The sequence below is a fragment of the Rhodomicrobium sp. Az07 genome (genome assembly GCF_018619475.1).
In the GTDB taxonomy this organism is placed as follows: Bacteria; Pseudomonadota; Alphaproteobacteria; order Rhizobiales; family Rhodomicrobiaceae; genus Rhodomicrobium.
Genome location: NZ_JAHFZG010000012.1, coordinates 56108 through 112471 on the forward strand (window position 1 = coordinate 56108; position 56364 = coordinate 112471).

Genomic DNA, 56364 nt, shown 5'->3' on the forward strand with positions numbered 1-56364 from the left:
GATGGCTTCGTTTTCGGGGGTGGACTGCGCCTTGCCGACGACGAACTCGCCGTTTGCATCGACGAAAAACGTATCGGTCATGGTGCCGCCGGCATCGATACCGAGCACCTGCACGCTTCTCAGGTTCCGTACAGCTAAATTCACTCTGACCTCCCTTTCGCTCGGCGTCTTCGCGCCGATGCCTCTTCTTTCGCAGGGAGCATGCCAGAATGTCGCACGGTGATGTAGCTTCGCCGGATCAAAGGCTTACCGCACCCGCTCAGCCGGTTTTCCGCGTCCGCTAACGTCCGGCCGGCGTCCGGTCCGGCGTCCGGACAGCGGAAGAGGACAAACGGACGGCAAACGAAGGAAAGGCGGCCTCGTCAGCCGCCGTCGCCATGTTCTGAAAGCTGGAGAGGCTCGTCAGTCTTCCGGAGAGCGCAGGACGCCATATTTCGCAAGCCGCACATACAGCGTCGAGCGCGCGATGCCCAAACGGCGCGCAGCTTCGGTGAGATTGCCGGCGCATGCTTCGACCTCGGCGAGGATAGTCGCGCGCTCGGGCGTCTTTGTCCCGCGCCGCGCCGGAAGGATGGCGGGCGCTTTCGGTGCTACTGCCGGGACCGCGCATGCCGCAGGGGAAGCCTTGTCGCACAGGCGCATTTCGAGCGGGAGATGCTCGACGTCGATCCGGTCGGTTTCGCAAAGCGCAAGGATGGCGTCGATCACGTTGCGCAACTCTCGGACATTGCCCGGCCAACTGTAATGGCGAAGCAACATCAAGGCATCGTTTGTAAAAGAGGGCGTTGCGCGACCCAGCCGCGCTGCCGTTCTCGCGGCGAAGCGCTCGGCGAGGACAAGCACATCGTCGCCGCGTTCGCGCAGCGGCGGGATACGAAGGCGCGCGGCGGCGATCCGATAGAACAGGTCGCGCCGGAAGCGCCCGGCCCCCACCTCGTCCATGAGGTCGCGGTTCGTCATGGACACGAGCCGGATCGACACGGGGCGGCCTTCGTGATCGCCGACGCGATACACGATCCCGTCTTCCAGCACGCGAAGCAGATAGGATTGCAGGTCCATCGGCATCTCGCCGATTTCGTCGAGGCAGAGGATGCCGCCGTCGGCCTTCTCGATCTTGCCCGCCCTGCCGTTGCCGTCCGCGCCCGTGAACGCACCCTTCACGTAGCCGAACAACTCGCTCGCGATGAGATCGCGCGCCATACCGCCGCAGTTCACCGGCACGAACGGGCCGCTCGCGCATGCGCTTGCCGCCTTGATGGCGCGTGCGAACAACTCCTTGCCGACGCCCGTTTCGCCCTCGATGAGCACCGGCAGCGGGTTCGCGGCGAGCTTCCGCGCGCGGTCGCGAATATCGCGCATCACGGCGCTTTCACCCACGATGTCGTCGAACGCATCGGCGGCGGGCTTCGGCGCACGGGCGATGGCCGGGCTCGCGGGCAGGCTTCGCTTGCCGAGCAGCACGATCAGGCAACCGGCGACCTCGCCATCGTTCTTCACGATTTCGAGGCCAGCATTGGGGAACCGGTCGCGGCAGTTACGCTCCCAGGCTTCGGCGGAAGCGGAGCCGATGATGCGACGGAGCATTCGGGGCAAATCGTCGGGGGAAGCCGAATCGATCTTGCGCATCGCCGTTTCGGTGGAATGCACCAGATAGCCTCGCCGGTCGATCACAAGGATGTCTTCGCTGAGCCATGTCGAGCGCTTGGAAAGCAGATGACGCAGCAGGATCTCGTGATCGAGCTTCGCCGCCTTTTCGAGCGTCGCCTCGATCTCGCGACCGATGGCAGCGGCCAACGCCATGCTTTGCGGATTGAAGGTCGCCACGGGGCCGGAAATGTCCACCGCGCCGAGGAGTTCGCCGTCAATCGGATGACGCACGGGAGCCGCGGCGCAACTCCAGCGCTGGACATCCTCGCAGAAATGCTCCGCCCCCGTCACCTGAACCGGGCGCTGTTCGGCGAGCGCGGTGCCGATGGCGTTCGTGCCGATTGCGCCCTCCTGCCACCCTCCGCCGGTCTGAAGCGCGTTGCCCTTGCCCTGTTCGACCACGCGGCCGTCTCCCGCCGTTTCGAGGACGAAGCCTGTTCGATCCGCGAGGATCATCATGCTTGCGGCGTCGCGAAGCATCTCGTTCGAGCGTTCGAGCGCCGGGTGCGACGCTGCGAGAAAGGACGCATTCAGCGAGCGCCTCCGAAAGATCTCTGGTTCGTCTGCGAGGGGAGCGCGCGCCAGGGCGGTTCCCACACCAAAGGACCGCGACCGCTCCCAGGAGGCGGCGATGGCGCGCGGCAGAAGGCGCGCCTTGCGACCGTGTTGCTGAAATTCCTCCCATGCCAAGCGTATCGCGCGCTGATTCATGACCCTGTCTCCCGGCGGGGCGAACGGTTGTCCTTCAGGCAGGGACGCTCTCGTCAGCGGAGCACATATCGACAAGCAACTCGCGGCGCGGAAGAAAAATGCTCACGTCGCTCTTGTCTCGGGATCTTTTCGATTCCGAAGTCCCTTTGCGTTTCCTGCAGGCGGACTTCTTTCTGGTCCGCTTCAACTAAAGAGTATGGCGAGCAGTCTTATTACGCAAGCCCGGCGGCTAAAGCGATTTTCGAACGCAAGGCCGACACTTCGACCGACCTTCTGGGGAAACAGGCAACGGCGCTCAAACGAAAAGAGGCGCTCTTGAGCTTCTCTCGGCGTCAAACTCGGTTGGTTCAGGCTATGAGCGCGACCGTCTCTTCGGCACGCGGACAAAAGTTCGATGCCCGTTCGGTAGATCGAAGCATTCCACGTCCACATGGTAAAGCTCTCGAATGGCCTCCACCGTCAGAATGTGCCGTGGCGTTCCGTCCGCTTCGATGCGACCCCGCTCCAACAGCGCTATGCGGCTCGATATCTCCATCGCGAAATGAGGATCATGCGTGCTCATGAGGATCGCGCGACCGTCGGCAGCGAGATCCCGAAGGCGATCCGCGACGATTGCCTGATAGCCATAATCGAGTCCCGACATGGGCTCATCAAGCACGAGCACGCGCGGCTCTTGAGCCAGAGCGCGAGCGATCAGCGTGAGTTGACGCTCGCCTCCCGAAATCTCCGTGTAAACGCGATCCGCCAGGAAGGCGATGCCGATTCGGTCCAGAACCTCAGCAACCATTTCCCGATCTCTGGCGCTCGCGGATCGGAACGCGCCGCTGTCCGGAAGCCGCCCCATCAGGACGACATCGCGGACCGTGTACGGGAACGGCGCAGCGTGAACTTGCGGAACATAGGCGATGCGCTTTGCGATTTCCCGGCGGGAAAGCCGCTGGAGTGGCACAGCCTCGGTCAGCACCTCACCCGCCGACGGAACGGCTAACCCCAGCACCACGCGGAGCAGCGTACTTTTTCCGGCCCCGTTTGCTCCAAGCAATGAGACGATCTCGCCCGCGCCGATGCCGAGGCTTGCGCGTTTGAGCACCTCACGTCCGGCATACCGGAAACAGACGTCTCGCGCCTCCAGAAGCAGCGGCGCTTCGCCCTGCGCTCCGTTCATCCTCTGGTCTTTCACGCCCACGCTCTCCGGGCTCGGTGAAGCACAAGCATGAAGGCCGGGATGCCAAGCAATTCGGTAATGATCCCGATCGGGATTTCGGCAGTGGTCAGCATCCGGGCGATGGCGTCTGCGAAAAGCAGGAACATCGCGCCGATCATGGCGCTGAGCGGCAACAACACGCTGTTCAGCGGTCCGACGACAAGGCGCGCGAAATGCGGAACGACGAGACCAACCCATCCGATCATGCCCACGAGTGACACCGAAAGCGCGGAAATGAGCGTCGCCATGGCTATGACCGCGTATCGCACGCGTGTGACGGGAACGCCGAGCGAGCGCGCTTCGTCGTCGCCCATTGAGAGAGCGTCGAGCGCGCGACCGCTCATTGTCAGGCCCACCACGCCGACGAGGATCGGCACCGCCGCATAGCCGACTTCGTGCAGTTCCACCGACCCAAGGCTTCCCATCAGCCAATACACGATTGCCGGTAACTGGTTGTAGGGGTCGGCTGTGTACTTGACGATGGATAGCATCGCCGTGAACAGCGCGCCGCTGATGATGCCGCCGAGCACGAGCGCGATGGTCGAGCCGCGGCCGAGTAGGTTCGCGATGACGACGCCAAAGCTCACTGCCGTCAGTGCCATCGCGAAGGCGAGCGACTGCACCAGCACCCAGTTACCAGAGATAAGCATGCCGAGTGCCGCCCCGAAACTTGCGCCTCCGAGCACGCCAAGCACACCCGGCGAAACGAGTGGATTGCGGAAGATTGCCTGAAACGCTGCGCCCGACGACGCGAGCGCCGCGCCGATCAAAAGGGCCGCCATGACACGCGGCAACCGGATTTCAACGATCAGATTATGAAGCAAGTCATAGCGGTCGGGCGGCATGGCATGCAATCCGACGCTGGCCAGGGCAAAGGCCCAGACATCTCCGATACCGATGGGATAGCGACCGATGGTCAGCGAAATGGCGGTGGCGAGCGTAAGCCCCACCGCCATCAATACGAAAGGCTTCTGTTTCACCATTGCGTCAGTTCAGGACAGCGTCGACGTCTGCCTCAGAAAGTTCGACGCCGATGAACAGCTTGTAGAACGCCTTGGTTTCGCTGCGCAGGTCGAATGGGTAGCGCTCGGGGTAGAACATGTTCGCCAGCCACTGGATGCCAAGCGCACGCATGAAGCTCGGCGGCCGGTCGAGCCAGTTGAACGGCTTGTTCGGAACCACGACGATGCGGCCATCCTTTACAGCCTTGACGTTGCGCCAGTTCGGGTTGTCCGCAACGGACGCCGCGAAAGCTCGGTCCTGCGACAGGATCAATGCCGGCTGGTACCCGACGATCTGCTCAAGACTGACCCTTTCCATGCCCATATGCGTGGTCTGCTGACAGCGATGCACGATGTTGCCAGCGGCGAGGATGACCGGTTCCACATGGAAGGAAGTATCGCACTCGGTCGCGAGGCCATCCGGCGATTCCGCGTAATAGACCTTGATCCGCTGATCCTGAGGCACGGAACCAACCGCAGCGGCGACGCGGCTCATCGCTCCGCTTATATAGGATGCAAGCTCATTCGCCCGCTCCTGCCGCCCGAGAAGCTCGCCGAGATATTTGAATGCGGCGGGGTAATCCTCAAGCTTGTCGACGTTGAGGAAAACAACGGGAAGACCGAGTTTGGCGAAACGCGCTTCGACGCGGCCCACATCGTTGGAGCTATTGGCCCAGGCGATGACGATGTCAGGCTTGAGCGCGAGGATTTCCTCGGGATTGACCTGACGTCCCATTCCGATCGTGCCGCCCAAGACCGGCAGGTTTGCCGTCTCTGGCCGCATTAAGCGCCGCTGTTCCGCAGTCATGTTGAGGTTCAGGCCAGCGACCGTGTCCGGCGCGATGGCATAAAGAACGTAGGTGGTCGGCGGCGTCGAACTGTAAATCTTCCGGATTTCGGCCGGGACGACGACCTTGCGGCCGATCATGTCGGTGATCTCGCGGGTCTTTGTCTCGGCGGCAAGGTTCCCGACTGACATGGCGGTAGCGAGCAGCACGGCGAGCAATATAAGAGCGGCGCGAGCCGCAAGGAGCGTTCTCATCATGGCTTCCCTGTCAGCTCGGCAGGCCGGGCTTGATGCGTTCAGCGTAGTCGTCGAGCGACGTCAGCCATTTCTGCGGGTCGAGAGATACCGGCTTCAGAAGCAGGCTGTGCATGCCGGTCAGCTCCTGAAGGCGGGCGATCTTGTCCTGCACTTCGCAGTAACTGCCGATCAGCGAGCGTTCGACGATCGTGTCTGTGTCGATCCCCGGCCCCTGCGGGTTCTGCGCCGCGAAGACGCCCCGCACGCGGTCGGCGAAGCGCGCGATGAATGGCAGCGCCTCTGCCACCGCTTCCTCGCGCGTCGGTGCGGCATAGTAGAAGCGCGCCACGGTCATCTTCGGATCCTTGTCGGGCGAGGCCTCGCGGTATGTTTCCACGATGCGCACGAGGCGCTCCAACGGGAACGGCGAGCCGCCCATCACGCTGTAGCCCCGCTCGGCGGCGAGCCTGATCGTCGCCTCGGTCGTCGTGGCCACGTAGATCGGGACCGGCTGCTGGATCGGGCGCGGGGCGAGCGACACGTCCTCGCAGGAATAATACTGCCCGGAGAAGGTGACGCTTTCCTCATAGAACAGGCGCTCGATCAGTTCGATGCTCTCCATCGTCATGTCGCGCGAGACGTTCGTGTCGACATGGAAATGCCGGTTCTGCGCCGGGAACGGACCGCCTTTCGCCACGCCGAAGTCGAACCGGCCACCGGACAGGATGTCGATGGTGGCCACGTCCTCCGCCACCTGGATCGGGTTGCGGAAGGCGAGCAGCACCGCCGCCGAGCCGATCCTTATCCGCGAGGTGACGCCCGCGAGATAGGCAAGCAGCGGCAGGATGGATGGGCTCGCCGAGGCCGGGTTGAAGTGATGCTCCGCAACCCACGCCTCCTCGAAGCCAAGCGCCTCCGCCTTTTTTACAAGTGCGGTCTGGTCGTCGAAACAGCGCCGATAATCGCCCAGCGGGTTTTCATAGACGCAGAAGATGCCGGTTCGCATGTCTGCCTCAATACTTCACGGAGAATTCGAGGCCGTAGGTCGCGCCGATGGCCTGATAACCACGGATGGTAGCGTATTCCTCGTCAGTGATGTTACGACCGAAGGCAGTGACCTTGGATTCGTAATCGCCGAAGCGGAATTTCCGGCCGATATTCAGATCGACGACCGTGTAGTTACCGACATCGTAATAGACGCCAGCCACCGATTCCTTGAAGTTCGACTTGTAGGGCGAGACGTAATTGGCGGAAATCGTGCCGAAATACGGTCCCCATTCCTCCGTCAGCGTGACATTGACGATATCGCGGGGCTTGATGCTGGCGTAGTAGATATTATCCGAGCTTTCGGCCACCGTCAGATGCGTCCATCCCGCCGAGTAGGTCAGCTTGCCCGGCCAGAACTCGGCCAAGAGCGTGCCCTTTACCGCAAGCTCGACGCCCGCGCGATGCGTGTCGCTCTCGCCCCAGATGGGGACCGAATAGCCGTTTACCGTTTTGTACTTGACCGGAACCTTCTCGTTTTCAACCTGCGTGTCGAAATAGGTCAACGTCGGGATGAAATATTCCGCCGCGCGAGCAGCGATGGCCAATTCCCACTTGTCCTGCTTTTCTGGAGACAACTCCACGCCATCCATGGCGATGTCGGAGACGCCCCCCTGTTCGGCATGGGAGTAGCGCCCCGACACCGTCACGTTCGGAATGACCACGAAGCTCGCTCCGGTGCTGTAGCTCGTGGCGAGTGGCAATTCTCGGTCGTGGAAATAGCTGAGTGACTTCAACCCGGAGGCCGTCGCTTCGGTGTAGAGTTCAATGCCCGTGTCGATGGTGTGATCGTCGACGCGCGCGCTGGCGTCGAGCGTCAGCCTGTCGTTGAAGAACTTCTGCTCCACATTGGCATACGCGCTGAGGGTCTCCTCCTCCCGCTCGTAGCCGGACCAGAACATTTCACCGTAAGGCGAGTGCCAATGCACGTAATGCCCACCGACTTCAAGCATGGTCGTATCGAGCTTGATGCGGTGGCGCAGATTGACCGTTTCGGTCTGATCGACCTCGTGATTTTTGGTGGTGGCCTTGCCCGAATAATAGGCCATCACGTTGTCTTGCGTGACCTCATTCATCGACACGGTCAGCAGCGTCGTGTTGGCGCCGTCCCAGGCAAGACGCGAATTCGAGGTGATGAACAGCGTGTTGATGGGATCGTAAGACCACTTCTGATCCGACAGGCTGGAGATGTCCGTGCGTTGAAAGCCAAACGCCGAATGATCCTTGTAGATCATCGTCTCCGTGAAGAAACCGCCGTAGCCGATGCCGAACTTTCCGAACCCCGTCTTGCCCTCTGCCCACTTGTTCCAGTCGTCCGGGCCGTCCGTCGTGGCGTAGCCGCCGAAGCCTGCCATGTAACCCGTCCAGCCGTCGCGCTCAAAGGTCGTGCCGGCGAACGCATTGGTTTTGTAGGTGCCGTATGTCGCCACCGAGGTCGAAACCTCGGCTTCGGTCTTTTCGGGGCGACGCGTGCGGATCACGATGAAGCCTGAGTTGAGCGCGCCAGACGCGGAGGCAAAATCCACGAGCGGCCCCAGCGTAAGCGCGCTCGCGTCTCGCACGATGTCCACCTGCTCGATCGCGGATACCGGCAGCGATTGCAGGATGCGGCCACCGACGAACGACGGGACATAAGCTCCGTCGATGACGTAGGCGAAGTTGCTATCGCCGCGGATGAAAAGGTTGAACGGACGCTTGCGTCCCTGATAGGTGGCCTGCACCCCGGTCGCATGGCTCAACAGGTCGAAGACGTTCTCTGGATGAAGGTTTTCGATGTCCTGCCGCGTGAAAGTCTGCGTGTGCGGCTGGCTCGAAGGTGCGACGCGATAGGGGTTGGTCACGCTTTCGGGGGCGAGGTCCGACTTGATGAAGGCGCCCACGGCGGTCCCGCTCGCGCCAGCGGTTGCCGACGTCCCCCCCGTACCGCCCTGTATGTCCCGCTGCGACGGAGACTTCTTGACCGGTTGAACGGTTTTCTTCTTCGGCTGCTGGACCGTGACCGGCGGCAGCATGCTGTGCTGCGGCGCCTCCTGCCTCGTCTCCTGCGCAAGCGCAGCTCCCGGAATCACGAGAAGAGCAGTCGCCATGAATGGATTGAACTTCGCCATACGTCGTGGCCCCCACCACCCCCGCAGCGAAACGCAGCCGCGTGCTCATCAATGCGCTGCGAGCGCGGACGCTCGCCTGCGATGCTGGATTGATCTGCCGATGGTGAGGATTTCAGTGGCGAAACACAGCTCGCCCGTTTGCAGCCTGCCCAAGCTGCACATTGCACGGTCTGCCCTGCGCCGGAAGCCCCACCCCCAGCGTTATGCAAATTTTCTACATAACGACGTTAAACGTATGCCGAGCGCCGCAGATTGTGCAACCGTTATGGTGTCACATTATATAGCGCGGAAAAAAGTTTCCGCAGCTTGTCTCCAAGTTGACACACTCTCGTCTGTCACATGAGAATCGTTCCAGGCGACGAGGTGCTGATGACAAGCAAAGATGTGGACGCAACACTCTCGTTCCGCCGGGGCGGTCGTCTTCTCATTGGCCGAGATCGCATCATGCTCCTTGAAGCCGTAACCCGGCACGGAAGCATCTCGAAGGCCGCCGACGCCGTTGGAACAAGCTATAAGACCGCCTGGGACGCAGTGAACGCCATCAATAATCTTCTACCCCATCCGGCCGTTTTGACGCGCGCTGGTGGCGACGGAGGTGGGGGAGCAGTGGTCACGGAAGAGGGTCGCAGGTTGATCGACGCGTTCCGTTCCATCGAACAAAAACTCGCCAAAATGTCGGCCGTCATCACAGAAGAAGGCATAACCGATTGCCAGGAGGCGCTCTTTTGGGGGCTCGGCGTCAAGATAAGCGCTCGCAACGCCTTCCGATGCACCGTCGTGCAGGTCAAGAAGGCTCCCGTCGACGTCGATGTCCTGCTGAAAATATCGGAACGAAGCGAAATCGTCGTGACGGTGACGAACCGGAGCGTGGCTGAATTGGGTCTTGAGCCTGGGCGAACGGCGATGGCCTTCATCAAAGCTTCGCTCGTGACGCTGCTTCCTGCCGATGCCTTGTGTGACAAGATTCGCAATGCTTTTCCGGGCACGATACTCGAACGGACCGATGGATCGGTCAATGCTGAGATCCTGGTCAATATCGGGGCGGGGAAGACGATCATCGCCGTGATCGGAAGGGACATCGCCGATAACATGGCGCTTCAAGGGGGCGTCCCGGTCGTTGCCCTGTTCAAGCCGTCGCATGTCATTCTCGCGACGGATTGACGAGCGTTTCCGCTGGGGCACGGCTTGCCTGACGGATCAGGCGCAATGCGAATGGAAACTGGATTTTGGTGCGGGCGGAGGGGCTCGAACCCCCACGACTTTCGTCACTGGAACCTAAATCCAGCGCGTCTACCAATTCCGCCACGCCCGCATGTCCGGCGCACCCTCGAAAGCTTCGCATCGGACAGACCGTGGAGAGTCTTCTATAGCGGCGTCCGCGACGTTTTCCAAGTGAGAGCCTTGCCAGCCACGAGCCATCTTGACGCCGTGACGGAAAGCCGACGCCGGGCGTATTTCAGTGTCGGCTCCCGGCCTGCCGACACGAAACAGGTGTTTCGCGCGCGACACGCAGCGCGCTTCGGCGTTTCCAGGCGCCCATCGCGAAGCGGAAATTCCATCTCATTTCCGGTTTACAAGTTGTCTGCCCGGTTCAACGGCGCGATCATGGCAGCGTCCCAGCGAATCCGGCGAGCCCATGACTCACGCAAACGATACGTCCGCCCCGAAATCCTCTATCGTCGCAGCCATCGGCAACACGCCGCTGATCCGCCTCAAGCGCGCCTCCGAGGAGACCGGCTGCGAAATCTACGGCAAGGCCGAATTCATGAATCCCGGCCAGTCGGTAAAGGACCGTGCTGCGCTCTTCATCGTGCAGGATGCGGTGAAACAGGGCACCCTGAAGCCGGGCGGCACGATCGTGGAAGGCACGGCGGGCAACACCGGTATCGGCCTCGCGCTCGTGGCGAACGCGCTCGGCTACAAGGCGGTGATCGTGATCCCCGAGACGCAGAGCCAGGAAAAGAAGGACACGCTCCGCCTGCTCGGCGCGACGCTCGTCGAGGTTCCGGCGGTCCCGTACAAGAACCCGAACAATTATGTGAAGTATTCGGCGCGGCTCGCACACAAGCTCGCGACGGAGCGGCCGGAAGGCGCGGTCTGGGCGAACCAGTTCGACAACATCGCGAATCGGCGCGCGCATATCGAGACGACGGCTGAGGAAATCTGGCGGCAGACTGCGGGCCGCGTGGACGGCTTCATCTGTTCGGTCGGCACCGGGGGCACGCTCGCGGGCGCGTCGCTCGGGCTGAAGGCGAAGCGCGCCGGAATTGTCGTCGCCGTCGCGGATCCGTTCGGCTCCGCGATCTACAGCCACTATGCCCACGGAAAGCTCGAATCTACGGGCTCATCGATAACCGAAGGCATCGGCCAGGGGCGCATCACCGCAAATCTCGCGGGCGCGGAGTTTGATCGCGCCTATCGGATTCCCGACGAGGAAGCGCTCGACGTTGTGTTTCGCCTTCTCAGCGAGGAAGGGCTTTGCGTCGGCAGCTCGTCAGGCGTCAACGTCGCGGGCGCGGTGCGGCTCGGACGCGATCTCGGCCCCGGCCACACCATCGTGACGGTGCTCTGTGATTACGGCACGCGCTACCAGTCGAAGCTGTTCAACCCGGAATCCCTGCGCGGCAAGGGGCTGCCCGTGCCGCCGTGGCTCGACGCGCCGCAGACGCTGCCGACTGTGTTCGAAGCCTGACGCGTAAGCGAAGCGCTGACAGTTCGCGCCGCGCTCGGCGATGCTCCCTGTGCAGCCGGGGACGCTTCGCGCGTCGTAGCGAACGGCGCGCAGTTCAGGCGGGATCGCGAGCGGTTCGGATGGTCTTTTTGACGGCACGTTGTCGCTCCCGGTGGACCCGGCGCGCCTTCGACGCATTATCCATACCGTTCCGGGCGGACGCAGGTTAACTTATACAAAAGCGATTCAGGGGGAACGATGACCGATTTTTCGTCCAAATGGCTGGTCGAGACGGACTGGCTTGAAGAGCGCCTCGGCGCGCCGGGCCTTGTCGTGGTCGACGCCGGCCTCACCATGCCCGCCGACGCGCGTCCGGCGCACGAAGTCTACAATGAGAAGCATATCCCCGGAGCGCTCTATTTCGACATCGACGCGCTGTCCGATACCAACTCGCCCTATCCGCACATGCTGGCCTCGCCGGAAAAGTTCGCGTCGCGCATGCGAAAGGCGGGCATCGGCGACGGCATGAAGATCGTCGTTTACGATTCGAAGGGCATGTTCAGCGCGCCGCGCGCCTGGTGGATGTTTCGCGTCATGGGCCACGAAGATGTCGTGGTGCTGAACGGCGGGCTGAAAAAATGGCTCGCCGAAGGGCGCCCGGTTGAAGCGGGTGCGCCGACGCCGCGGTCGGAGCGGCATTTCACGGCCCGCAAGAACAGCGAACTCGTGCGCGAAATCGATGACATGATCGCGACCGTTCATGCGGGCCGCGCGCAAATCGCCGATGCACGCTCGAAACCGCGTTTCGAAGGCTCCGAGGTTGAGCTTCGCCCTGTCGCGCGGCTCGGCCATATGCCCGGCGCGCGGAACGTGCCGTATGGTTCGCTGATTGCGCCGGACGGGACGTTGAAACCGGCGGCGGACCTGCGCGCGGCGTTCGAGGCTGCGGGCATCCATCCGGAAAAACCGGTCATCACCACATGCGGATCTGGCGTGACGGCGTGCATTCTCGCGCTCGCGCTGGCCGTAACCGGCAACGAGCATGCGGCGGTTTACGACGGTTCATGGGCGGAATGGAGCGAGGTGCCGGAAGCGCCGGTTACGACAGGGCCAGCCTGATCGGAGCGCAGCGCGCGCGACCGCTCCTGCGTGACGGGCCGCCTTCCGGCGGCACCGTCGTTGTAAACTCGCCACGTCGCCGCTCAGGCGGCGTGGCGATCATTCCATGAAAGGCCCACGCGGCCATAATAGAAGCCGTTCACATACGGCACCGGATCGGTGACCGGCCGAAGCTTCGCCTCGGCTTCCGCCGGCGCGAGCCTGCCGTCTAGCGTGTCGCGGAACAGGCGCGCGACTTCGACCATATCGACGGCCTGCGGCGAGAGGCGGAAATGCGTCACGCCCATCACGCGCAGCGCGTCAAGCTCGTGCAGCAGGACACCGTAGCCGTTCGACATGGTCGAGGTGCCGTTGATGGTGAGAATGTCGTCGCCGGTCACGGTCGTCGCGTTGAGGCCGTTCGGATCGAGGCCGCACACAAACTGGCACGAGTCCTTGGTCAGGCCGTTGGCGCGCGCATGATAGCAGCGCATCGCGATCGACAGCGTCTGCTTGCCGAACACCAGCACCTCGGTTTCAAGCTTGCCCGCGTTATCGGCCAGAACCTTGATCGAGGTCGCGGGAGCTTCCACCGGCAGCACGACGCGGAACGCGCCGTTCTTCGCCACGAAGTCGCGCGCACCCTCGTTGAACACGTTGATGAACGGCCCGATGACATGGGGGCGACCGTGCAACGCTTCGAGGCAGGCGACGTCGTTCGCTTCCACGATCAGGTCGGCATCGGCGGCCTCGCGGATCGCCTTCACCTCGCGCGGCTGCGTGACGAGCGCCAGTGTCGAAAGCACCACTTCCTTGCCCGCGGATTTCAGCCGCTCGATGACTTCCGGGAGGTGGTCCTCGAAAAACGGCTCGCGCTTCGAACATATCACCTCGCCGACATAGACGGTATCGACCGGCATTTCGTCGGCGGCGCGGAAGTAGAAGTCGCGGCGCGCTTCCGGCGTCCAATGGTGAAGAAGCGGCCCAAGCGTCAGCCTGGCGGACTTTGCGGTTTCGTTTGACATCAGCGCCAGCCCTTCTTGTACGCGCCGAACGTCTGGCGACCGCCCTCGGACAGCTCGCTGAGATCGTCGGTCGAGCGCGTCTCGCCCGTTTCCACCGCGTCGAGCGCCTTGCGGAAAGCGCTCACAACCTCGGCCACATAGGCTTTGCTTCTCTGGCGGCCTTCGATCTTCAGCGCCGTTACACCGGCCTTCTTCAACTCAGAGAGAATGTCGAGCGCATTCAGCGCAATCGGATCCTCGAAGATATAACCCGCCTTGCCGCAAGCGACGTAGCGCGCCTTGCACGGCGTCGGATAGGCCGCGCCCTCGCCCTTGGCCACGCGGTTCAGCACGACATCGCCGAGGCAGGACAGCACGAAGTCGCCATCCTCCTTGTAGGTGACGTGGCTCGCGGGCGCGCAGGCGCCTTCGCTCGTCGGCGAGAGGCCGGTCATGTAGGAGGACAGGAAGCAGCGGCCTTCGGACATCGGCCCAACGGAGCCGTAGCCGAACACCTCGATTTCCATGCCCGTTTCCTTGGCCACGTGCGCCACCTCATCGACGGAGAGGATGCGCGGCAGCACCACGCGCTTCACGCCAAACTGGTCGCGATAGTAGTTGATGGACAGCGGGTTCGCGGCGGACGCCTGCACGGACAGATGACGGCGCAGATTCGGATGCTTGTTCGCCGCGTAGTCGAGCACGCCGATGTCGGCAAGGATGACGGCGTCGGCACCCGCCATGGCGGCGTTGTCGATGGCGTCCTTCCACGACTTCATCTCGCCAGCGGGCGGGAACGTGTTGATGGCGACGAGCACCTTCGCGCCCTTCGAGTGGGCGTATGCGACGCTTTCGATCATTTCGTCGACGTCGAAATTCAGGCCGGGATAGTTGCGCGCATTGGTCCGGTCGGCAAAGCCGCAATAGACCGCGTCCGCGCCCGCTTCGATGGCTGCCTTGAGGGCGGCGGGATTGCCGGCGGGGCTGAGAAGTTCAAGGGAGTGCTGTGTCATGAGTGTGCCGGATCCTGGCTCGCTCCTTTCGCGAGCTTCTCCCGCACTTCGAGCTTGGCAAGGCGGGTCTGAAGCGTCTTGATTTCGGCCTTGAGAGCGTCGCGTTCGTTGGCCCAGGCCGGGGCCGCCGGATCCGATGCTCTCTCTTCGCGAAGCGAGTCGATGAACTCGGCTGCGCGATGGCGTGCAGCTTCGCGGGCGCGTCCGAGCACCGTCAGCGCGCGTTCTGCCGGTTTCTGAAGCGGCCCGAACATCGAGGTGACGTCAGCGAACAGGTCGATTTCCTCGCGGTCGAGCGTGTTGCGGAGCGCGACCACGGCGGCCGTGTCGCCCGCGATGACGAGACCGCGCGTGAAGAACAGCGCATCGCCATCGATGCGGCCCTGAAGCAGGTTCAGGAGGACGTCGATATCGCCCTTGATGCACGCATCGCCGGGAGTTTCGTCGCGCGGATCGAGGAGACGCACGTACGCCTTCTCGTCGCCGCCGAACTTCAGCGCGAAGCGGTGCGGGAGATCCGACGGCTCGACGTGGATCACATAGGGCTTGAGCCGCGCCAGATTCTTGAACAGGCGTGGGTGTGCGCGCTCCATCTTGCGCAGGAGTGCGTCTATAGCGCGCGCCAGCACAAAAGGCGGCGCAACGGTCATGGCGCCGCGAACGAGGGGCGTCGGCATATTCGATGGCTTCATGGGGCCGGATGATGAGTAAAGATCGACCCACGGTCAAGCCGAAAGGCGGCGCGTCATCTGGAAGCGGGGGTGGCATTTTGTCGACCGCATTCGGCCAAAAAGAAATGGCCGGGCAAACCCCGGCCATTCGCGAGACGAACGCTATGCCGCCGGTTGTTCGTCCGGCGGATGCGGGGTCTGGCGCTCGTAAGCCGAGCCGAGCAGGCGCTTCTTGACCCGCTCGCGCACCGACTGGAACACCACATACAGCATCGGAATGATGAGAATGCCGACGAAGCTCGCGGCGATCATGCCCGCGAACACGGGCGTGCCCACGTCTCGCCGCGTGACCATCGCGGCGCCCGTCGCCACCACCAGCGGATATAGCCCGAGGATGAAGGCGATGGATGTCATCATCACGGCGCGGAATCTTGTCCGCGCGCCGCGCACGGCGGATTCCATGATCGGAATGCCCTTGTCGTGCTCTTCCTTCGCGAATTCCACGATCAGGATCGCGTTCTTTGCCGCGAGCGCGATAAGCACGACGAGACCGATCTGCGCGTAAAGGTCGAGCGTCAGCCCCGCGATCAGTATCCCCGCCATCGCGCCGAGGATCGCGACCGAGATGGAGAGGATCACCGAGATCGGCACCGACCAGCTTTCGTAAAGCCCGACCAGGAAGAGATAGGCGAACAGGAGCGCGAGCGCGAGAATGACGCCTGTCTGACCCGAAGCCTCATACTCCTGATAGGCGGTGCCGGTCCATTCGTAGGAGAACCCGTTCGGCAGCGTTTTCTTCGACACCGCGTCCATCGCCTGAAGCGCCGCGCCCGACGAAACGCCCGGCGCCGGGCTGCCCGTGATCGAGACGGAGCGATAGTTATTGTAGCGCGAGATGACCTGCGGGCCGACCACGATCCGCGCCGAGGCGATCGCCTGAAGCGGCACCACCGCGCCTTTCGAGTTTCGGATGTAGATCCGCCAGAGCGACTCGATATCGGTCCGGTTTTCGGCGATGCCCTGAATGTTCACCTGCCAGGTTCGCCCGAACATGTTGAAATCGTTCACATAGTAGCCGCCGAGCGTCGCCTGCAACGCCGTGAAGATATCGGCGATGTTAATGCCGAGCGCCTGCGCCTTGTCGCGGTCGATGTCGAGATAGATGGACGGATTCGAGGCCGTAAACGTCGAGAACACACGGGTCAGGCGCGGATCCTGATTGGCTGCCATCAGAAGGCCGCCCATGACGCTGGCGATCTTCGCGGGATCCTGACCTTCAAGCGCTTCGAGCTGATATTCGAAGCCGCCGCTCGTCGACAGGCCGATGATCGGCGGCACGTTGAACGCAAAGATGTTCGCCGTCCGGATTTCCTGCGTCATGCCGAACGTTCGGCCGATCATCGCCTGAACCGAGTTTTGAGGGCCGGGCCGGTCCGCGAACGGTTTCAGCCTCACCACCATGAAGGCTGAATTCGAAGCCGCGCTCTGATCGAGGAAGGAGAAGCCGATCACCGCGAAGGTCTGGTAGACCTCCGGCTGTTTCAGCATCATCCCTTCGACCTGTTTCGTCACCTCGGCCGTTCGCGACACCGAAGCGCCGTTCGGAAGCTGGATCACGACGAAATAGGCGCCCTGATCTTCCTCGGGGAGGAAGCCAGTCGGCGTCTTGAGCGACAGGAAATAGGCGCCCGCGGCGAACCCGCCCACGAGGAACAGCGAAACGAAGGCGACGCGCACCAGCCGTCGCACCACCCACGCATAGGAGTCGCGCGTGTCGTCGATGCGCCTCATGACCCAGCCCATGACGCCCTTTTTCTCGGCCGGTCTCAAGAACACGCGGCAAAGAGCCGGCGAGAGCGTCAGCGCAACGAGCGCCGAAATCAGCATCGCGATGGAGATTGTCACAGCGAACTGCCGGAACAACTGACCCGTGATGCCGGGCAGGAAGGCGGTGGGGACGAACACGGAAAGCAGCACGAGCGTGATGGCGAAGATCGGCCCCGTGATCTGATTCATCGCCTTTTTCGACGCCTCCGCTGGCGTCAGGTCTGGCTCCTCCTCCATCACGCGCTCGACGTTCTCAACCACAACGATGGCGTCGTCCACAACGATGCCAATGGCGAGCACCAGCGCGAGAAGCGAGATTGTATTTGCGGAATAGCCGAGGAGCAGCAGAACCGCGAAGGTGCCGACGAGGCTCACCGGCACCGCGATGGCCGGAATGATCGTTGCCTTCAGGTTTCCGAGGAACAGGAAGACGACGATCACCACCAGGACGAACGCTTCAACGATCGTCTTTATGACTTCGTGGATGGTGTCGGAGATGAAGGACGTTGAGTCGAAGACGACGAGATAATTCAGGCCCTGCGGAAAGCGGGGCTTCAGCTTCTCCATCGTCGCGTTGACGCGGGCTGCCGTCGCCACGGCGTTGGCACCGGGCGCGAGGTAGATACCCATCGCCACCGCAGGCTTGCCGCTGAGGCGGCTCTCGGAATCTTCGTTTTGCGCGCCGAGTTGTACGTCCGCAACGTCGCGGACGCGAAGCACAGACCCGTCGGGATTCGCGCGGAGGATGATCGCGCCAAACTGTTCGGGCGTGGACAAGCGGCCCTGCGTTTCCAGGTTCATCTGGAATTGCTGGTCCGGGCTGATCGGCCTTGAACCGATGCGCCCGATGGGAGCCTGCAGGTTCTGTGCCTGGATGGCCCTGACGACGTCCGACGGCATGAGGTTGAGGCTCACGAGCCGCTCGATGTCGAACCAGATGCGCATCGAATAGTTGAGCCTGCCGAACAGCGACGCCTGGCCGACGCCCGGTGTGCGAGCGATCTCGTCGAGCACGTTGATCGTGGCGTAGTTCGTGATGAAGAGCGGGTCTTGCTCGCCCGTCTCGCTGTAGAGCATCATGAACTGGAGCACGGCCGACGAGCGCTTGCGCGTGATGACGCCTTGCCGGGTTACGATCTCCGGCAATTTCGACTGCGCGGACTGAACGCGGTTCGTCACGTTCACGGTGTTGATGTCGGGATCCGTGCCAAGCTCGAACGTGAGCGTGAGCGTGTACGTGCCGTCGTTCGCGCTGTTCGACTTCATGTACAGCATCTTGTCGACGCCGATCATCTGCGCTTCGAGCGGCTGCGCGACGCTCGCCTCGACCACTTCAGCCGAAGCGCCCGGATAATTCGCCGTGACCTGCACCTGCGGCGGCACGATGTCAGGGAACTGCGAGACGGGAAGATTAATGAGGCCGAGAATGCCCGCGATCGTGATGACGATCGACAAGACGATCGCGAGGCGCGGCCTGTCGATGAAGACCGAGGAAATCATGGAATCACCGCTTCCCGTCGTCGGGCTTGTTCGCTGATGGAGCGGCGGGAGCGCCCGCGGAAGTCAGCGGCGCGGCGGGCTGCGCCGCTCCCGGCTGAGGGGCCGGCGGTCCGGGCAGGACCGGCTGACCCGGTTTCACGCGTTGCAACCCCTCGACCACGATGTTTTCACCCGCCGACAAACCTTTGAGGACGAACGCCTTGGTGCCCGTCGTCTGACCGAGTTCAATGCGGCGCAGCTCTGCTTTGTTGTCGGCGCCGACAACAAAGACGTAATCGCCCCGCTGGTCTGTCAGAACGGCTGCCCGCGGGATCGCGACGGCTTGAACCGGCTGCACGCCTTCGAGAATCACGCGCACGAACTCGCCATCGGACAACTCGCGGAGCGCGACGCCCTTGGTGATGTTGATTTGCGGATTGGGTATCGTGCCCCGTATGATGATCGTGTCGGTATCGGTCGACACGGTGTTGTCGACGAAGTTGACCTCGCCTTCCTTTTCGTAAATACGACCGTCGGGTAGTCTTAGCTTGATGCGGACAGCGTCGAAGCCGCCGCGCGCCGCATACCGCGCCGCCAATTCATTAACGGCGCGCACAGCTACCGGGAAAACGACATACATCGGATCCTGACTGACAATGGTGGTCAGGGTGCCCGAGTTCGGCGTCACATAGTTGCCCTCGGTGATCGCGGTGCGGCCGATCTTGCCGGTGATCGGCGCGACGATGTCGGTATAACCGAGATTGATTTCCGCCGTCTGCAACTGCGCTTGCGCCCCGAGCACCTGCGCGGCGAAGCTCCGCTGCTGGGCGAGCGCGCTGTCATAAGCGGACTGCTGACCGGCGGGACCGCCAAGCAACGATTTCGCGCGATCGAGCGTCAGCTTCGCATTTTCGAGCTGTGCCTTGAGCTGGTCCACCACGGCGCGCCGCGCGTCCACCTCGGCCTTGAATGGCGGCTGCTCGATGCGATAGAGCGGCTCGCCCTTCTTGACATCGGACCCCTCGTCGAAAAAGCGCTTTTCGAGGAAGCCCGATACGCGCGCCACGATATTCACGCGGTCCGTGGCCTGGATGCGCCCGAGAAATTCGCTCGTCTGGGTGAGCGGCTGCTCTTCCGCGCGGACCACGCCGACTGCGGGCGGCCCGGCTGCGGGGGCCTGAGCCTCGGCGCCTTCGACAGCGGCGAAAGCGGAAACGATTGGAAGAAGCGCCCAGAGCAAACGACGCGTCTTGCGAAGCCGGAAAGTCAAAGCGCCCTCTTGGGATTACGTTGGCATTGAGTATTTCGTTAGATAGCTTTTCGGCATTACAATCGCCTGCAAGCGTGCCAACGCTCTCCCGCGACGAATTGCCCGAGTGCGGACCTATAATGTCTTGCCCTGCGAGACAACCTTCTCTTTGTATCGAACCTTACCGCCCCCCGGTAAGTTCCCGGTAAGCGTGCCAACTTGCATGACCGATCAGAGGAAACGCGACAGCAAGGCCGACAAAGAGCGTCAAGCAGCCGAGCACGACAATTCCGAGGATCAAAGCCGCCCAGAGAAGCATCGCTTCCGGATTCGTTCTGACGGCCTGCACGCTCTGAATCATGGCGGTCACGACATCGACATGGCGGTCGAGCAGCATCGGCACCGAAATCGCCGAGATGGCATAGGTGACGAGCGCGAAAAGGGCGCCAACCGCAGTCCCGACAACCGCGAGACCCAGCCCGTGCCATGTGAACAGGAGTGTCGGAATCAACGACTCGGCCGTTGGATAAGTTGCGGCCGCACCAAAAAACAGCATGAAAAGAAGAAACGCGACGCGCATCCAGAAGATGAAAAGAAGGAGCAGCGCCACGCCGAAAAACGCAAGGCGAGAGCCGTTTTCGCGGATCGCGGCGGTGATGTCGGCCCACGACGTGGCCTCGCCGCGCTCCCGCCTGCGGCTGATTTCATAAAGCCCGACGGCGAGGACGGGGCCCAGGAGGAGAAATCCCCCGGCCAGCGGAAGAATCAGCGGCAGCGCGCTTGAAAGCGCGAGGGCCAGCAGAAACAGCCAGGCGATCCCCGCGAACACCGCGCCATAAACCAGGCTGATCTGCGGCGCGGCGGTCAGATCCCGCCATCCGGCTGCCAGCCAGGCCCACGGAGCATCGAACGGAACACGCGCTATGGCGGGAGCGGCGTCACCGCCTTTGGGAACCGGCCCTGCATTGTTTGTGGCGCTCATCGCGAACTCCCCTTCAGGCCATTCCATGGCAAATATGGGTGCGGCCATTTTTCTCGTTTGATTCAGGTCAAAGTTCTTCCCCAACAGTCACACAGGTCTAAAGTGGTCTCGAAGAACCGATTTTCGCAGGGAGCCCTTTCCGAGGGTCGTTCATCCGCTTGGAAATGTTTCCGCCAAACGACCACGCAAGCCGCTGCACGACATGCGCAATAAGGCATCGATCCATATGCGACGCGCTGAACGCGACCGAGATCGTGAGCCTTAACCGGATAGCGCGCAGCCGCACCGTGCCCGCCGGCCGGATGATTCTCGGCGAAGGGCAGACACGGAGCGTCTTCGCGAACATCGTCTCCGGCGTGGTCAAGCTGACGAAGACGCTGGACGACGGGAGGCAGCACATCATTGGCCTGCTGTTCCCTTCGGACTTTCTCGGCCGCGCATTTCGGGCCGAAAACCCCTATTTCGCGGAAGCCGCGACCGACGTGGAACTTTGCGTTTTCCCGACCGCCGGGTTCGAGCGCCTGCTCGCCGAGCACTCGGAACTGGAGCACAGGCTGTTTCAATTCACGCTCACCGAACTCGACGCCTGTCAGGAATGGATGTTGCTGCTTGCTCGCAAGAAGGCCGAGGAGCGCGTGGCGAGCTTCCTTCTGATGATCGCGAAGCGCGTGCCCAACATGGAATGCTCGCTCGCCGAAAAGCGCGAGCAAGTCCACTTCGTGCTGCCGCTTTCACGCTCCGAGGTTTCCGATTGCCTCGGCCTCACCATCGAGACCGTGAGCCGTCAGATCACGCAGCTGAAGACGAAAGGTATCATCGAACTCGTAAACTATCGCGAAATTCTGATCCCGGATCTCGCGCGACTTCGAGAGGCCGCCTACGATTTGGCGGGGCATGCGTCTCCGTCACCTCTCAAGGCGCACAAAGCGAGGCGAAGTGTCTCCTCAGACGACTGAAGTTTCTTTCGAGGCGAGACCGGTTTCGGTCGTCCTACGGCTCACCCAGCGCGGTTCTCGCGGGCGGTAATATATCGCGAGCGACCCGAAAGCCGAGCATCGGGGCGCCGATATCGGCGAATTCCCGTGCGCGCGCGGAAAACCGGGCCGCGTCGCCTCGGATCGCTCCGCGCACCACCCGATAGGCGCAGTCACCGCCTGAAGCCGAGAGCCACGCCGCGCCATCGGCGGGCGCGCGGTCATAGTTCGCATGCCAGCAGTCCTCGACCCACTCGAAGACGGTGCCGGTGTGGAGGCCCCACGCATTCGCGCTGGTGACGCTCGCCCGCGCATAGCGCATGCGCCCTAACGGCCCCCCGCCCCCTAATTCCGGCATCGGGTCGAAAGGCAGGCGGTTTGCTTGATACGACCGGCCCAAGCGGTTGCGGTCGGAGGTCGCCCGCAGCGCATATTCCCATTCGGCCTCGCTGAGAAGCCGGTAGCGCCGCCCGGTGGTCTGACTCAACCAGTCGACATACCCTTTCGCGTCGAACCATGTGAGGCGCGTCGCCGGAACGGTCGGCCCGACGGCGAGAAGCGAGGACAATGTAAGCCTGCACACGCCAGCGTCCACGCAGGCGCGCCAGTTCCCGGCCGAGATCACCCGCTTCGAGATCGCGAGCGGCTTTTTGATAACGACGCGATGGGCCGGCGCCTCCTCGGGACGGTAGCCCGCGCTTTCCGGGCGGGCGCCGACGACCGCCTGCCCGGCGGGGATCACGACCATCTCGGGGCAATGAGCGCAATCCGAAAAGCTTTCCCGCTGGCCGTTGCCCGGTTCGAACTGTCGCACGACTTCGCGGGCGGGCAGGCCGGTCGGCACATCCAGCACGCCGCCAACGGAAGACGGCACCTTCCTTGCGGCGGCGTTCGACCGGGGATCGGCCGCCAACGGCACGGGCCGATCGGGCACAGCCGCGACGGCGCGCGGTTCGACCGAAGGCTCGCTTGCCGATTCAATGCCGGTGGTGCTTGGCGCAAGCGGCTTTTCGGCGGCGGGCTTTTCGATCGCCGCCGTTCGCCGGATCACCGTTTCAGCCGGAGCGGAGGGCGCAGGAGCTATCACCGGCGACGGCGACACCGGTTGCGCGGCCTCCGAGGAAGCCGCCTGCGGCTTCGTGGCGGATGCCGCGTTGTCCGTGCGTTCGGCCGCCACCTGCTCGACGCTCCCCTCGGCCTGCGTCAGGGTCTCGTGTGCGTGCCTGTCGGATTTCGTCGCGGCGATGCGGAGGGAATCCTGCGATTTCTGGCCGTCCTTCGTTCCGCCGAAGTAGAAGACGCCGCCAACCATGAGAGCCGCGACAACGACCCCCGCCGCAACGCCCGCGACGAAGGCGTTCGGGCGCAAGCGCTCGCCAAACGCGGTCAACTGCCTCCCTTGAGACAATTCCTCGTCATAGGCCGCGCGGCGCTCGGGATCCTTCAGGGTTTCATAGGCTTCCGTGAAGCGCCTGAAGTCGAGGTCGGACGCCACGCCCGAGGCCTGCTGGCTGTCGGGATGATATTTCTTGGCGAGCGCGCGAAAGGCCTGACGGATTTCGACGTCGGTCGCTTCTCTCTTGACGCCGAGAATGCTGTAAAAATCGGGCTCACCGTTCATGGCGTGATTGCCTGACCGCCACATTATGATTTCGCACGCCTTCGGGCTGAGGCGCGCCGATATAGGGTAGGACGCCGTCTAGGGCAATGATGGGGCGCATTTGCGGCAACCCCCGGGCCGTCTCGGGAGAAATCATGCGGTCGCTTTTCGGGCTCACGTCGTAAACCAAAGCGCCTCTCGCGTTGTGCTTTTCGCAATCCGGGGGGCGCCCGGCCTCGCAGCGTGAGGTCGCAAAAAGAACGCCGGCACGGCGCGCCATGCCGACATTGAAAGCTAACGCCGAGAGGCACCCGCTGCGGCGCCCTGACAATAGAGCCTACAGTGTCGCCCCGCCTGGCGTGAGCAAGGCAAACCGTCTTGCCCCGCCAGATGAAAGCTTTAGAACAGCTTCGAAATAGCGACCAGCCCGAGAGCCAGAAGAAGGGCCTTCGCCGCACCGTCCGGATTGAAGCTGACGACAAGACTGTTAACGAAATCGATCGGAGCGATGAGAGTGTTATATCCGACAAGCGCGGCAATGACGATGCCGATCAGCCAGAGCAAGTAACTGAGATTCATTGTAGTCCCCCAAATCTTTTGACGGCGGGCAAAACGCAGCAATACCAGCCGAAAGCTAAAGAAAGCGCCCCCTGTTTACAAGGGGCATGACGCCACAAATCATCCGTATGCACCGGTGATCCCCGGATTCGGATGACGCAGCCTGTTCCCGCTGGTGGACAGGCGCGGCACCATGACCGCCGCGCCCCGATTTCCCCGTTTAGATCGCCTTGACGATTTCTTCGGTCATCTTCTTGGCGTCACCGAAAAGCATCATCGTGTTGTCGCGGTAGAACAGCGTGTTGTCGATGCCTGCATAGCCGGAAGACAATGACCGTTTGATGAACATCACGGTGCCCGCCTTCCACACTTCGAGCACTGGCATGCCGTAGATCGGGGACGTCGGGTCTTCCTTCGCGGCCGGGTTCGTCACGTCGTTCGCGCCGATGACGAACGCCACGTCCGCTTGCGCGAATTCCGAGTTGATGTCCTCAAGCTCGAACACCTCGTCGTAAGGCACGTTCGCTTCCGCGAGCAGCACGTTCATGTGGCCCGGCATGCGGCCCGCGACAGGGTGAATCGCATATTTCACCTCGACGCCGGCCTCCTTCAGCTTGTCGGCCATCTCGCGAAGCGCGTGCTGCGCCTGCGCCACCGCCATGCCGTAGCCGGGCACGATGATGACCTTCGACGAGTTCTTGAGGATGAACGCCGCGTCGTCGGCCGAGCCTTGCTTGACGGGTCGCTGCTCCGTCGCACCGCCCGCCGCCGAGGTCTCGCCGCCGAAGCCGCCGAGGATCACCGAGATGAACGAGCGGTTCATGCCCTTGCACATGATGTACGACAGGATCGCGCCCGACGAGCCGACAAGCGCGCCGGTGATGATGAGCGCGGTGTTCGACAGCGTGAAGCCGATGCCCGCCGCCGCCCAGCCGGAGTAAGAGTTCAGCATCGAGACGACAACCGGCATGTCCGCGCCGCCGATGGGCACGATCAAGAGGATGCCGAACACGAACGATGCCGCCGCGATGGCCCAGAACAGCCTCGTGTCCTGCGTCTGCACGAACAGCACGATCATGACGATGACGCCCACCGCCAGCGCGAGGTTGATCAGGTGGCGCGCGGGCAAGAGGATCGGCTTGCCCGACATGTTGCCGTTGAGCTTGGCGAACGCGATGAGCGAGCCGGAAAACGTGATCGCGCCGATGGCGACGCCGAGCGTCATTTCGATGAGGCTTTGCGCGTAGACCGCGCCGGGCGTGCCGATGCCGAAGGCTTCCGGCGCGTAGAGCGCGGCAGCGGCGACGAACACGGCGGCGAGGCCGACGAGACTGTGGAACGCCGCGACGAGCTGCGGCATGGCCGTCATGGCGATCCGCCGCGCCGCGATGGCGCCGATGCCGCCGCCGAGTGCGATGCCGCCCGCGATCAGCGCCCAGCTTTCCGTCGTTTCAGGATGGGCGACACCGAGCGTGGTGGCGGTGGCGATGGCCATGCCGATCATGCCGAAGGTATTGCCCTGCCGCGAAGTCTCGGGCGAGGAAAGCCCGCGCAGCGCGAGGATGAACAGCACGCCGGAGGCGAGGTAAAGGAGAGCAACCAGACTCGGGTTCATCAGCGCTCACCCTTCTTTTCTTTTTTCTTGTACATGGCGAGCATGCGGCTCGTGACGAGGAAGCCGCCGAAGATGTTCACCGAGGCCATGACGAGCGCGAGGAAGCCGAACAGCTTCGCCCAGAATGTGCCGGCGGTGGAGATCACGTCCGCCGCCTCGACGCCAACCGCCAGCAGCGCGCCCACGACGATCACCGAGGAAATCGCGTTCGTGACCGACATCAGCGGCGTATGCAGCGCGGGCGTCACGCTCCACACCACGTAATAGCCGACGAAGATCGCCATCACGAAGATGGACAATTCGTAGACGAAGGGCGAAACGCCGTGCGAGCCTTCGGAGGCCGCCCACGCCGCGCCGGGCGCGAGCATCGTCAGCGCCGCAAGGCCGAGGCCCGCGAGCGCCGGGTAAAGCTTGGTTTTCATCAGGCACCTCCCTTGAGGCGCGGATGCACGATCTGGCCGTCTTTGGCGATCAGCGTGCCCGCGATGATTTCGTCGTCCCACTTGATGGCGAGCTTGCCTTCCTTCTTGTCGACCAGCGGTTCGAGGAAGGCATAGAGGTTGCGCGCGTAGAGCGCCGAGGCGTTGCCCGGCACCTGCCCCGCGAGGTTCGTCTGCCCCATGATGGTGACGCCCGCATGCTCGACGATCTGGCCGGGCACCGTGCCTTCCACATTGCCGCCGCGTTCCGCCGCAAGGTCCACGATCACGGAGCCGGGCTTCATGCTCTCGACCATCTCGCGCGTGACAAGGCGCGGCGCGGGGCGGCCGGGAATGAGCGCCGTGGTGATGACCACGTCCTGCGCGGCGATGTGGCTGGCGATCAGCGCCGCCTGCTTCTTCTTGTATTCGTCCGACATTTCCTTGGCGTAGCCGCCAGCGGTTTCAGCCGCCTTGAACTCCTCGTCCTCGACCGCGATGAACTTCGCGGCAAGGCTCGCAACCTGTTCCTTCGCGGCGGGGCGAACGTCGGTTGCGGAGATCACCGCGCCCATGCGGCGCGCCGTCGCGATGGCCTGAAGGCCCGCCACACCCGCACCCATGACGAAGACGCGGGCGGCCGGAACCGTGCCCGCCGCCGTCATCATCATCGGGAAGGCGCGGCCGAAATGCGCCGCAGCGTCGATCACGGCCTTGTAGCCCGCAAGGTTCGACTGCGACGAAAGGACGTCCATCGACTGCGCGCGCGTGATGCGGGGAATGAACTCCATCGCAAACGCCGAGACGCCCTTCGCCGCGAGCGCTTCGAGCCCGTCGCGTGCGCCGAACGGGTCGAGCATGGCGACGACGATGGCGCCGGGCTTCAACGCGGCGAGTTCCTCCGCCGAGGGGCGGCCGACTTTCAGGAGCACGTCGGCTTCGCGCACCGCATCCGCCGCGCTTTCGACGATGTCGGCGCCAGCCTCGGCAAACAGCCTGTCAGGCAGAAACGACCGGTCGCCCGCGCCAGCCTGAAACACGACGCGCGCGCCGAGACCTTTGAATTTTTTGGTGGTTTCAGGAGACAAGGCGACCCGCGTTTCGCCCTCTCCCTCCCGGGTTACGGAGATTGTGATCATGAGCCTATTGGAACGTTGGGGCTTCGATTAGGACCGTCGCCGCACCGCTGCGGCATGGCGACAACCGCACCAGACTTGTCACAGATTGTCTCTAGCTTATGCCGACACCGTTCGAGGTCGACATATCCACGGTCTCAACCGCTTTCGTTCGATCCCCGTTCATCGCCGGACCCCTCTTTTTGTTAGCCGAACATTTACACAAGTTTCTGCGACCGCCAAGTGTTGAACTCTGTATGCGCCATGCTAAATGAGCGCGCCATTGCCCAAATGGCTAGCATCGCGGCGCGGCGAAGCGCGCGAAACCGGGGGAGTTTTATTGCGTATGTCTAATTTCGATCGGAGTGTGAGCATCGTCCGTGGCGTGATGATTTCGCTCGGTTTTTCCATGGCGTTCGCGGGGGGAGCGTATGCGGAAGACGAAGGCGAGAAAGCCAAGCTGGCGCAATGCGCGAAAGACCTGTGTTCGATCATCGTCTCGAAGGACGCGAACGGGCCGGACGTGACCTGCGACGTCACCAAGACGTGGCAGAAAGAGGAAATCCAGAAAGGCGCCGAACAGAAGAAACTGTCCTGGGGCCAGGGCTCGGCGAAGTGCAGCGCCAAACTCAGCGTGAAGCGCGCCGATATCGTCGCTTCGCTCACGAAGCCCGTTCATGAGCTGAAAATCGAGAAGCAGGCGGTGTCCTGCGAGATCGGCGAAAGCAAATATCCGATCAGCGCCACGCTCGCGCCCGAGCTGAAGTTCAAGGATGGCGCGTCGACGAACGCAGCGCTGCACATCAACGACATCCAGGGTGCAACGCTGATCAAGGGCGCGGTCTGGACGGCCGCGACCCTCGAACAGAATTTCGGCCTGTTCGAAAAGGATCTGGTGCGCGAGATCAATCGCTTCGTCTCGAAGGAGTGCCCGAAGATCCTCGAAGCGAAGTAGCTTCGAAGGACACAACCACGGGGATCGCGAAGCCGCGGTCTCCAACTCTCCCACCGCTTTTTTCGGCGCCGGAGATTGTCTGAGCGAGTCTCGCCCTTCAACCGCCAGCCCACCGCGTTAACGATCTTGACGGGAATGCGATGAGCAACAGGTCGGCGAGCAACGACGATCACATTTCGACCACTGAAATCTGCAACCACAGGTCAGGGCAATCCTCACGTGGCAAACTGAGCTTTCGAACCGTGAGGCCGATGCGTCCCGCTTTTCGACCGGCTGAGATCGAAAGCGATTGACGCGCGGGACGAGCGGACGAACAAAGAGCCTCGGTCCTTCCTTGAGGAGGACAACTCGCATTGAATGCGTGGGATGACGTTGACGGTGAGGTTTTCGGCGGTCGGAAAGCGGAGAGATGGCGGGTGGCTCCTTGCCATCGCGGTCAGTCTCGTTTCGCTCGCGCTTGGCGCGAGCGCAGCCGAGGCGCAGCTTCTCGTGTCCCGCTATACAGTCCACATGGAGGGCGTCCGGGTTGGCCACGCGATCGTGCGCACGACCCTCGGCCCGGCCGACTACAAGGTCACGGTTTCGGCCGATGTCGGCCCGGTGCTTTCAAACACCAGGATCAACGGTGAGGCGACGGGCCTGCGCAACGGCTCGCATGTCACGCCGATGCGGTTCCGATTCGTGTCGTCGGGCGGCGAGGCGAGTTCGGTGAATTTCGCCGGCCCCGATGGCACGCCCGCCAGCGTCAATCCGCGCCTGCGTGGCGTTTTCGATCCGCTGTCGGCGATCGTTTTCGCCGCGCTCAACCCGCCCCCTCCCTCGGACGAGCCATGCAAGAGCCTGATCCCGATCATCCTCGCGCGCGCGCGTTTCGACATCGTGATGAGCCCGAAGCCCGGCGGCGCCGATCCGCGCTCGGAAATCATCGATTGCGACGCCTATTCGACCGTCAGCACGCCCGGCGCCAGCGGCGGCATCGGCGCGCAGAACGCCCGCTGGCAGATCGGCTTCAGCAAGGTTTCGCGTCCCGCGCTTTGGCTTGTCGAATATCTCGTGGTCCCGACCTCGAACGGCACGATGACCATCAGCCGCGAGGAAACGAACATTTCCGCTTCGTAGGCAGACGAGACGCACGAACGCAGCCGCTCCCGCTACTGGTGGCTCGGCTTCGGCCGGGGTTGCGCCGCTGGCGCTTTCTTCGGCGCGACCTTTTGCGTCACCTTCGTCACAAAGGGCTTCGGCTTCGGTGCGCAATCCGCCGTGCCGAACACCTGCACCATGCGGAACACCACGCGGTCGCCCTGTCGCCATGCCGCGATGCCGACGCCCACATTTTTGCCCTTGCCGAGCAGGTTCGCGTTGTGGCCCGGCGACTTCTTCCAGGCGTCCATCGCCTTCCTCGACGCCTCCGCCTCAGTCATCGGATTCGGCCTGCGCCAGCCGCCCCACATGTTCTCGGCAACGAAGCAGTAATTGTAGCCGGTCGCGCGAACGCGGATCGCCGGCGACCTGCCGTCTGCCGTGTGGCCGACGCCTTCCGTCGGGGCAAGGTAGCGGGCGTAAGCGGTCGCGGCCGCCTCAAGCTGCGGATGGCTCGAAACCGGAGGAAGGCCCTTCGCGGCGCGCCATGCGTTGGTTTCGGCGATCACGGCGCGGCTCACCGCCGCTCGGTCGAGCGGATAATCCTGTGCGTGAGCCGAGGAAAGACCGCCCCCTGCCGTCGCTGCGAGAGCGACGAGAAAAAATCTCGACGACATCGATGCTCGCTTGCTCCCCGTTTTGCGCTCGTCGAGCTTTCGCGCTGACATCGCAAAAGCCGCGCGCCGGGGGTGTCCCGCAGCGCCGACACATCCCTAACGCGAGTCGGTTTGTGAGCAAATACTGGGAGCGTTCGAAGTGTGCAAGCCGGGAAGGAAGACGCGCAGCTTCGGCCGCACCTACTCGCCGACCTCGGCTTCCATGCGCTTCTTCTCCTCGGCTGCGCGCTGGCGTTCCACGAAGCGCACCGAGATGATGGAAAGCTCATAAAGCAGCAGCGTCGGGATAGCGAGGCCAACCTGGCTCATTACATCGGGCGGCGTCAGCACGGCGGCGACGGCGAAGATCGAAACCACGGCATAACGCCATTGCTTGCGCAGCCAGCCCGATGTGACGATTCCGGCGCGCGCGAGCACCGTCAGGATGACCGGAAGCTGGAAACACAGGCCGAAGGCGAGAATAAGCGACGTGATAAGGGTCAGATATTCGCTGACGCGCGCCGTCAGCTGGATTTGAACCTGCTGGTCGGCTCCCGTCTGTTGCATGGACAGGAAGAACGTCATCGCGAGCGGCATCACGATGAAGAAAACGAGCGCGCCGCCGAGCAGGAAGAGAATGGGAGTCGCGATGAGATAGGGCATGAAGGCGCGGCGTTCGTTTTTGTAAAGGCCGGGCGCAACGAACATATAGAGCTGCGAGGCGATCAGCGGAAAAGCGAGCACGATGGCGCCGAAGAAGGCCACCCGCACCTGTGTGAAGAAGAACTCCTGTGGCGCGGTATAGATCATGTCGATCTGCGTATCGCCACCGACCGCGAGGCGGTACGGGATCAGCAGAAAATTATAGATGTACTGCGCGAACGCGTAGCAGAAGAAGAACAGTACGACGAGCGCGATGACGCAATAGATCAGCCGACGCCTAAGCTCGATCAGATGATCGATAAGCGGCGCTTTCGACTGATCGAGATCGTCCTGTTCTGGTTGGGCCACGGCCATATGGGAATGCTCAGGCGGCTGGAGCTATGCGGTCTTTGGCGGGATCGCTCGCTGCGGCTTGCGGCTCCAAAGGCTTTGCGGGAATGGCTTGATTTACGGGCGCGGACGCTGCCGCCGTCGGTTCGGCACTCGGTTTTTCGGAAACGACCGCCTTTGGCACAGGCGCGGACTCGGCAAATGTCAGAGGTGGCGCGCTGTCGACTTGTGCGGGCGGGATCGCCGCCGGGGCGGCCGCTGAAGCAGCGGGAGGGGGCGTGGTGCTCTGGCCGTCAACCTCGTTCGCCGTCTTCGCGGCGTCGGCACCCTGTGGCGCTCCGCCCTGCGGCTGTTCCGGCGCTTGCGCGGGCTTGGAATAATCGTGTTCGATGGCGCGCTTGATGCTGTCCTTCAACTGCCCGGCCGGGTTGAGGGCGCGGAAGTCGTGAAGGTTCTTCTGAAGATCCTGATAGCCGCCTTCGCGCATCGAGTCGTCGAACTGGCGGCGGAAGTCGTCCGCATGGTTGCGGATCTTCCGCACGAAGCGGCCGAGCGTGTGCAGCATGCCCGGCAGTTCCTTCGGGCCGATGAAGATCAGCGCGACGACCGCAATCAGGAGAAGCTCAGACCACGCGATATCCAACATTCTGCCCCTTCGCCCTCAAAGCGCAATCAACGGCTAACTCAAGCCTTCGTTTCGGAGCCTACGGGAGCCTTCACTTCAGCGCGCGGGGCCTCATGTTCGATTGGCTTCGGAGCGCCCGGAGCCGCGGGTGCGGCGGTGCTCTGCGTAGCAGTCGGCTGCGCGGTCGCCTCTTCATCCGACATGCCCTTCTTGAAGCTCTTGATGCCCTTCGCGACGTCGCCCATCAGCTCCGAAATCTTGCCCCTGCCGAACAGAAGCACGACAAGCAGCAGCACTATAAGAAGCTGCGGCAGACTCCACGTCGCTCCGAACATGAGATCCTGAGGCATCAGAACTTACTCCTTCGTCTCGCCGTCTCCGGCGGCACGCGCGATGTTGAGGAAATTTCCCTGAACGTGGCCGCATGCGCGCGGCATGTCAAGCGCGCTCATCCTATCAATGCGTAGTAGAAAAGGCCGACCTCGCGCCGCAGGCTCTTGTTTCATGGGGCGGAATCAGTTGCGCCTCGACACGCACGTCATGCCCTGGCGACGACGATATTTCGGCGCAGCGCACGCCCGAACCCTGATGGCGAGGCAGCGCCTGGCGTTGGCTAACCGTTCGACGCGACGAGCACGGGATGCGGCTTGCCGGCTTCCGGCTCCTCTTCGACGGGGGCGTCGTCCCCGGCGTCGGTGTGCACGCCCGACGGCTCGTCCTCCAGCGGCTCTTCATCGTCGCGAAGGGCCATGCTGTCGTCCGGCTCCGGTACGGAAAAGCCGGGCGGCAGATTGCTGTCGAGAAGCCCGGCGCCCTTGAGTTCGGCGAGGCCCGGCAGGTCGCGGATGGAGTCGAAGCCGAAATGGTCGAGGAACGCTTCCGTCGTGCCGTATGTGGTGGGACGCCCCGGCGCGCGCCGACGCCCTCGAAGCCGCACCCAGCCGATTTCTAGCAGCACGTCGAGCGACCCCTTCGACGTCGACACGCCGCGGATTTCCTCGATCTCGGCGCGCGTGACGGGCTGGTGATAGGCGATGATGGCGAGCGTTTCGAGCGCGGCCTTGGAGAGCTTGCGCTGCTCGATGGAATAATGCTCAAGCAGGAACGAGAGGTCTTCCGCCGTGCGGAACGCCCATTTGCCCGCGACGCGCACGAGATTGACGCCGCGCCCGGCATAAAGCTGCTGAAGCTCTTCCAGAAGCTGGCGCACGTCGTCCTTCGCGCCGAGATGCTTCGCGAGCGAGGCCTCGTCGAGCGGTTCGGCGGCAGCGAACAACAGCGCTTCAACGATGCGCAGCTTCTCGCGCCGGTCCGCCGAAGGCAACCGCGTCACATTGGAGGGGAGGGGCAGGGTCAAAATCGGCACATTGCCATTCTGAATCCCGCCATCTTTTCCCCTGCCGTCTCTACCTGCCATAGGAAACCGTCCGTTATCCCCAGCTTTTCAGACAGCCAGTGGAGCGAATTTGACATTGAGTTTCGGTTGCCGCAAGCTTTCGCCCGAATGTCAAATTCAAAAGCTCCACTAGAATCATATATTTGCTAGTGGTCCCTTGATTCCGGCATTTGCTCGCGGCGGTGCTGCAAACGGATGCAAATGTCGGGATCGGACCACTAGTTCGCCTGATTTGGGGTAAACGCGCAAGTGTCGCATTCCGCTCCGCCCTCGGGCGGCAAGCGAGCCCGCCTTCGTCGGGGTGCGGCTTGCCTTCAGGCGTCGCCGTTCTATGACGCTTTGCCTTCTGCAGAAGCGTCTTGCGGCGTGAGTTCGTAGAGCAGGAAGGACTCGATATAGATCGACTTTTCGAGCGCAAGCTTTGCCTTGAAGCCCGCATCCGCAATCTCGCGGTCGAAGAAATCGAGATCCGAGTCTGACGAGATCATGAGATACATCCGGCCGTCCGGCTTCAGCCGCGCCCGCGCCTGGCGGAAAAGTCCGCGAAGATTCGAGTTTTCCGGCCCGGAATGCCAACCCGCATCGGCGAGATCGCGCGTTTTGCCCGCATGCTTCGGCGGGCTGGAGAAGATGACGTCGAAGATCGGGCGCGCCGGAATGGCATCCATCAGGTTGGAGCACAGACCTTTCACGTTCGGGCCGTAACCGTTGGCTTCGGCGTTCTGTGCTGCGGCGTCGGCGGCATTGGGGTTGATGTCGAGCGCGAGCACGAAATCCGCGCCCGCGCGGGCCGCCGCCAAAGCGAGGATACCGGAGCCGGTTCCGATATCGGCAACCACCTTGCCTCGAAGGTCCAGACCGTCGATGAAATGCGCGAAGGTTTCGCTCGAAATGAAATAGCGCGGATGGAACACGGTCGGAGGAACCTCCAGCATGAAGCCTGCCGCTTTCGCGCGTTGCGTGCCGTCGTGGTTCAGCACGAAATGATAGGACAGATAATGCAGCGTGCTGCGCAAAGCCTTGCGGAAGCCCGACTGCGGGCGCGCCCGCCTGTCGAGCGCCGAGGGCAAAGCGCCGCCAGCGGCGACCGGATTATGCGAAGCCTGTCCCAAGATCTGATCCATGACGAACATCCTGCGGTTAGCGTTAGCGGTCGGAAAGCTGTGCGTGCTTCTCGCGCCTGGCGGCGAGACGAAGGAACGGGAGGACGACGCGTTGCGCCATCGAGCGGGAATGCGCCGGGAGATGTCTCGGCTCGTCCTTTTGCGCGGTTTCGTCCGCCAGAGCGCCGCGAAGGCGCGCCAGTTCCGTGGCGACGGGGTTCCACTCGCGCCAGGCGTCCATCGCTTCCTGCGCGAGAAGACCGCTGACCACTTCGGGCGCGGGGCCGAAGATCGGCAATTGCCGCCCCAGTTCGGCGTCTTGAAGGATGGTCCATTTGGAGACGCCGCCCATGGCGGGAGAGGCGAGCGCATAGGCGACGCGCCCGACCCAGGCTTCACGGATGCAGAAGGAGCACATCGCGCACGGTTCGACCGTTGAATAAAGCGTCGCCCGCGCAAGCCCGCCACGGCCAACGGTCTTCAGCGCGGCGGCGATGGCGATGATTTCGGCGTGACGGGAAAAATCGGCGTCGCGCATCGCGCGATTGCCCGCTTCGGCGACGATATCGCCCTCGATCGCGACGAGCGCGCCGAAGGGATAGTCGCCCTCCCGTGTCGCCTCCTTCGAAAGCTCGATGCACCGATGCATCATCGCTTCATCGATCGCATTCCACCACGCCATGACGCTGACCTTTCCGCCTCCATGACGCGAGAGGCGGCTGGAAGCATAAAAACTCCCACCTATTTATAGGGAGAATGGCTTCAGGCCGGCTTAAACGGGGAGGGACAGAACCGCGCGCTATTTTCGCGATCTGTTTTTCATATCGGTTCGGTCTTTCGCGTGAGCGTCCCGCAACTTCTGCGGTGGCGAAGCCGTGCCTTAACATCTTTTAATTTGGCGGCAAGTGGTTTGTAATATTCGCCTTCTTATATGAACTCTACGACGTAATGTTTCAGGGGAGAGCGGGCCGATGGCTTCAGGACAACTAGAGGATGAGCGGAGGGAAAAGCGAGCCTTCGGACGCGTGAAGTCGGCTGGCGCCTTTCTCGGCGCCGGGCTTCTCGGCGCGGGCCTGCTCGCTGCGATGCCCGCAATGCCCTTCCTCGGTGGCGACGCATTCGCCCAGGAAGCAAGGCAGGGACCGTTGCCCGGCTCGCCTCCCACATTCGCCGATCTGGCGGACAAGGTGCGCCCGGCCGTTGTGAGCGTGAATGTGAAGTCACGCGGGGCTGTCGGCGAAACCGCTCAAAAAGATTTGCCCGATCTCCCGCAGGACCACCCCCTTCGCGAATTCTTCGACCAGTTCAAGCAAAACCAGCCGGAACGCCGCCCATCCCGCGCGCAAGGCTCCGGCTTTCTCATTTCGCCGGACGGTTATGTGGTGACGAACCATCACGTTGCCGACAAGGTGGACGAAATCGAGATTACCTTCGAGAACGAAGAGAAATACAAGGCAAAGGTCGTCGGCTCGGATGCGCGCACCGATATCGCGCTCCTGAAAATCGACTCCAAGAAGAAATTCGATAATTGGCTCGAATTCGAAGACACCCCGCCGCGCGTCGGCGATTGGGTGCTGGCGGTCGGCAACCCGTTCGGCCTCGGCGGCACCGTGACGGCAGGTATCGTGTCGGCGGCGGGCCGCGACATCGGCTCCGGCCCGTATGACTTCATCCAGATCGACGCGGCAGTGAACCGCGGCAATTCAGGCGGCCCGGCTGTTGACCTCAAGGGCAAGGTCATCGGTGTGAATACCGCCATCTATTCGCCATCGGGCGGCAGCGTCGGCATCGCTTTCGCCATTCCGGCCTCCACCGCGAAGGATGTCGTCGACAAGCTCCGCGAAAAGGGCAAAGTGTCGAGCGGCTGGCTCGGCGTGCAGATCCAGAATCTCGACGAGAATATCGCCGAGAGCCAGGGCCTCAAGACAGCGAAGGGCGCGCTGGTCGCCAAGATCATCGCGGACGGCCCCGCAGCGAAATCCGAGCTAAAGGCGCGCGACGTGATCCAGCAGGTTAATGGCCGCGCGGTTGGCAATTCGCGCGAACTGGCTCGCACCATCGCCGCGCTTCCGCCCGGCGCCGACGCGAAGCTGCGCGTTTTCCGCAACGGCGAGGAGCGCGAAATCACTGTCAAGCTTGGGGAGTTCCCGGCAAATGACAAGCTTGCCTCGCTTCGGGGCGGCGGCAATGACGACAGCGACAGCAGCGGCTCCGGCAAGGAACTGGAAGACCTCGGGCTGACGCTCATCCCCGCCCCCGAGTTCCCCGGCGCGAAGACAAAGGAAGGCGTTGCTATAGTGAACGTCGATCCGAACTCGAAGGCCGCCGATCAGGGGCTGCGTCGCGGCGATGTGATCGTCGAAGTGAACGGCAAGACCGTCTCTTCACCGGACGATGTCGTGGACGGCATCCGGGCCGCGCGTCAGAAGAACAAGAAGAACGTTCTTCTTCAGGTGAGGAGCCGCGACCAGCAGCGCTTTATCGGCCTTCCCATCGACAAGTCCGACGAGGACGAGGAAAGCGAAGCCAAGGAGCCTACGGGCTCCGAAAAGAACAAAGGCAAGCGCTAAAGCCATGCTCGAAAATGCCGCCACTCGCTGGCGGCATTTTCTTATCGGTTAAGCGAAGGCCAAAGCGTCACAGGCCTTCGCTTTCAAGCGGCGGATAGAGGCAAGGTGGACCATGCGGGTTCTGATCGTTGAGGATGATCGCACGGCGGCCGATTTTCTGGCCAAGGCGCTCGGCGAAGCCGGATTTCAGACCGAGATTACAGGTGACGGCGAAGCGGGGTTCGATAGCGCCACCTCGTCCAAATTCGGCGTTTTGATCGTGGACCGCATGCTGCCGAAACTCGATGGGCTTAAGCTCGTGGAGCGGCTTCGCGAGCGCGGCGACACGACGCCCGTGCTGATCCTCTCGGCGCTCGGCGCGGTTGACGACCGCGTGAAAGGGCTTCGATCCGGCGGCGACGACTATCTGCCGAAGCCTTACAGCCTCGTTGAACTTGTGGCGCGCGTGGAGGCTCTCGCGCGCCGCGGACCGACCGAACGCGCGGTTACGACCTACGCTGTGGGCGACCTCGTGCTCGACCGCCTGTCCCACAAGGTGTCGCGCGGCGGCGAAACCATCGTGCTCCAGCCGCGCGAATATCGGCTGCTTGAATATCTCATGAAGCATGCCGGGCAGGTGGTGACGCGCACCATGCTGCTCGAAAACGTGTGGGACTATCATTTCGACCCGCAGACGAACGTCATCGACGTCCACATTTCGCGGCTGCGCAGCAAGATCGACAAGGGGCAGGGCAAGCCGCTTCTGGAAACCGTACGCGGCGCGGGTTACATGATCCGCGATGAGCGTCGCTAATTTTGTCAAACTGATTCCACGCCTCGTCCTCGCGACGCCCTTCCGGCTGTTCGCTGTTTATGTCTCGCTGTTCTGCGTCGCCGTCGCCATCGTCTTCATGTACGCGAACGTTGCGATGCAGGGCTTTCTCGCGCAGGAGGCGGAAAGCGCCGTCCAGTCCGATTTCGACTTCCTGGCCGCGCGCTATCAGGAGGGCGGACCGGCAGCGCTGGGTCAGGCCATAGGCGAACGTTCCGCCGCCTCGAACACCGGCCTCTACCTCCTCACCGACGCCAACGGCCGCTGGCTCGCCGGCAATCTCGAAGCGGTGGCCGTCGACTTGTGGGCGACGCAAGGCGCGGCGCAATTCGCCTATCGCAAGCGCGGCAGCGACGCGCGGCAGCGGCAGGCTTTCGGCGTCGTGACGCGTTTGCAGAACGAATTTCACCTCATCGTCGCGCGCGACATCGAAAATCAGGAGACGCTGAAGCGCGTGCTGCGCACCGCGTTTCTGCTCGGCTACGCGCTGATCATCGCCATCGGCGCGGCGGGCGCGGTCATCGTGAGCCGCCGCATGCTGCGCCGCGTGGACGAAGCGTCGAACACGGCCCGCGCGATCATGCAGGGCAACCTCGCGCAGCGCATCCCCGTAACCGGGCGCGCCGACGAGTTCGACCGGCTCTCGGAGAACCTGAATGTGATGCTGGACCGCATTCAGGATCTGATGGTGGGACTGAAGAATGTGTCCGACAACATTGCGCACGACCTCAAGACGCCGCTGCACCGGCTCCGCACGCGGGCGGAGCGCGCGCTCCAGTCGAGCCCTACGCCCGAGAAGCTCTCCGAAGCGCTCGGCAGCGTCATCGAGGAGGCGGATACGCTCATTCAGACCTTCGATGCGCTACTGAGCATCGCGCGGCTCGAAGCCGGGTCGCGCTCCGAAAGCTTCGGGCCGCTGAACGTCTGCGCCCTCCTGAACGACGTTGCCGAGCTTTACGAACCGGCGGCGGAGGAACAGGGCCTCTCCCTCACCATCGCCTGCTCGTCGGACAGCATCATGATCGCGGGCGAGAAGCATCTCATCGTGCAGGCCGTGGCGAACCTCCTCGACAACGCGATGAAATACGCCATCCAGCCTGCGCCCGAAGGTGGGGCAAAACATCCCGCCGTCGAACTCGGCCTTGAGGATCGCGGCGATTTCCTCGACATCCTTGTTTCAGACAATGGGCCGGGCATTCCGGAGGCGGACCGCGAGCGCGTGCTCCAGCGCTTTGTGCGCCTTCAGCCGAGCCGTTCGATTCCCGGCAGCGGGCTTGGCCTGTCGCTCGTCGCGGCGGTCGCGCGGCTGCACGAAGGGTCGGTCTCGCTCGAAGACAATGAACCGGGGCTTCGCGTGCGCCTGCGGCTCAAGAAAAACCTCGTCGCCGCGCCAAAAAGCGCCGCCGCCGAAGACCCCGAAATGGTGACGCATGCCGCTTGATCACGCAGCCCTTCGAAACCGGCTCACTCCGGCCCCGCTCGACGATGCCGCGGGCACCGGGCGACAGCGGGCGGATCGGGCGATTGCCGCGCTCAAGGCCCGTTCGCCCGACGCCACCTTCGACGACAGGACGCTTGCTTTCCTGTCGGCTGTGTTCGCGGGCTCCGAATTCCTTTTCGGTCTGGCCGAACGCAACCCCGATCGGCTTTTCGAAACGCTCGAAACCTCGCCGGAAGCGCGCTTCGACGCGGTGCTCGACCGCGTCGCGGACGAAACGGCGGCGACCGCAAGCCAGCGCGAGCTGATGACCGCGCTCCGCATCGCCAAGGCCGACCTCGCCTTCCTCGTCGCGCTCGCCGATCTCGGCGAGGTGTGGAGCATGGACGAAGTCACGCGCCGCCTGACGGACGCCGCCGACGCGCTTGTCGGCCATGCGGTGCGCTTCCTGCTCACACGCGCCATGGAGGCGCGGAAGTTCTTCCCGCCGGACCATACGCAGCCCGAGGACGGCAGCGGCTTCATCATCCTTGGTATGGGAAAATACGGCGCTCACGAACTGAACTATTCGAGCGACATCGACCTCATCATCTTTTACGACCGCGAAACGGCGCCGCTTGGCGGTGGAGTCGAAGCGCAGCCCTTCTTCGTGCGGCTCGCGCGCGACCTCGTCACCATTTTGCAGGAGCGCACGGCGGACGGCTACGTGTTCCGCACCGATTTGCGCCTTCGGCCCGATCCCGGCTCGACGCAGGCCGCCATCTCCACCGACGCGGCGTTTCGCTATTACGAAAGCCTGGGCCAGAACTGGGAACGCGCCGCCATGATCAAGGCGCGGCCGGTGGCGGGCGACATCGCGGCGGGCGAAGCGTTCATGAAGTCGCTCGGCCCCTACATCTGGCGCAAATATCTCGACTACAACGCCATTTCCGACATTCACGCCATGAAGCGGCAGATCCACGCCGCCAAGGGGCACGAGAAGATTGCGGTCGCGGGGCACAATCTGAAGCTCGGGCGCGGCGGCATCCGCGAGATCGAGTTCTTCGTCCAGTCGCAGCAGCTCATCGCGGGCGGACGGCAGCCGCCGCTGCGCACGCGCCGCACGATCACCGGCCTGAAGCTTCTGACGGATTACGAGTGGATCGCGCCGGAGGTGCGCGACGACCTGTCCGACGCATACCGCACCCTGCGCCGCATGGAGCATCGCCTGCAAATGGTCGCGGACCAGCAGACGCATTCGCTTCCGTCCCAGCCCGACGAACTGGCATGCTTCGCGCGGTTCGCGGGGTATGCCGATGTGGCGCGTTTCGAGCGGGACATGCGCTCCACCATGATGATGGTGCAGGAACATTACGCCGCGCTTTTCGAGAAGACGCCACAACTCACCGCGTCGCACGCCGACGGCGGAAATCTCGTTTTCGCGGGCGACTCGGAAGACCCGGCCACGCTCACCACACTTGGCGCGATGGGCTTTCGGAACCCGTCCGGCGTCATCGCCATGGTGAAGGGCTGGCATTACGGCCGCTACCCCGCCATGCGCAGCGCCCGCGCGCGCGAAATCCTCACCGAGTTCACGCCCGCGCTCCTCGAAGCGTTCGGCAAGACCGGCGACCCGGACCTCGCGCTCTCCACCTTCGACAAGTTCCTAGGCGAAGTGCCGACCGCGCTTCAGCTTTTCGCGATGCTGCGGGCGAACCCGACCTTCCTTCATCTTCTCGCGCAGATCATGGGTTCCGCGCCGCGCCTCGCCCGCGTCCTGTCGCGCCGCCGCCGCATCATGGAAGCGCTGCTCGACCCGGACGGCTTCGGCGAGGCTCCGACACCGGAGGACGTGCGCGACCACATCCGCCGGGACATCCTGGCCGCCGAGACCTACGACGACCGCCTCGACCGCGCGCGCGTCGTCGGACAGGAGCGCATGTTCCTTGCGGGCGTCGAGCTTCTGTCGGGCCGTATCGACCCGCGCGAGGCGGGCGCGACCTATTCGCTGATCGCGGAGTCGGTCATCGAGGCGCTGCTCGACGCTGTGCAGGAGCGCTACGGCAACGGCATGCCCGCGCCCGTGGTCCTCGCCATGGGCAAGCTCGGCGGACGCGAGACGACAGCTTCATCCGATGTCGATCTCATCGTGGTTTACGATGTGCCGCAGGACAAGGCGCAGGCCGCGCCGCAGCATTACGCGCGGCTCACGCAGCGCCTCATCTCCGCGCTGTCCGCACCGACGCCCGAGGGCGAGCTTTACGCCGTCGACATGCGGCTGCGCCCGTCCGGCAAGGCGGGGCCGGTTGCGGTGCGGCTCGACGGCTTCCTGTCCTACCAGAAGAACGAGGCGTGGACGTGGGAGCATCTCGCGCTCACCCGCGCGCGGCCCATCGCAGGCCCGCCTGAACTTCGCGAGCGGCTGTCCGCCACCATCCGCGATGTGCTGACGCTGCCGCGCGACCGGGCGAAGACGGCCGCCGATGTCCTCGAAATGCGCGCGCTCATCGAGAAGGAGAAGGGTACGCGCGACATCTGGCAGTTGAAGACGTTCAACGGCGGCCTGATCGACGTCGAATTCATCGCGCAGTTCCTTCAGGTCATGCACGCGAATCGCCTGCCGGATATCCTCGACCAGAACACCGAGGCCGCGCTGCGGAAGCTCGTCGCTGCGGGCGTGCTCGATCCGGAAGACGGCGGCAGGCTGATCCACGCGGCGGAGCTTTACAACGATGTGTCCCAGATCCTCCGGCTGTGTACGGAAGGCGCGTTCGACCCGGCCGCCGCGCCGCGCGATCTCGTCGAGGTTTTGCTGCACGTCACGGGCGAGCCGGACATCGCGCGTCTCGAAGGGCGGCTGCGCGATACCTACGCGGAAGTTGCCGCGCTGTTTTCGAGGCTCGTCCGCTAACACGCGGCTGAGGCGTTTGCGTTTTTGCGATGCAACAGACGCGCGGCCTCGGTGTTTTCGCGTCGACAGTGGGCTTCCTTCATGGCGTTTGGATCGAGGGGCAGTCGGCCAAAAAAGCATGCGAATAAGTCGATCGTTCACAAAAGCTTAGAATGCTTTCGAAACCGAACGCCCGCAAAGTAAGCATCGACTGACACGCAATTCCCCGGCGCTGCGCAACGAGGACGGAAGATGGCCCGCATCATTGTTGTCGACCCCTTCGATTATGTCGTCTTCGGCGGCACGGGCGATCTGGCCCGCCGCAAGCTCTTCCCGGCGCTCTATCATCGCGACCACGATAATCAACTCCCCGAGACCGCGCGAATCATCGGCGTGGCGCGGCGCGACGAAACGACAGAAAGCTATCGCGCCGACGTGGAAGACGCGATCCGCGCCTCGCTTCCCGAGGGCGATATCGACGGCGAGACGCTCGGCCGCTTTCTCTCGCGCGTGGTCTATGTGCGCGCGGACGGCACGAGCGACGACGGCTGGGACGAGCTTTCCAGCCTGCTCGACGATCGCCGCGACTGCATTCGCGTGTTCTACCTCGCCACCGCGTCGAACCTTTTCGGCCCGATCTGCCATCGCATCAAAAGCCACGGCCTCATCACCGACAGGACGCGGCTCGTGCTCGAAAAGCCGCTCGGCCACGACCTCGAATCCTCGCGCGCCATCAACGAGTCGGTGGGGCAGGACTTCCCGGAAGACCGCATCTACCGCATCGACCATTATCTCGGGAAGGAGACGGTGCAGAACCTGATGGCGCTGCGCTTCGCGAACGTGCTGTTCGAGCCGTTGTGGAACGCCGCGCATATCGATCACGTGCAGATTACCGTCGCCGAGACGCTTGGGCTTGGAAGCCGCGCGAAGTATTACGATCAGGCGGGCGCGCTGCGCGACATGGTGCAGAACCACATGTTGCAGATGCTGTGTCTCGTGGCGATGGAGCCGCCGACGTGCATCTGGGCCGATGCGGTGCGCGACGAAAAACTTAAGGTGCTGCGCGCGCTGAAACCCATCGCGGGCGGCGCAGCGTCGAATGTCACCGTGCGCGGCCAGTATCGCGCGGGCGCGGCGAACGGGCACGCGGTGCCGGGCTATCAGCAGGAACTCGGTGCCGGGGCGCCGACGAGCCCGACCGAAACCTTTGTCGCGCTGAAGCTCGAAATCGAAAACTGGCGCTGGGCGGGCACGCCATTCTACCTGCGCACCGGCAAGCGGCTCCCTTCCCGCGTGTCCGAGATCGTCGTCACCTTCCGCCACATTCCGCATTCGATCTTCAGCCGCGACGCAGGGCCGGTGGTGTCGAACCGGCTCGTCATTCGCCTCCAGCCGGACGAAGGCATCAAGCTTTGGCTCATGATCAAGGATCGAGGGCCGGGCGGCATGCGGCTGCGAAATGTGCCGCTCGACATGACGTTCCGCGAGGCATTCGGCCAGCGGAACCCGGATGCCTACGAGCGCCTTCTCCTCGACGTGGTGCGCGGGAACCAGACGCTGTTCATGCGCCGCGACGAGGTGGAAGCCGCGTGGCGCTGGATCGATCCGATCCTTGAGGCGTGGGACGCGGCAAAGGACGGCGTGAAACCCTACACTGCGGGCTCGTGGGGGCCATCGGCGTCGATTGCGCTGATCGAGCGCGACGGCCGCACCTGGTATGAGGAGGATTCATGAGCGCCACCATCGAGCGGCATGATTTCAAGGACAGCGCCGCGCTCGCGGAAGCGTTGGCGCAGCGCGTGGCGGATGCCCTTCAGACGCGCATCGGCGAATTCGACCGCGCCTCGCTTGCCGTGTCGGGCGGGCGAACCCCGGCGACGTTTCTGGATGCGTTGTCGCGCAAACCGCTGCCGTGGGATCGCGTGTGGGTGACGTTGGTCGATGAGCGCTGGGTGCCCGAAAGTTCGGATCGCTCGAATGCGCGGCTCGTGCGCGCGCATCTCCTGCAAAACGAGGCTGCCGCCGCGCATTTCGTACCGCTCGTGAACGACGCGCCGACGCCGGAAGCCGGGCTTGCGGAAGCGCAAGCGCTGCTGGAGCCGTTGCCATGGCCGCTCGCCGCCTGCGTGCTCGGCATGGGCGGTGACGGACACACAGCGTCGTTCTTCCCGCACGCCGCGGGCCTCGACGCCGCACTATCGCCGCCGCCCGGTGCGCGCCTCGCCGCCACGTCCGCTGACGCCGCCGGTGAGCCGCGCATCACCCTGACCTTGCCCGTCATTATGGAAGCTTCGCTGATCGCGCTCCATATAGAGAGCGAGTCCAAATTGCGGGTATTGGACACTGCACGGGCCGCCGGCCCGCTCGAAGACATGCCGATCCGCGCCGTGCTTCGCGCGTCGCCCCGGCCGGTCGAGGTGTTCTGGTGTCCATGAGCCGAAACACATCCATGAGGCTTTGAGGCCGAAAGGGAATTTGCCGTGTCCATTCATTCCACCGTTGGCGAAGTCACCGAACGCATCGTCAGGCGCAGCCACGACAAGCGCGCGCGTTACCTCGACCGCATCGCGCAAGCCGCCGAACATAAGCCCGAGCGAACGCATCTCGGCTGCGCGAACCAGGCGCACGGCTTCGCCGCCTGTGGTCCCATCGACAAGGAGCGGCTGCGCGAAGGCCGCACGCCAAATCTCGGCATCGTAACGGCCTATAACGACATGCTGTCGGCGCATCAGCCCTATGAGCGCTTTCCGCCGCTGATCCGCGAGGCGGCGCGGGAGGCGGGCGCGACGGCGCAGGTCGCTGGCGGAACACCCGCCATGTGCGACGGCATCACCCAGGGCTTCGAGGGCATGGAAATCGGCCTGTTCTCGCGCGAGGTGATCGCGCTGTCGACGGCTGTCGCGCTTTCGCATCAGACGTTCGACGCCGCCGTGATGCTCGGCATCTGCGACAAGATCGTGCCGGGCCTGTTCATCGGAGCGGCGTCGTTCGGGCATCTGCCTGTCGTGTTTCTACCCGGCGGCCCGATGACGACCGGCTTGCCGAACCCCGAGAAGTCGCGCATCCGCCAGCTTTACGCGGAAGGCAAGGTGAGCCGCGACGAGCTTCTCGCGGCGGAAGCGGCGTCCTACCACGCGCCGGGCACCTGCACCTTCTACGGCACGGCGAACACGAACCAGATGGTCATGGAGATGATGGGCGTGCATATTCCGGGTGCGTCCTTCGTGAATGCCAACACGCCGCTGCGGGATGCACTGACGCGCGAGGGCGTGCGCCGCGCGCTCGCCATGACCGCGCTCGGCAACGAATACACACCCTTCGGCGCGATGGTGGACGAGCGCTCCTTCGTGAACGCCATCGCGGGCGTGCTCGCCACGGGCGGCTCGACGAACCACACGCTTCACCTTCTCGCCATGTCGGCTGCGATGGGCATCACCCTGACCTGGGACGATTTCGACGCGCTGTCAGCCGTGGTGCCGCTGGTCGCGCATGTCTATCCGAGCGGAGCTGCGGACGTGAACCAGTTCGCGGCGGCGGGCGGCGTGCCGTTCGTCATCCGCGAGCTTCTGGCTGCCGGTTTCCTCCACGGCGACATCAAGACCGTGTGGGGAACGCCGCTCGACGCTTACGCCATAGAGCCGGGGCTCGACGCCGAGGGACATCTCGTCTGGCGCGAGGCGGCGGAAAAGAGCGGCGACGAGAGGATCCTGCGCGGCGTGGACCAGCCGTTCAGCGTGGAAGGCGGCATTCGCGTGCTCGACGGCAATCTCGGCCGCGCGGTCATGAAAACTTCGGCGCTGACGCCCGAACGTCTCGCGATCGAAGGACCGGCGCGCATCTTTCATTCGCAGGAAGCCTTGCAGGAGGCGTTCAAGGCGGGCGACCTGACCGGCGATTTCGTCGCCGTAGTGCGCTTCCAGGGGCCGAAGGCGAACGGCATGCCCGAGTTGCACAAGCTGCTTCCGCCGCTCGGCGTGCTTCAGGATCGCGGCCAGCGCGTGGCGCTTCTGACCGACGGACGCATGTCCGGCGCATCCGGCAAGGTGCCGTCGGCGATCCATGTTACACCGGAGGCTGTGGCGGGTGGCCCCATCGCGCGAATCCGCGAGGGTGATATAATCCGGATCGATGCCGTGTCCGGCACGCTGGCGGCGCTGGTCGACGAGAAGGAATGGGCGGCGCGCGAGCCGGCGACCGCCGATCTTTTCCCGTCGCATGAGGGCGTCGGCCGCGAATTGTTCGCGCCGTTCCGTGCGGCTGTGGGCGAGGCCGACACGGGAGCCACAGTCTTTTTCAGGAGCGCCGCATGACTGCATCTGCGCAAGCCGGTCTCGAATCCGTTCTCAGCCGCGCCGCCGTGATCCCCGTGGTCGTCATCGACAAGGCGGCGGACGGGGTTCCGCTGGCGCGCGCGTTGCTCGCGGGCGGCCTCCCGGCGATCGAGATCACGCTTCGCACCGCCGCGGCGCTCGATGCGATCCGCGCCATCGCGAACGAGGTGCCGGAGGCGATCGTCGGCGCCGGTACCGTCCTCGACGGCGCGCTATTGAAGGCGGCGAAGGAAGCAGGCGCGCGCTTTGCTGTTTCACCGGGCGCTACACCGCGCCTTCTCGACGCCGCCGCGTCAGACGGCCTGCCGTTGTTGCCCGGCGTCGGGACGGCGTCGGAGGCGATGGCGCTCATAGAACGCGGCTATCGCTTCGCGAAATTCTTCCCGGCGGAGGCATCGGGCGGCCCCGCGCTGCTCGCGAGCCTTGCCTCGCCCCTGCCGCAGCTCAGATTCTGCCCGACGGGCGGCATCACGCACGATAACGCGCCGCGCTATCTCAAGCTGCCGAATGTGATTTGCGTGGGCGGATCGTGGATGGTGAATCGGGCGCGCATCGCCGAAAGCGACTGGCCGTCGATCACCGCGCTCGCAAAGGCAGCGGCGGCGCTTCGGGTGGCCGGTTAAGCCACGCCGGTCAAGCGGCTACGCGACGCGCCGGAGCGCGTTGCGCAGCGCCTCCACGATCTCGCCGATCTGGCCTTCCGTCACGATCAGCGGCGGCGACAGCGCGATGATTTCGCCGCCCTGCCGCACGAGCACGCCATTCGCAAAACAGTCCTGATAGACCTCGAACGCGCGTTTGCCCGCGCCATCGGCGCGCGGGACAAGCTCGATGCCCGCCACGAGCCCCATGTTGCGGATGTCGATGACATGCGGCTCGCCTCTGAGCGAATGCACGGCCTCTTCCCACAGCGGCGCGAGAGCCGAAGCGCGCTCGAACAGACCTTCGTTTTGGTAGATGTCGAGCGTTGCAAGCCCGGCCGCGCAGGCCACGGGATGGCCGGAATAGGTGTAGCCGTGGAACAGTTCGATGACGTGTTCCGGCCCTTGCATGATCGCGTCGTGAATCTCGCGCTTGGCGATGGCCGCGCCCATGGGGATCGCGCCGTTGGTGATGCCTTTCGCCACGGTGAAAATGTCGGGCACGACGCCAAGCGCCTGCGAGGCGAAGGCCGCGCCCATGCGCCCGAAGCCCGTGATGACCTCGTCGAAGATGAGCAGCAGGCCGTGGCGGTCGCAGATCGCGCGGAGCCGTTCGAGATAGCCCTTCGGCGGCAGGATCACGCCCGCCGAGCCGGACATCGGCTCCACGATCACGCCCGCGATGGTGTCCGCGCCGTGCAGCGCGATGATGCCTTCGAGCGCGTCGGCAAGTTCCGCGCCATGCTCCGGCCAGCCTTTGGTAAAGGCGTTGCGCTTGGTGTCGAGCGTATGCGGCAGGTAGTCGACGTAAGGCAGCAGCGCCCCGAAAGCGCGGCGGTTGTTCACGAGGCCGCCGACCGACATGCCGCCGAAATTGCAGCCGTGATAGCCCTTCTCACGCCCGACGAAGCGGGTGCGCTGGGCTTGCCCTCGTGCGTGGTGGTAGGCGAGCGCGATCTTCAGCGCGGATTCGACTGCCTCGGAGCCGGAATTCGCAAAAAACACGCGGTCGAGGCCGTCCGGCGCGATGCGGGCGAGCCGCGCCGCCAGTTCGAACGCGCCGGAGTGGCCGATCTGGAACGCGGTCGCGTAGTCCATTTTCAGAAGCTGACGCTCGACCGCCTCGGCGATTTCGCGCCGCCCATGGCCCGCGTTCACGCACCAGAGCCCCGCCACGCCGTCGAGCACCTTGCGGCCGTCTATCGTGGTATAATGCATGCCATGCGCCTCGACGAGCACGCGCGGGTTGGCCTTGAACTGGCGATTCGCGGTGAACGGCATCCAGTACGCCGACATGTCGAGTTCGTTGGAAAGGGCGGCGGCGTTCTGGCTCGATTTCTGGCTCATGGGCGTACCTCTCATGGCAACGGGGTTTAAACCTGTGGGGGCCTCGTCACAAGCCGAATGCACGGTGGGAAAAGGAATGGCGACAAAGCGCAAGGGTCGCGCGGCTCTCACGGGAGCCGCCTGAAATCGCCCGCGGTGGCGTTTCTCCTTTCGCGCGAGTCCGGCTTCATGACAGGCTCGGCGCTTATCGTCGGCGGCGGGATGACCCGGAAGATGATCTATCGGGAGTAGAGCCATGCATATCGATCTCAACGCGGACATGGGCGAAGGGTTCGGCGCCTACCGCATCGGCCATGACGAGGAACTCGTCGACATCGTCACCTCGGCGAATGTCGCTTGCGGCTTCCACGGCGGCGACGCCACCATCATGCACGGCCTCGCCGTAGCCGCGGCGGCGCGCGGTGTGGCGCTTGGCGCGCATCCGGGCTTCAACGACCTCTGGGGCTTCGGTCGGCGCGCGATCCCGATGCCCGCGCGCGATCTCGAATATATGGTTGCGTATCAGATCGGCGCGCTTCAGGCGCTCGCGGCCTATGCGAACGCGCCGTTGCGCCATGTGAAGCCGCACGGTGCGCTTTACACCATGGCGGCGAAGGATGCGTCCTATGCGGGCGCAATCGCGGGCGCGGTGCGCACCGTCGACGAGGGGCTTATCCTTGTCGGGCCGCCGGGTTCCGAGCTTGAGAAAGCGGCCAATCTCGCGGGGCTTGTCTTTGCGCGCGAAGGCTTCTGCGACCGGCTCTATCGCGAGGATGGCTCGCTCGTGCCGCGCGGCGAACCGGGCGCGGTCATCGCCAACGCCGATGCCGCCGCGTTGCAGGCGCTCCGGCTCGCGACGGAAGGCGTGGCCCATACGACGGGCGGCGGGAAGGTGAAGCTCGAAGTCGATACGCTTTGCATCCATGGCGACGAACCGGGCGCCGTCGCCATCGCCAAAGCGGTTCGCCGCGCGCTCGAACAGGTGGGCGTCGAACTGCGCCCGCTCTCGCCCGCCGTCGCCGTAACGGTATGACGGCACGATCAAGCCTTTGGTAGATGCGCCTCGTACCACGCCTTGAGGTCGCCGAGGGCGGGATGCGCGAGGTTCCGCCACAGGTAGCGGCAGATGCGCGGCAGATGCGCGAGATAGCCATGCTTGCCGTCGCGCATCGAGAGGCGGGCGAAGATGCCGAGGATCTTCGTGTTACGCTCGGCGCCGAGGATGGCGTAGGCGCGGGCGAATGCGGCGGCATCGAAGGCGGGATCGGCGGCAGCGGCGGCCTCGCAATAGCGCGCATAAAGGGAGCGCTCGACCGCTTCCGGCACGTCGAGCCGCGCGTCCTGCAACAGCGAAACGAGATCGTAGGCCGCATGCGTCCACACCGCGTCCTGAAAATCGATGACGCCGAGCCGCTTGAGGCCGTCGCGCTCGCGGCACAGAAGCAGGTTCGGCGAGTGATAATCGCGAAGCGCGACGCTTTTCGGCTGCGTGTCGAGCCAGTCGAGATGCGGCGTCCATGCCGCGACGAAGGACCGCGCCATCTCGGCCGGATCGGCGGCTACCGGCTCAAGCCGGAAATACCATTGCAGCAAGAGGTCGAGTTCCACGTCGATCGCTTCGCGGTCGAAGGCGGGAACGTCGTAGAAGCCGCCGCCGGAAACGGGCAGCGCGCGCGGCATGCCCGATGCTCGGATCGCGGACAGGCCATCCACCGCCAGTTCATAAAGCGGCTCCAGCGGTTCGCCCGCAGCGATCAGGTCGCCGAACACCGCGTCGCCGAGATCTTCCACCAGATAAAGCCCGGCGTCTCTGTCCGAAGCCGTGACGGCGGGCGCGGACAGCCCCGCACGCTCTCGCAGCCAGTCGGAAACCGCGATGAACGGCGTCCCCTCGCGCGCGAGATGGGCGATGGCGCAATAAGGGCGCCCGTTGCGGATCGGCGGGCCGTCGCTCTGCGTGGGCCAATCCATGAGCATCGCCGTCTCGCCCGCCCGCGAAAGGCGCAGGAACTGCCGCGCCGAGGCGTCGCCGCGCAAGCCGAGGCAGCGCGCGCCGTCCCAGCCGCACCGCGCGAGAAAAGCTTCGATCTGGCGAAACCGCGCGAGCTTCCTTTCCCACGCGCCGAAGCCGGTGAGCGTGACGCGGCGCGTTGTGCCTTCGCCTTCGATGCGCACATCCAGCCGGTCGTTGGGAAGCAAGCCCGCGACGATGTCCGGCCATTCGACCACCACCGCCGCCGTCTGGCACATCTCCGCGAAGCCGATTTCTTCCTCGTCGCCGGGATGGAGCCGGTACAGGTCGCAGTGATAGACGGTGCGACGCGGCGTTTCGTAGGCGTGGACGATCTGATAGGTGGGGCTGGTCGCCGCTTCGGTGACGCCGAGCGCGGCAAGCAAACCTTGCGCGAAGGTGGTCTTGCCCGCCCCGAGATCGCCGGTCAGCGTGACGGCATCGCGCTCCGAGACGAAGGCCGAAAGACGGCTCGCCAGCGCCTGCAAAGCCTCCGCGCTATCGATTTCCCACACAGGCAACCCCTTCCGTTTCTTCCGCCGAACGGTCCTTCTACGTCCGTCCAGCATCGTGGTCAAAATCGGGACGCGAACCCGATGCGGAAAGGTTTCTGTGGAGTCCGGAGAGGCGGACCGTTATCGAACGCCGCGTGTTCCAGCAAGACTGAAAGGCGCATGCCGAACCGCGAGGTCGATATGACGAAAGTCCTTTATGAAGTTGTGGAGCATGATGGCGGCTGGGCCTACAAGGCTGAAGGCGTCTTCTCCGAGCCGTTCCCCACGAAAGAAGCGGCTGTTGCGGCGGCCGATCTGGCGGCTCGCGAGCAGCGTATCTCGGGCACATCGCAGGATATCGAGTTCGAGGACGAGTCCGGCCGCTGGCATCGTGAGTTCGAGCCTGGGACCGACCGCCCCGAGACCGATGTCACGGTGAAATAGCGGCCGCGTCGCGCACCCGACCGCCCGGAGATGCTATCGGCCGTCAATGCGGGCTTGCGCCCGCATCCCGTCAGGCTTGACCGACCGCAGGCGCGGACGGGTTGGCTTTGCCGTCGGTCACGCGCGAAAGATCCTTGGCGATCTGACGCATGGTGCGAACCTGACCTACCTTGGCGCTCAGTACATACTGCCAGTCGTGGTAGCTTTCGCGGATCTGAAATTCTTCATACAGCGTCGAAAGCCGCTGGGCCGCCTTCGCGGCGGCGTTCTGGAGGTTGGATATTTCTTCCTCCGCGCGGGCCAGCCGCTCGCGCAACATGGTGTCGTCTCTCGTCATCAATGCCTCCCTTGTTTTTCTTCCTTGAGGCGCACGTTCCTTCGTGGGAGCGTGTCTTTTCAAGACTATAGCGCGAAGAGGTGCATGATTTGCTACGCTACTTTCGATGCAACGGCGAATAGCTGTGGAGTTGTGGTCGGAAATCCTCAGCCGAAGTCACGTCTTGTTGAAAGCAGAAACGAAAGTGGCCGGGCGAACCCGGCCACGCGATTGATAGTGAGGCGGCAAGAGCCGCAACCGCAGCTCTACGCCAGCACGGCGGCGAATTTCACCAGCGCCTGATCGACTTCTGCGCGCTTGATGATGAGCGGCGGCGACACGCGGATCGTGTGCTCCTTCGTGTCCTTGCAGAGGATGCCGCGATGCTTCAGCGCCGCGCAGTAACGGCGCGCGCCGCCCGCGTCCGGGTGCAGTTCGATGGCCATCATCAGGCCGCGCCCGCGGACCTCCTTCACCACATGGCTGTTGATCGCGTTGAGGCCCTCGCGGAAATACGCGCCCATCGCGGCCGAGTTCTCGACCATGCCTTCTTCGGTTACGACGCGGAGCGCCGCGCGTGCGACCGCGCAGGCGAGCGGGTTCCCGCCGAAAGTGCTGCCGTGCTCGCCGGGCTTCAGCACGCCCATGATGCGCGACGTCGAGAGCACCGCCGACACGGGATAGAACCCGCCGGAAAGACCCTTGCCGAGCAGCGTCATGTCGCTTTCGACGCCCTCATGCTCTTCCGCGAGCAGCTTGCCCGTTCGGCCGAGGCCGGTCTGGATCTCATCGAGGATGAAGACGACCCTTTCCCGCGTGCAAAGCTCGCGCGCGGCCTTCACGTAACCGGGCGGCGGAATGATCACGCCAGCCTCGCCCTGGATCGGCTCCATGAGCACGGCGACTGTGTTCGGCGTGACCGCGTCTTCAAGCGCCTCGATGTCGGCGAAGGGGATGATCCTGAACCCCGGCGTGAACGGGCCGAAGCCTTCACGCGCTGTCTCATCGGTCGAGAAGCTGACGACGGTGGTCGTGCGGCCATGGAAGTTCTTGTCGAAGACGATAATCTCGGCCTTGTCCTGCGGCACGCCCTTGACCGTGTAGCCCCACTTGCGGACGATCTTGATCGCCGTTTCGACCGCTTCCGCGCCTGTGTTCATCGGCAGCACGCGATGCGACCGCGTGAGCTTGCACAGTTCTTCGAAGAAGGGCGCGAGCTGATCGTTGCGGAAGGCGCGGGACGTGAGCGTGAGCTTGCCCGACTGCTCGATGAGCGCCTCGCGGATTTTCGGATGGCAATGGCCCTGATTGACGGCGGAATAGCCCGAGAGACAATCGAGATAGCGGTTCCCCTCGACGTCCCAGACCCATACGCCTTCGCCCCGGCTCAACACCACGTCGAGCGGTTTGTAGTTGGTCGCGCCGAACTCGTTTTCGGTCGCGATGAAATCGTGGGCCGAGGAGAAGCTGCGCGCCGGAGCGAATGCGGTGTCGAACGTCATGGAGTTTCACCTCTGTTGGTTGTTGCCGATGCGGATTTCAGATCGAGCCGGAGCGTCATGCAGTAAGCGCCGCCGCCGGACATGATGAAGGGGCGCAGCTTGAGCGGAACGACGGAATAGCCGCGCTCGCGAAGCTCGTCGGCGAGGCGGGCGGTCGGCTCCGCCATGACGATGTCGCGCCCGATATTGACCGCGTTCACGGCGAAGCGCGCCGCGTCCTCGTCGCTCGCCTCGATGCGCTTGTCGGCCGCAACGTGATCGCGGATGACCGACAGCGAAGCCTTCGAGAACGCTTTCGGGTAATATAGAACCTCTCCGCCGCTCAAAGGCACGAAACAAGTGTCGAGATGGTAAAAGCGGCCGGAGACCAGTTCGAGCGGCTTGACCGGAACATTGAAGAAATCGCGAAGCACATCGCCTGCTTCATGCGAGGAACGCGGACCGAAGCCGGTCCAGAAAAACTGACGATTCACGTCGAAGATCGCGTCGCCCGCGCCTTCCTGCCAATAACCCTTCGGCATCTGGCTGACATCTTCGAAGGTGCCTTCGTCCTTCAGCCGCGCGAATGCTTCGAGGAAATGGCGTTCCTCGCCCTGCCGCTCGGGATAGCGGAAGCGCGCGGCCATCACGCGGCGGTCGAGGACGACGGCGGCGTTCGCGGGGAAAACCATGTCCGGCAGGCCCGGCGCGCCGTCGATATGAACCACCCGCGCGCCCGTCTGCCTTAACGCTTCGGCCAAAGATGCGGCAGCGTGCCGCGCTTCTGCCCGATTTTTGACCTCATCCCTGCGCCATTCCTCTGGCGTCATCCAGGGATTGATCTTGTACGACACCTCGAAATGGCTGTCGTCGGTCATTAAAAAGGTTGGCGTTTTTGGCATCATGCCTCTCGCGACGATTCACATGCAAGTTCCATGCAAATTATCGCCGTTGACCTTCCCAGTCTAAAGGAGGCAAGTTGCGCGAAACGTTCGAAAAAGCTGACAAAGTGCAGGCGCGTCTTAGCAAAGTGTCAGATCATGCCTCTTGATGAGACTAACCGGCGACTGATCGCCCTCCTGCGCGAGAATGCGCGCATGCCCGTCGCGACCCTCGCCGCGATTCTCGGCCTCAGCCGCGCGACGGTGCAGAACCGCATCGACCGGCTTGTGCATGACGGCGTGATTACCGGCTTCACGGTGACGCTGCGCCAAGAAGCGGAGCCGGACGCCGTTTGCGCAATCATGCTGATTCAGGTGGAAGGCGAGAAATCCGAGCACATCTACAAGGCGCTGCGCGGCTTCCCCGAAGCGGTCGCGATTCACACGACCAACGGGCGCTGGGATTTTGTTGTGGAGTTGCGCACGCCCGATCTCGAAAGCTTCGACCGCGTGCTGCGCCGCATCCGCGAGTTGAAGGGAATATCAAGCTCCGAAACGAGCCTGCTTCTGTCGAGTCACCGGCGATAGAGCATGACCGTAAAAGTGGAGGCCGTTATACGATAAGATCATGCTCAAACAAGAGCTTAAGCGAGCGTTGCCGATCAGAACCGGACTTGCCGCGTCGCTGCTTTCGCGCGGGGCTTTTTCGTGACCACCGGCTGCTGCGCTTCCATTTCGAGGCGCGCCTGACGCAGCTTCTCGATCTTGGCCACGCGGAGTGCGCTCTCGGAATCGATGATGGCGCGAGCTGCGGTGTTGGTCATATCCGCCTTTGTCTGCGGCTTGCGCGGCGGCGCGAACAATGTGTCTTTCGTGATCATGAGTTTTCTTTCCTTAAGAGTGCAAAAGGCCGGGCGAGAGCCCAGCCTTCCGCTATTTCTGCTGCTTTCCAGAGGAAAGCCGAAGGCGAGCATTACGCAGCCTGAAGATTTTCCGCGGAGCTTTTGCCCGAACGGTTGTCACGCACGATCTCGAACGAAAGCTTCTGGCCTTCGGTGATTGTGCGCATTCCGGCGCGCTCGACTGCGGAGATGTGAACGAAGACGTCAGCCGAACCGCTGTCGGGTTGGATGAAGCCATAGCCTTTGTTCACGTTAAAGAATTTCACTGTGCCAGTATTCATGACGATTTCCTTTCAATCGGTCATAAGTTTTTCCTCGCCGTCCCAACACGGAACAGCGATTGTTCAGGATCGATTTTGGCAGAAAGATCGTCAGGACGCGCTCAGGCGCGGAAACAAGCTCAGCAATCAAGATCGATGAAGAGAATATAGCCGTATCCGGTGTCCGAAACAAGGCAATTGGCGAAATAATTCTGTTGAACGACTTTTGGAGCCGCCAATATTTCCCGAAGCTTGCGGCGACTCCAGCGCTCGCGTGGGCGCAACCGGCGACGGTTGAAATCCGCCCGCGCATCGGCGAAGCTCTGCCGCGATGGCGCCATCCGACCTGCCCCTTTTCGATGCCGACTCGCCCGAGCCGCCCGCTCTCGGCGCGAACACCCGCGCGACGGTGCCGGTGCTGCTGCCGCTCGCGCTCGATGAGCCTTATACATATGAAGTGCCCGCTGGCGAAGCGCTCGCGCCCGGCGATTTCGTGGTCGTGCCCCTCGGCCCGATAAAGCGCATCGGCGTTGTCTGGCGCGAGGCGTCGGCGCGCCCGGTCGATCCGAAAAAACTCAAGCCCGTGCTCGCGCGTCTCGACGAGGTGCCGCCGCTGCCGCCGCTGAATCTCGCCTTCGCGGATTGGGTCGCGCAGTACACGCTCGCGCCGAAGGGCATGGTGCTGCAAATGATGATGAGCGCGCGGCTCGTTTTCGAGGCGGAGGAACCGCGCTTCGGCTTTCGCAGCGGAAGCGGCGTGCCGTCGCGGATGACTGAGGCGCGGCAGCGGGTGCTGGCCGCCGTGGCGGATGGCGCTGTGTGGTCGAAAAAGCGGTTGATGGATGCGGCGGGCGTCAGCGCGGCCGTGATCGACGGCCTGGCCGAGGCGGGCGCGCTCATCCGCGCCGAGCTTCCACGCGCGCGCCCTTTCGCTCCGCGCCCGGACTTCGCTTTCGCCAGCCTCAGCGACGCGCAGCTCAACGCGGCGGGCGCGCTTCAGGAAACCATCGCGGGCGGAGGCTTCTCCGCAACGCTGCTCGACGGCGTCACCGGCTCCGGCAAGACAGAAGTCTATTTCGAGGCGGTGGCGGAAGCGCTGCGGCACGGCGAACGGCAGGTGCTGATTCTGCTGCCAGAAATCGCGCTCACGAACCAGTTCCTTGAACGCTTCGAGCGGCGTTTCGGCTGCCGCCCCGGCGAATGGCACTCCGCCGCGTCCCCGAAGGAGCGCGCGCGCGTCTGGCGGGGCGTGGCGTTGGGCGAGGTGCGCGTGGTATGCGGGGCGCGTTCGGCGCTGTTCCTGCCCTTCGCCGACCTCGGCCTCATCGTGGTGGACGAAGAGCACGACGCGTCCTTCAAGCAGGACGACCGCGTGACCTATCAGGCGCGCGACATGGCTGTGGTGCGGGCCTCGCTCGGCAAGATCCCCATTGTGCTCGCCTCGGCGACGCCATCGGTCGAAAGCATCGTGAACGTGCAGCGCGGGCGCTACCATCATGCGGTGCTGCCGGGCCGCTTCTCGGGCAATGCGCTGCCCGACGTCGAGGCGGTAGACCTGCGCGCGGTGCCCCCCGAGCGCGGAATGTGGATCAGCGAGCCGCTCATCGGCGCGGTGAACGAGGCACTCGCGAAAGGCGAACAGGCGCTCCTGTTCCTGAACCGGCGGGGCTATGCACCGCTGACGCTGTGCCGTGCCTGCGGCCATCGCTTCACCTGCCCGCAATGCACCGCCTATCTCGTGGAGCATCGCCTGCGCGGGCGGCTGAT

General features: G+C 63.7%; 51 protein-coding genes and 1 tRNA gene (2 of these 52 only partly in view). 18 read left to right on the forward strand and 34 right to left on the reverse strand.

Annotation, left to right across the window (positions count from 1 at the left end; all coding sequences use genetic code 11):
- The 7 genes from KKP04_RS10285 to KKP04_RS10315 all read right to left on the reverse strand — a co-directional run.
- On the reverse strand, nt 1-144 hold the 5' portion of the coding sequence (locus KKP04_RS10285) for a hydantoinase/oxoprolinase family protein (protein ID WP_215030431.1). Its footprint begins 2010 nt before the window's first position; only the first 144 of its 2154 coding nucleotides appear in the window; it begins with the start codon at nt 142-144; the stop codon falls past the left edge of the window.
- 258 nt (nt 145-402) lie between these two features.
- Nucleotides 403-2358 (reverse strand): sigma-54-dependent Fis family transcriptional regulator, encoded by a 1956-nt coding sequence (locus KKP04_RS10290; RefSeq protein ID WP_215030434.1) that lies wholly within the window; start codon nt 2356-2358, stop codon nt 403-405.
- Nucleotides 2359-2710: 352 nt separating this feature from the next.
- The gene (locus KKP04_RS10295) at nt 2711-3538 is read right to left on the reverse strand and encodes an ABC transporter ATP-binding protein (RefSeq protein ID WP_371818764.1); all 828 of its coding nucleotides are present in this window, start codon (nt 3536-3538) and stop codon (nt 2711-2713) included.
- A complete protein-coding gene (locus KKP04_RS10300) occupies nt 3535-4545 on the reverse strand; it encodes an iron ABC transporter permease (RefSeq protein ID WP_215030437.1) in 1011 nt (336 codons plus the stop codon). Before KKP04_RS10300 ends, KKP04_RS10295 begins: the two co-directional genes overlap by 4 nt.
- A gap of 4 nt (nt 4546-4549) precedes the next feature.
- Entirely contained in the window at nt 4550-5608 is a 1059-nt protein-coding gene (locus KKP04_RS10305) for an ABC transporter substrate-binding protein (RefSeq protein ID WP_251134030.1), read from the reverse strand.
- A gap of 10 nt (nt 5609-5618) precedes the next feature.
- Entirely contained in the window at nt 5619-6593 is a 975-nt protein-coding gene (locus tag KKP04_RS10310) for an LLM class flavin-dependent oxidoreductase (protein ID WP_215030439.1), read from the reverse strand.
- A gap of 7 nt (nt 6594-6600) precedes the next feature.
- Nucleotides 6601-8718, reverse strand: coding sequence for a TonB-dependent receptor (locus KKP04_RS10315; protein ID WP_215030441.1), 2118 nt, complete (start codon nt 8716-8718; stop codon nt 6601-6603).
- Nucleotides 8719-9108: 390 nt separating this feature from the next.
- On the opposite strand from KKP04_RS10315, the gene KKP04_RS10320 reads away from it, so the two are divergent.
- Entirely contained in the window at nt 9109-9900 is a 792-nt protein-coding gene (locus KKP04_RS10320; protein ID WP_215030443.1) for a TOBE domain-containing protein, read from the forward strand.
- Between the two features lie 66 nt (nt 9901-9966).
- Here the strand turns inward: KKP04_RS10320 and KKP04_RS10325 are convergent.
- Nucleotides 9967-10051, reverse strand: a tRNA-Leu gene (locus KKP04_RS10325).
- A 324-nt stretch (nt 10052-10375) separates the two neighbouring features.
- On the opposite strand from KKP04_RS10325, the gene KKP04_RS10330 reads away from it, so the two are divergent.
- The gene (locus KKP04_RS10330; protein WP_215030454.1) at nt 10376-11431 is read left to right on the forward strand and encodes a cysteine synthase A; all 1056 of its coding nucleotides are present in this window, start codon (nt 10376-10378) and stop codon (nt 11429-11431) included.
- A 237-nt stretch (nt 11432-11668) separates the two neighbouring features.
- Nucleotides 11669-12529 (forward strand): 3-mercaptopyruvate sulfurtransferase, encoded by an 861-nt coding sequence (gene sseA, locus KKP04_RS10335; RefSeq protein WP_215030458.1) that lies wholly within the window; start codon nt 11669-11671, stop codon nt 12527-12529.
- Between the two features lie 83 nt (nt 12530-12612).
- Here the strand turns inward: sseA and KKP04_RS10340 are convergent, their stop codons facing one another.
- The 6 genes from KKP04_RS10340 to KKP04_RS10365 form a co-directional block, all read right to left on the reverse strand.
- Nucleotides 12613-13533, reverse strand: a complete 921-nt coding sequence (locus KKP04_RS10340) for a U32 family peptidase (protein ID WP_215030461.1) — start codon at nt 13531-13533, stop codon at nt 12613-12615.
- Nucleotides 13533-14525, reverse strand: a complete 993-nt coding sequence (locus KKP04_RS10345) for a peptidase U32 family protein (protein WP_215030464.1) — start codon at nt 14523-14525, stop codon at nt 13533-13535. The genes KKP04_RS10340 and KKP04_RS10345 overlap by 1 nt, the downstream gene beginning before the upstream one ends.
- On the reverse strand, nt 14522-15202 hold the full coding sequence (locus tag KKP04_RS10350; RefSeq protein WP_215030481.1) for an SCP2 domain-containing protein: 681 nt from the start codon (nt 15200-15202) through the stop codon (nt 14522-14524). Before KKP04_RS10350 ends, KKP04_RS10345 begins: the two co-directional genes overlap by 4 nt.
- A 156-nt stretch (nt 15203-15358) precedes the next feature.
- Nucleotides 15359-18523 carry an efflux RND transporter permease subunit gene (locus KKP04_RS10355; RefSeq protein WP_215030484.1) on the reverse strand — a complete coding sequence of 1055 codons (3165 nt, stop codon included), beginning with the start codon at nt 18521-18523 and terminating at the stop codon, nt 15359-15361.
- A 4-nt stretch (nt 18524-18527) separates the two neighbouring features.
- The gene (locus KKP04_RS10360) at nt 18528-19772 is read right to left on the reverse strand and encodes an efflux RND transporter periplasmic adaptor subunit (RefSeq protein WP_215030487.1); all 1245 of its coding nucleotides are present in this window, start codon (nt 19770-19772) and stop codon (nt 18528-18530) included.
- 160 nt (nt 19773-19932) lie between these two features.
- Nucleotides 19933-20733 (reverse strand): DUF2189 domain-containing protein, encoded by an 801-nt coding sequence (locus KKP04_RS10365; protein ID WP_215030490.1) that lies wholly within the window; start codon nt 20731-20733, stop codon nt 19933-19935.
- Between the two features lie 254 nt (nt 20734-20987).
- Here KKP04_RS10365 and KKP04_RS10370 point away from each other — a divergent pair, with 254 nt between their 5' ends.
- Entirely contained in the window at nt 20988-21689 is a 702-nt protein-coding gene (locus tag KKP04_RS10370; protein ID WP_371818766.1) for a Crp/Fnr family transcriptional regulator, read from the forward strand.
- A gap of 34 nt (nt 21690-21723) precedes the next feature.
- On the opposite strand, the gene KKP04_RS10375 is transcribed toward KKP04_RS10370, so the two are convergent.
- From KKP04_RS10375 to KKP04_RS10395, 5 genes are all read right to left on the reverse strand, one after another.
- Nucleotides 21724-23328: an SUMF1/EgtB/PvdO family nonheme iron enzyme gene (locus tag KKP04_RS10375; RefSeq protein ID WP_215030509.1), complete on the reverse strand. Its 1605-nt coding sequence runs from the start codon at nt 23326-23328 to the stop codon at nt 21724-21726.
- A 378-nt stretch (nt 23329-23706) separates the two neighbouring features.
- Nucleotides 23707-23886: a hypothetical protein gene (locus KKP04_RS10380; protein ID WP_215030512.1), complete on the reverse strand. Its 180-nt coding sequence runs from the start codon at nt 23884-23886 to the stop codon at nt 23707-23709.
- A gap of 199 nt (nt 23887-24085) precedes the next feature.
- Entirely contained in the window at nt 24086-25480 is a 1395-nt protein-coding gene (locus KKP04_RS10385; RefSeq protein WP_215030516.1) for an NAD(P)(+) transhydrogenase (Re/Si-specific) subunit beta, read from the reverse strand.
- Nucleotides 25480-25902, reverse strand: a complete 423-nt coding sequence (locus tag KKP04_RS10390) for an NAD(P) transhydrogenase subunit alpha (protein WP_215030519.1) — start codon at nt 25900-25902, stop codon at nt 25480-25482. Before KKP04_RS10390 ends, KKP04_RS10385 begins: the two co-directional genes overlap by 1 nt.
- Entirely contained in the window at nt 25902-27038 is a 1137-nt protein-coding gene (locus KKP04_RS10395; protein ID WP_251134031.1) for a Re/Si-specific NAD(P)(+) transhydrogenase subunit alpha, read from the reverse strand. Before KKP04_RS10395 ends, KKP04_RS10390 begins: the two co-directional genes overlap by 1 nt.
- A gap of 343 nt (nt 27039-27381) precedes the next feature.
- Between KKP04_RS10395 and KKP04_RS10400 the strand changes: the two genes are divergently transcribed.
- The gene (locus tag KKP04_RS10400) at nt 27382-27969 is read left to right on the forward strand and encodes a hypothetical protein (protein ID WP_215030522.1); all 588 of its coding nucleotides are present in this window, start codon (nt 27382-27384) and stop codon (nt 27967-27969) included.
- Between the two features lie 357 nt (nt 27970-28326).
- Entirely contained in the window at nt 28327-29088 is a 762-nt protein-coding gene (locus KKP04_RS10405) for a DUF3108 domain-containing protein (RefSeq protein WP_215030525.1), read from the forward strand.
- Nucleotides 29089-29120: 32 nt separating this feature from the next.
- On the opposite strand, the gene KKP04_RS10410 is transcribed toward KKP04_RS10405, so the two are convergent.
- The 7 genes from KKP04_RS10410 to KKP04_RS10440 form a co-directional block, all read right to left on the reverse strand.
- On the reverse strand, nt 29121-29726 hold the full coding sequence (locus KKP04_RS10410) for a CAP domain-containing protein (protein WP_215030528.1): 606 nt from the start codon (nt 29724-29726) through the stop codon (nt 29121-29123).
- A 180-nt stretch (nt 29727-29906) separates the two neighbouring features.
- On the reverse strand, nt 29907-30722 hold the full coding sequence (gene tatC / locus KKP04_RS10415) for a twin-arginine translocase subunit TatC (protein ID WP_215030541.1): 816 nt from the start codon (nt 30720-30722) through the stop codon (nt 29907-29909).
- Nucleotides 30723-30732: 10 nt separating this feature from the next.
- Nucleotides 30733-31344, reverse strand: coding sequence for a Sec-independent protein translocase protein TatB (gene tatB / locus KKP04_RS10420; RefSeq protein WP_215030549.1), 612 nt, complete (start codon nt 31342-31344; stop codon nt 30733-30735).
- 38 nt (nt 31345-31382) lie between these two features.
- On the reverse strand, nt 31383-31673 hold the full coding sequence (locus KKP04_RS10425; protein ID WP_251134032.1) for a twin-arginine translocase TatA/TatE family subunit: 291 nt from the start codon (nt 31671-31673) through the stop codon (nt 31383-31385).
- A 263-nt stretch (nt 31674-31936) separates the two neighbouring features.
- On the reverse strand, nt 31937-32740 hold the full coding sequence (scpB, locus tag KKP04_RS10430; protein ID WP_215030558.1) for an SMC-Scp complex subunit ScpB: 804 nt from the start codon (nt 32738-32740) through the stop codon (nt 31937-31939).
- Nucleotides 32741-33048: 308 nt separating this feature from the next.
- On the reverse strand, nt 33049-33843 hold the full coding sequence (locus KKP04_RS10435) for a 50S ribosomal protein L11 methyltransferase (protein WP_251134033.1): 795 nt from the start codon (nt 33841-33843) through the stop codon (nt 33049-33051).
- A 22-nt stretch (nt 33844-33865) separates the two neighbouring features.
- Entirely contained in the window at nt 33866-34504 is a 639-nt protein-coding gene (locus KKP04_RS10440) for a nucleoside deaminase (RefSeq protein WP_215030560.1), read from the reverse strand.
- A 289-nt stretch (nt 34505-34793) separates the two neighbouring features.
- On the opposite strand from KKP04_RS10440, the gene KKP04_RS10445 reads away from it, so the two are divergent.
- The 8 genes from KKP04_RS10445 to eda all read left to right on the forward strand — a co-directional run bounded on the left by KKP04_RS10445 (nt 34794) and on the right by eda (nt 46464).
- Complete coding sequence (locus KKP04_RS10445) at nt 34794-36392, forward strand: Do family serine endopeptidase (protein WP_215030571.1); 1599 nt, start codon at nt 34794-34796, stop codon at nt 36390-36392.
- Between the two features lie 112 nt (nt 36393-36504).
- Nucleotides 36505-37185 carry a response regulator transcription factor gene (locus KKP04_RS10450; RefSeq protein WP_215030573.1) on the forward strand — a complete coding sequence of 227 codons (681 nt, stop codon included), beginning with the start codon at nt 36505-36507 and terminating at the stop codon, nt 37183-37185.
- A complete protein-coding gene (locus KKP04_RS10455; RefSeq protein ID WP_215030576.1) occupies nt 37172-38644 on the forward strand; it encodes an ATP-binding protein in 1473 nt (490 codons plus the stop codon). Before KKP04_RS10450 ends, KKP04_RS10455 begins: the two co-directional genes overlap by 14 nt.
- A complete protein-coding gene (locus tag KKP04_RS10460) occupies nt 38634-41531 on the forward strand; it encodes a bifunctional [glutamine synthetase] adenylyltransferase/[glutamine synthetase]-adenylyl-L-tyrosine phosphorylase (RefSeq protein ID WP_215030578.1) in 2898 nt (965 codons plus the stop codon). The genes KKP04_RS10455 and KKP04_RS10460 overlap by 11 nt, the downstream gene beginning before the upstream one ends.
- Before the next feature lie 231 nt (nt 41532-41762).
- The gene (zwf, locus tag KKP04_RS10465; protein WP_215030580.1) at nt 41763-43244 is read left to right on the forward strand and encodes a glucose-6-phosphate dehydrogenase; all 1482 of its coding nucleotides are present in this window, start codon (nt 41763-41765) and stop codon (nt 43242-43244) included.
- Entirely contained in the window at nt 43241-43945 is a 705-nt protein-coding gene (gene pgl, locus KKP04_RS10470; RefSeq protein ID WP_215030591.1) for a 6-phosphogluconolactonase, read from the forward strand. Before zwf ends, pgl begins: the two co-directional genes overlap by 4 nt.
- 45 nt (nt 43946-43990) lie before the next feature.
- A complete protein-coding gene (edd, locus tag KKP04_RS10475; protein ID WP_215030594.1) occupies nt 43991-45820 on the forward strand; it encodes a phosphogluconate dehydratase in 1830 nt (609 codons plus the stop codon).
- Nucleotides 45817-46464 carry a bifunctional 4-hydroxy-2-oxoglutarate aldolase/2-dehydro-3-deoxy-phosphogluconate aldolase gene (gene eda, locus KKP04_RS10480; protein ID WP_215030596.1) on the forward strand — a complete coding sequence of 216 codons (648 nt, stop codon included), beginning with the start codon at nt 45817-45819 and terminating at the stop codon, nt 46462-46464. Before edd ends, eda begins: the two co-directional genes overlap by 4 nt.
- Nucleotides 46465-46482: 18 nt before the next feature.
- On the opposite strand, the gene KKP04_RS10485 is transcribed toward eda, so the two are convergent.
- Nucleotides 46483-47829, reverse strand: a complete 1347-nt coding sequence (locus tag KKP04_RS10485; protein WP_215030598.1) for an aspartate aminotransferase family protein — start codon at nt 47827-47829, stop codon at nt 46483-46485.
- A gap of 235 nt (nt 47830-48064) precedes the next feature.
- Here KKP04_RS10485 and KKP04_RS10490 point away from each other — a divergent pair, with 235 nt between their 5' ends.
- Nucleotides 48065-48841: a LamB/YcsF family protein gene (locus KKP04_RS10490; protein WP_215030600.1), complete on the forward strand. Its 777-nt coding sequence runs from the start codon at nt 48065-48067 to the stop codon at nt 48839-48841.
- Nucleotides 48842-48849: 8 nt separating this feature from the next.
- Here the strand turns inward: KKP04_RS10490 and tsaE are convergent, their stop codons facing one another.
- Nucleotides 48850-50334, reverse strand: a complete 1485-nt coding sequence (gene tsaE, locus KKP04_RS10495; RefSeq protein WP_215030612.1) for a tRNA (adenosine(37)-N6)-threonylcarbamoyltransferase complex ATPase subunit type 1 TsaE — start codon at nt 50332-50334, stop codon at nt 48850-48852.
- Between the two features lie 180 nt (nt 50335-50514).
- On the opposite strand from tsaE, the gene KKP04_RS10500 reads away from it, so the two are divergent.
- Entirely contained in the window at nt 50515-50757 is a 243-nt protein-coding gene (locus tag KKP04_RS10500) for a DUF2188 domain-containing protein (protein ID WP_215030614.1), read from the forward strand.
- Nucleotides 50758-50827: 70 nt separating this feature from the next.
- Here the strand turns inward: KKP04_RS10500 and KKP04_RS10505 are convergent, their stop codons facing one another.
- From KKP04_RS10505 to KKP04_RS10515, 3 genes are all read right to left on the reverse strand, one after another.
- On the reverse strand, nt 50828-51094 hold the full coding sequence (locus KKP04_RS10505) for a hypothetical protein (protein WP_215030616.1): 267 nt from the start codon (nt 51092-51094) through the stop codon (nt 50828-50830).
- A 245-nt stretch (nt 51095-51339) separates the two neighbouring features.
- Nucleotides 51340-52575 (reverse strand): ornithine--oxo-acid transaminase, encoded by a 1236-nt coding sequence (rocD, locus tag KKP04_RS10510; RefSeq protein WP_251134035.1) that lies wholly within the window; start codon nt 52573-52575, stop codon nt 51340-51342.
- Nucleotides 52572-53432 carry a dimethylarginine dimethylaminohydrolase family protein gene (locus KKP04_RS10515; protein ID WP_251134036.1) on the reverse strand — a complete coding sequence of 287 codons (861 nt, stop codon included), beginning with the start codon at nt 53430-53432 and terminating at the stop codon, nt 52572-52574. Before KKP04_RS10515 ends, rocD begins: the two co-directional genes overlap by 4 nt.
- A 162-nt stretch (nt 53433-53594) precedes the next feature.
- On the opposite strand from KKP04_RS10515, the gene KKP04_RS10520 reads away from it, so the two are divergent.
- Nucleotides 53595-54023, forward strand: coding sequence for an Lrp/AsnC family transcriptional regulator (locus KKP04_RS10520; RefSeq protein WP_215030621.1), 429 nt, complete (start codon nt 53595-53597; stop codon nt 54021-54023).
- A gap of 74 nt (nt 54024-54097) precedes the next feature.
- On the opposite strand, the gene KKP04_RS10525 is transcribed toward KKP04_RS10520, so the two are convergent.
- The 3 genes from KKP04_RS10525 to KKP04_RS10535 all read right to left on the reverse strand — a co-directional run bounded on the left by KKP04_RS10525 (nt 54098) and on the right by KKP04_RS10535 (nt 54938).
- Nucleotides 54098-54316, reverse strand: coding sequence for a hypothetical protein (locus KKP04_RS10525; RefSeq protein ID WP_215030623.1), 219 nt, complete (start codon nt 54314-54316; stop codon nt 54098-54100).
- 92 nt (nt 54317-54408) lie between these two features.
- Entirely contained in the window at nt 54409-54618 is a 210-nt protein-coding gene (locus KKP04_RS10530) for a cold-shock protein (RefSeq protein ID WP_127078062.1), read from the reverse strand.
- A gap of 119 nt (nt 54619-54737) precedes the next feature.
- A complete protein-coding gene (locus KKP04_RS10535) occupies nt 54738-54938 on the reverse strand; it encodes a hypothetical protein (protein ID WP_215030626.1) in 201 nt (66 codons plus the stop codon).
- Between KKP04_RS10535 and KKP04_RS10540 the strand changes: the two genes are divergently transcribed.
- On the forward strand, nt 54929-56364 hold the 5' portion of the coding sequence (locus KKP04_RS10540; RefSeq protein WP_251134039.1) for a primosomal protein N'. The gene runs 802 nt beyond the window's last position; 1436 of the gene's 2238 nt are visible here — the first part of the coding sequence; it begins with the start codon at nt 54929-54931; the stop codon falls past the right edge of the window. The genes KKP04_RS10535 and KKP04_RS10540 overlap by 10 nt on opposite strands.

Excerpts from the sequence above, each read along its gene's own strand:
- KKP04_RS10290 (WP_215030434.1), bottom strand. The coding sequence starts at position 2,358 with ATGAATCAGCGCGCGATACGCTTGGCATGGGAGGAATTTCAGCAACAC.
- KKP04_RS10300 (WP_215030437.1), bottom strand. The coding sequence starts at position 4,545 with ATGGTGAAACAGAAGCCTTTCGTATTGATGGCGGTGGGGCTTACGCTC.
- KKP04_RS10305 (WP_251134030.1), bottom strand. The coding sequence starts at position 5,608 with ATGATGAGAACGCTCCTTGCGGCTCGCGCCGCTCTTATATTGCTCGCC.
- KKP04_RS10310 (WP_215030439.1), bottom strand. The coding sequence starts at position 6,593 with ATGCGAACCGGCATCTTCTGCGTCTATGAAAACCCGCTGGGCGATTAT.
- KKP04_RS10315 (WP_215030441.1), bottom strand. The coding sequence starts at position 8,718 with ATGGCGACTGCTCTTCTCGTGATTCCGGGAGCTGCGCTTGCGCAGGAG.
- KKP04_RS10320 (WP_215030443.1), top strand. The coding sequence starts at position 9,109 with ATGACAAGCAAAGATGTGGACGCAACACTCTCGTTCCGCCGGGGCGGT.
- KKP04_RS10330 (WP_215030454.1), top strand. The coding sequence starts at position 10,376 with ATGACTCACGCAAACGATACGTCCGCCCCGAAATCCTCTATCGTCGCA.
- sseA (WP_215030458.1), top strand. The coding sequence starts at position 11,669 with ATGACCGATTTTTCGTCCAAATGGCTGGTCGAGACGGACTGGCTTGAA.
- KKP04_RS10340 (WP_215030461.1), bottom strand. The coding sequence starts at position 13,533 with ATGTCAAACGAAACCGCAAAGTCCGCCAGGCTGACGCTTGGGCCGCTT.
- KKP04_RS10345 (WP_215030464.1), bottom strand. The coding sequence starts at position 14,525 with ATGACACAGCACTCCCTTGAACTTCTCAGCCCCGCCGGCAATCCCGCC.
- KKP04_RS10350 (WP_215030481.1), bottom strand. The coding sequence starts at position 15,202 with ATGCCGACGCCCCTCGTTCGCGGCGCCATGACCGTTGCGCCGCCTTTT.
- KKP04_RS10355 (WP_215030484.1), bottom strand. The coding sequence starts at position 18,523 with ATGATTTCCTCGGTCTTCATCGACAGGCCGCGCCTCGCGATCGTCTTG.
- KKP04_RS10365 (WP_215030490.1), bottom strand. The coding sequence starts at position 20,733 with ATGAGCGCCACAAACAATGCAGGGCCGGTTCCCAAAGGCGGTGACGCC.
- KKP04_RS10375 (WP_215030509.1), bottom strand. The coding sequence starts at position 23,328 with ATGAACGGTGAGCCCGATTTTTACAGCATTCTCGGCGTCAAGAGAGAA.
- KKP04_RS10380 (WP_215030512.1), bottom strand. The coding sequence starts at position 23,886 with ATGAATCTCAGTTACTTGCTCTGGCTGATCGGCATCGTCATTGCCGCG.
- KKP04_RS10385 (WP_215030516.1), bottom strand. The coding sequence starts at position 25,480 with ATGAACCCGAGTCTGGTTGCTCTCCTTTACCTCGCCTCCGGCGTGCTG.
- KKP04_RS10390 (WP_215030519.1), bottom strand. The coding sequence starts at position 25,902 with ATGAAAACCAAGCTTTACCCGGCGCTCGCGGGCCTCGGCCTTGCGGCG.
- KKP04_RS10395 (WP_251134031.1), bottom strand. The coding sequence starts at position 27,038 with ATGATCACAATCTCCGTAACCCGGGAGGGAGAGGGCGAAACGCGGGTC.
- KKP04_RS10405 (WP_215030525.1), top strand. The coding sequence starts at position 28,327 with ATGCGTGGGATGACGTTGACGGTGAGGTTTTCGGCGGTCGGAAAGCGG.
- KKP04_RS10410 (WP_215030528.1), bottom strand. The coding sequence starts at position 29,726 with ATGTCGTCGAGATTTTTTCTCGTCGCTCTCGCAGCGACGGCAGGGGGC.
- tatC (WP_215030541.1), bottom strand. The coding sequence starts at position 30,722 with ATGGCCGTGGCCCAACCAGAACAGGACGATCTCGATCAGTCGAAAGCG.
- tatB (WP_215030549.1), bottom strand. The coding sequence starts at position 31,344 with ATGTTGGATATCGCGTGGTCTGAGCTTCTCCTGATTGCGGTCGTCGCG.
- KKP04_RS10425 (WP_251134032.1), bottom strand. The coding sequence starts at position 31,673 with ATGCCTCAGGATCTCATGTTCGGAGCGACGTGGAGTCTGCCGCAGCTT.
- scpB (WP_215030558.1), bottom strand. The coding sequence starts at position 32,740 with ATGGCAGGTAGAGACGGCAGGGGAAAAGATGGCGGGATTCAGAATGGC.
- KKP04_RS10435 (WP_251134033.1), bottom strand. The coding sequence starts at position 33,843 with ATGGATCAGATCTTGGGACAGGCTTCGCATAATCCGGTCGCCGCTGGC.
- KKP04_RS10440 (WP_215030560.1), bottom strand. The coding sequence starts at position 34,504 with ATGGCGTGGTGGAATGCGATCGATGAAGCGATGATGCATCGGTGCATC.
- KKP04_RS10445 (WP_215030571.1), top strand. The coding sequence starts at position 34,794 with ATGGCTTCAGGACAACTAGAGGATGAGCGGAGGGAAAAGCGAGCCTTC.
- KKP04_RS10450 (WP_215030573.1), top strand. The coding sequence starts at position 36,505 with ATGCGGGTTCTGATCGTTGAGGATGATCGCACGGCGGCCGATTTTCTG.
- KKP04_RS10455 (WP_215030576.1), top strand. The coding sequence starts at position 37,172 with ATGAGCGTCGCTAATTTTGTCAAACTGATTCCACGCCTCGTCCTCGCG.
- KKP04_RS10460 (WP_215030578.1), top strand. The coding sequence starts at position 38,634 with ATGCCGCTTGATCACGCAGCCCTTCGAAACCGGCTCACTCCGGCCCCG.
- zwf (WP_215030580.1), top strand. The coding sequence starts at position 41,763 with ATGGCCCGCATCATTGTTGTCGACCCCTTCGATTATGTCGTCTTCGGC.
- pgl (WP_215030591.1), top strand. The coding sequence starts at position 43,241 with ATGAGCGCCACCATCGAGCGGCATGATTTCAAGGACAGCGCCGCGCTC.
- eda (WP_215030596.1), top strand. The coding sequence starts at position 45,817 with ATGACTGCATCTGCGCAAGCCGGTCTCGAATCCGTTCTCAGCCGCGCC.
- KKP04_RS10485 (WP_215030598.1), bottom strand. The coding sequence starts at position 47,829 with ATGAGCCAGAAATCGAGCCAGAACGCCGCCGCCCTTTCCAACGAACTC.
- KKP04_RS10490 (WP_215030600.1), top strand. The coding sequence starts at position 48,065 with ATGCATATCGATCTCAACGCGGACATGGGCGAAGGGTTCGGCGCCTAC.
- KKP04_RS10500 (WP_215030614.1), top strand. The coding sequence starts at position 50,515 with ATGACGAAAGTCCTTTATGAAGTTGTGGAGCATGATGGCGGCTGGGCC.
- KKP04_RS10505 (WP_215030616.1), bottom strand. The coding sequence starts at position 51,094 with ATGACGAGAGACGACACCATGTTGCGCGAGCGGCTGGCCCGCGCGGAG.
- rocD (WP_251134035.1), bottom strand. The coding sequence starts at position 52,575 with ATGACGTTCGACACCGCATTCGCTCCGGCGCGCAGCTTCTCCTCGGCC.
- KKP04_RS10515 (WP_251134036.1), bottom strand. The coding sequence starts at position 53,432 with ATGACCGACGACAGCCATTTCGAGGTGTCGTACAAGATCAATCCCTGG.
- KKP04_RS10520 (WP_215030621.1), top strand. The coding sequence starts at position 53,595 with ATGCCTCTTGATGAGACTAACCGGCGACTGATCGCCCTCCTGCGCGAG.
- KKP04_RS10525 (WP_215030623.1), bottom strand. The coding sequence starts at position 54,316 with ATGATCACGAAAGACACATTGTTCGCGCCGCCGCGCAAGCCGCAGACA.
- KKP04_RS10530 (WP_127078062.1), bottom strand. The coding sequence starts at position 54,618 with ATGAATACTGGCACAGTGAAATTCTTTAACGTGAACAAAGGCTATGGC.
- KKP04_RS10535 (WP_215030626.1), bottom strand. The coding sequence starts at position 54,938 with ATGGCGCCATCGCGGCAGAGCTTCGCCGATGCGCGGGCGGATTTCAAC.